This window comes from Streptomyces sp. Y1 (assembly GCF_041053115.1).
GTDB classification, from domain to species: domain Bacteria; phylum Actinomycetota; class Actinomycetes; order Streptomycetales; family Streptomycetaceae; genus Kitasatospora; species Kitasatospora rubellomurina.
The window spans coordinates 6,017,594-6,072,186 of sequence record NZ_CP163445.1; the positions used below are offsets into that span (position 1 = coordinate 6,017,594).

At 73.8% G+C, this 54,593-nt stretch carries 56 protein-coding genes and 1 tRNA gene (1 of these 57 cut by a window edge); 37 read left to right on the plus strand and 20 right to left on the minus strand.

All coding sequences use genetic code 11. The annotated features are described in order from the left end of the window. Positions 1–166 carry the final stretch of a GNAT family N-acetyltransferase gene (locus AB2U05_RS26250; protein ID WP_078860675.1) on the plus strand. It extends 353 nt beyond the left edge of the window, so the window shows 166 of its 519 coding nt (coding positions 354–519); the start codon falls outside the window, past its left edge; the stop codon is at positions 164–166. Positions 167–408: 242 nt separating this feature from the next. Further along, positions 409–1,449: a sphingomyelin phosphodiesterase gene (locus AB2U05_RS26255; protein WP_045701966.1), complete on the plus strand. Its 1,041-nt coding sequence runs from the start codon at positions 409–411 to the stop codon at positions 1,447–1,449. Between the two features lie 23 nt (positions 1,450–1,472). On the opposite strand, the gene AB2U05_RS26260 is transcribed toward AB2U05_RS26255, so the two are convergent. Further along, on the minus strand, positions 1,473–2,513 hold the full coding sequence (locus AB2U05_RS26260; protein WP_369184434.1) for a LacI family DNA-binding transcriptional regulator: 1,041 nt from the start codon (positions 2,511–2,513) through the stop codon (positions 1,473–1,475). Between the two features lie 148 nt (positions 2,514–2,661). Here AB2U05_RS26260 and AB2U05_RS26265 point away from each other — a divergent pair, with 148 nt between their 5' ends. Both AB2U05_RS26265 and AB2U05_RS26270 read left to right on the plus strand, forming a co-directional pair. Further along, a complete protein-coding gene (locus AB2U05_RS26265; protein ID WP_369184435.1) occupies positions 2,662–3,636 on the plus strand; it encodes a DUF4436 family protein in 975 nt (324 codons plus the stop codon). Positions 3,637–3,747: 111 nt separating this feature from the next. Beyond that, the gene (locus tag AB2U05_RS26270) at positions 3,748–4,605 is read left to right on the plus strand and encodes a DMT family transporter (protein WP_045701970.1); all 858 of its coding nucleotides are present in this window, start codon (positions 3,748–3,750) and stop codon (positions 4,603–4,605) included. Between the two features lie 23 nt (positions 4,606–4,628). Here AB2U05_RS26270 and AB2U05_RS26275 read toward each other — a convergent pair whose 3' ends face one another. The 5 genes from AB2U05_RS26275 to AB2U05_RS26295 form a co-directional block, all read right to left on the minus strand. Continuing rightward, positions 4,629–5,387: an N-acetyltransferase gene (locus tag AB2U05_RS26275; RefSeq protein WP_045701972.1), complete on the minus strand. Its 759-nt coding sequence runs from the start codon at positions 5,385–5,387 to the stop codon at positions 4,629–4,631. Positions 5,388–5,479: 92 nt separating this feature from the next. Then, the gene (locus tag AB2U05_RS26280) at positions 5,480–6,574 is read right to left on the minus strand and encodes a glycosyl hydrolase (protein ID WP_045701974.1); all 1,095 of its coding nucleotides are present in this window, start codon (positions 6,572–6,574) and stop codon (positions 5,480–5,482) included. 112 nt (positions 6,575–6,686) lie between these two features. After that, positions 6,687–8,129: an NAD(P)/FAD-dependent oxidoreductase gene (locus AB2U05_RS26285; RefSeq protein WP_369184436.1), complete on the minus strand. Its 1,443-nt coding sequence runs from the start codon at positions 8,127–8,129 to the stop codon at positions 6,687–6,689. An 88-nt stretch (positions 8,130–8,217) separates the two neighbouring features. Then, positions 8,218–8,961: an alpha/beta fold hydrolase gene (locus AB2U05_RS26290; RefSeq protein WP_045701979.1), complete on the minus strand. Its 744-nt coding sequence runs from the start codon at positions 8,959–8,961 to the stop codon at positions 8,218–8,220. Positions 8,962–9,099: 138 nt separating this feature from the next. Then, positions 9,100–9,492, minus strand: a complete 393-nt coding sequence (locus AB2U05_RS26295) for a co-chaperone YbbN (RefSeq protein ID WP_045708827.1) — start codon at positions 9,490–9,492, stop codon at positions 9,100–9,102. 146 nt (positions 9,493–9,638) lie between these two features. Here AB2U05_RS26295 and AB2U05_RS26300 point away from each other — a divergent pair, with 146 nt between their 5' ends. The 3 genes from AB2U05_RS26300 to AB2U05_RS26310 are packed head-to-tail and all read left to right on the plus strand — an operon-like array spanning position 9,639 to position 11,626. Beyond that, positions 9,639–10,241, plus strand: a complete 603-nt coding sequence (locus AB2U05_RS26300) for a hypothetical protein (RefSeq protein WP_369184437.1) — start codon at positions 9,639–9,641, stop codon at positions 10,239–10,241. Between the two features lie 51 nt (positions 10,242–10,292). Further along, a complete protein-coding gene (locus tag AB2U05_RS26305) occupies positions 10,293–10,862 on the plus strand; it encodes a sigma-70 family RNA polymerase sigma factor (RefSeq protein WP_045708826.1) in 570 nt (189 codons plus the stop codon). Beyond that, positions 10,859–11,626 (plus strand): zf-HC2 domain-containing protein, encoded by a 768-nt coding sequence (locus AB2U05_RS26310; protein WP_369184438.1) that lies wholly within the window; start codon positions 10,859–10,861, stop codon positions 11,624–11,626. The genes AB2U05_RS26305 and AB2U05_RS26310 overlap by 4 nt, the downstream gene beginning before the upstream one ends. A gap of 30 nt (positions 11,627–11,656) precedes the next feature. On the opposite strand, the gene AB2U05_RS26315 is transcribed toward AB2U05_RS26310, so the two are convergent. Beyond that, on the minus strand, positions 11,657–12,361 hold the full coding sequence (locus AB2U05_RS26315; protein WP_369184439.1) for a hypothetical protein: 705 nt from the start codon (positions 12,359–12,361) through the stop codon (positions 11,657–11,659). Continuing rightward, a complete protein-coding gene (locus AB2U05_RS26320; RefSeq protein ID WP_369184440.1) occupies positions 12,358–13,041 on the minus strand; it encodes a hypothetical protein in 684 nt (227 codons plus the stop codon). The genes AB2U05_RS26315 and AB2U05_RS26320 overlap by 4 nt, the downstream gene beginning before the upstream one ends. Positions 13,042–13,163: 122 nt before the next feature. On the opposite strand from AB2U05_RS26320, the gene AB2U05_RS26325 reads away from it, so the two are divergent. Both AB2U05_RS26325 and AB2U05_RS26330 read left to right on the plus strand, forming a co-directional pair. Then, positions 13,164–13,433: a DUF1876 domain-containing protein gene (locus AB2U05_RS26325; RefSeq protein ID WP_045701989.1), complete on the plus strand. Its 270-nt coding sequence runs from the start codon at positions 13,164–13,166 to the stop codon at positions 13,431–13,433. After that, positions 13,430–13,630, plus strand: coding sequence for a hypothetical protein (locus AB2U05_RS26330; RefSeq protein ID WP_045701991.1), 201 nt, complete (start codon positions 13,430–13,432; stop codon positions 13,628–13,630). Before AB2U05_RS26325 ends, AB2U05_RS26330 begins: the two co-directional genes overlap by 4 nt. A gap of 34 nt (positions 13,631–13,664) precedes the next feature. Here AB2U05_RS26330 and AB2U05_RS26335 read toward each other — a convergent pair whose 3' ends face one another. From AB2U05_RS26335 to AB2U05_RS26345, 3 genes are all read right to left on the minus strand, one after another. Then, positions 13,665–14,105 (minus strand): PPOX class F420-dependent oxidoreductase, encoded by a 441-nt coding sequence (locus tag AB2U05_RS26335; protein ID WP_369184441.1) that lies wholly within the window; start codon positions 14,103–14,105, stop codon positions 13,665–13,667. Between the two features lie 277 nt (positions 14,106–14,382). Next, a complete protein-coding gene (locus tag AB2U05_RS26340) occupies positions 14,383–15,906 on the minus strand; it encodes an MFS transporter (RefSeq protein WP_045702004.1) in 1,524 nt (507 codons plus the stop codon). A 156-nt stretch (positions 15,907–16,062) separates the two neighbouring features. Next, positions 16,063–16,743, minus strand: a complete 681-nt coding sequence (locus AB2U05_RS26345) for a TetR/AcrR family transcriptional regulator (protein ID WP_045702006.1) — start codon at positions 16,741–16,743, stop codon at positions 16,063–16,065. 260 nt (positions 16,744–17,003) lie between these two features. Here AB2U05_RS26345 and AB2U05_RS26350 point away from each other — a divergent pair, with 260 nt between their 5' ends. Further along, positions 17,004–17,792: a VOC family protein gene (locus AB2U05_RS26350; RefSeq protein ID WP_369184442.1), complete on the plus strand. Its 789-nt coding sequence runs from the start codon at positions 17,004–17,006 to the stop codon at positions 17,790–17,792. Between the two features lie 16 nt (positions 17,793–17,808). On the opposite strand, the gene AB2U05_RS26355 is transcribed toward AB2U05_RS26350, so the two are convergent. Further along, complete coding sequence (locus AB2U05_RS26355) at positions 17,809–18,267, minus strand: hemerythrin domain-containing protein (RefSeq protein ID WP_369184443.1); 459 nt, start codon at positions 18,265–18,267, stop codon at positions 17,809–17,811. A gap of 126 nt (positions 18,268–18,393) precedes the next feature. Next, the gene (locus AB2U05_RS26360; protein WP_045702010.1) at positions 18,394–18,990 is read right to left on the minus strand and encodes a TIGR03086 family metal-binding protein; all 597 of its coding nucleotides are present in this window, start codon (positions 18,988–18,990) and stop codon (positions 18,394–18,396) included. A gap of 224 nt (positions 18,991–19,214) precedes the next feature. Between AB2U05_RS26360 and AB2U05_RS26365 the strand changes: the two genes are divergently transcribed. Next, on the plus strand, positions 19,215–19,814 hold the full coding sequence (locus tag AB2U05_RS26365; RefSeq protein WP_369184444.1) for a DoxX family protein: 600 nt from the start codon (positions 19,215–19,217) through the stop codon (positions 19,812–19,814). 262 nt (positions 19,815–20,076) lie between these two features. Beyond that, a complete protein-coding gene (locus tag AB2U05_RS26370; RefSeq protein ID WP_369184445.1) occupies positions 20,077–22,356 on the plus strand; it encodes a M9 family metallopeptidase in 2,280 nt (759 codons plus the stop codon). Positions 22,357–22,454: 98 nt separating this feature from the next. On the opposite strand, the gene AB2U05_RS26375 is transcribed toward AB2U05_RS26370, so the two are convergent. After that, positions 22,455–23,216, minus strand: a complete 762-nt coding sequence (locus AB2U05_RS26375) for a PP2C family serine/threonine-protein phosphatase (protein ID WP_045702014.1) — start codon at positions 23,214–23,216, stop codon at positions 22,455–22,457. 191 nt (positions 23,217–23,407) lie between these two features. On the opposite strand from AB2U05_RS26375, the gene AB2U05_RS26380 reads away from it, so the two are divergent. The 5 genes from AB2U05_RS26380 to AB2U05_RS26400 all read left to right on the plus strand — a co-directional run bounded on the left by AB2U05_RS26380 (position 23,408) and on the right by AB2U05_RS26400 (position 28,616). After that, a complete protein-coding gene (locus tag AB2U05_RS26380; RefSeq protein WP_369186001.1) occupies positions 23,408–24,511 on the plus strand; it encodes an LLM class flavin-dependent oxidoreductase in 1,104 nt (367 codons plus the stop codon). Positions 24,512–24,764: 253 nt separating this feature from the next. Further along, positions 24,765–25,829, plus strand: a complete 1,065-nt coding sequence (locus AB2U05_RS26385) for a Dyp-type peroxidase (protein ID WP_369184446.1) — start codon at positions 24,765–24,767, stop codon at positions 25,827–25,829. Beyond that, positions 25,826–26,629 carry a family 1 encapsulin nanocompartment shell protein gene (locus tag AB2U05_RS26390; protein WP_045702018.1) on the plus strand — a complete coding sequence of 268 codons (804 nt, stop codon included), beginning with the start codon at positions 25,826–25,828 and terminating at the stop codon, positions 26,627–26,629. The genes AB2U05_RS26385 and AB2U05_RS26390 overlap by 4 nt, the downstream gene beginning before the upstream one ends. Positions 26,630–26,828: 199 nt before the next feature. Continuing rightward, positions 26,829–27,614 (plus strand): electron transfer flavoprotein subunit beta, encoded by a 786-nt coding sequence (locus AB2U05_RS26395; protein ID WP_369182496.1) that lies wholly within the window; start codon positions 26,829–26,831, stop codon positions 27,612–27,614. Between the two features lie 39 nt (positions 27,615–27,653). Then, on the plus strand, positions 27,654–28,616 hold the full coding sequence (locus AB2U05_RS26400) for an electron transfer flavoprotein subunit alpha/FixB family protein (RefSeq protein ID WP_369184447.1): 963 nt from the start codon (positions 27,654–27,656) through the stop codon (positions 28,614–28,616). Between the two features lie 133 nt (positions 28,617–28,749). Here the strand turns inward: AB2U05_RS26400 and AB2U05_RS26405 are convergent, their stop codons facing one another. Further along, a complete protein-coding gene (locus AB2U05_RS26405; RefSeq protein WP_052706965.1) occupies positions 28,750–29,181 on the minus strand; it encodes a Zn-ribbon domain-containing OB-fold protein in 432 nt (143 codons plus the stop codon). 205 nt (positions 29,182–29,386) lie between these two features. Between AB2U05_RS26405 and AB2U05_RS26410 the strand changes: the two genes are divergently transcribed. The 9 genes from AB2U05_RS26410 to AB2U05_RS26450 all read left to right on the plus strand — a co-directional run bounded on the left by AB2U05_RS26410 (position 29,387) and on the right by AB2U05_RS26450 (position 37,912). Then, positions 29,387–30,538, plus strand: coding sequence for an acyl-CoA dehydrogenase family protein (locus tag AB2U05_RS26410; RefSeq protein ID WP_369184448.1), 1,152 nt, complete (start codon positions 29,387–29,389; stop codon positions 30,536–30,538). 115 nt (positions 30,539–30,653) lie between these two features. Beyond that, positions 30,654–31,400: a TetR family transcriptional regulator gene (locus tag AB2U05_RS26415; RefSeq protein ID WP_369184449.1), complete on the plus strand. Its 747-nt coding sequence runs from the start codon at positions 30,654–30,656 to the stop codon at positions 31,398–31,400. A 217-nt stretch (positions 31,401–31,617) separates the two neighbouring features. Then, entirely contained in the window at positions 31,618–32,328 is a 711-nt protein-coding gene (locus AB2U05_RS26420; protein WP_045711383.1) for a YukJ family protein, read from the plus strand. Positions 32,329–32,710: 382 nt separating this feature from the next. Then, complete coding sequence (locus tag AB2U05_RS26425) at positions 32,711–34,105, plus strand: sensor histidine kinase KdpD (RefSeq protein ID WP_045697485.1); 1,395 nt, start codon at positions 32,711–32,713, stop codon at positions 34,103–34,105. Continuing rightward, positions 34,102–34,503, plus strand: a complete 402-nt coding sequence (locus AB2U05_RS26430) for a roadblock/LC7 domain-containing protein (protein ID WP_045697487.1) — start codon at positions 34,102–34,104, stop codon at positions 34,501–34,503. The genes AB2U05_RS26425 and AB2U05_RS26430 overlap by 4 nt, the downstream gene beginning before the upstream one ends. Then, positions 34,500–34,880, plus strand: coding sequence for a DUF742 domain-containing protein (locus AB2U05_RS26435; RefSeq protein ID WP_045697489.1), 381 nt, complete (start codon positions 34,500–34,502; stop codon positions 34,878–34,880). Before AB2U05_RS26430 ends, AB2U05_RS26435 begins: the two co-directional genes overlap by 4 nt. Continuing rightward, entirely contained in the window at positions 34,855–35,448 is a 594-nt protein-coding gene (locus AB2U05_RS26440; RefSeq protein ID WP_045697491.1) for an ATP/GTP-binding protein, read from the plus strand. Before AB2U05_RS26435 ends, AB2U05_RS26440 begins: the two co-directional genes overlap by 26 nt. An 8-nt stretch (positions 35,449–35,456) precedes the next feature. Continuing rightward, positions 35,457–36,809, plus strand: coding sequence for a cytochrome P450 (locus AB2U05_RS26445; protein WP_045697493.1), 1,353 nt, complete (start codon positions 35,457–35,459; stop codon positions 36,807–36,809). Further along, positions 36,806–37,912, plus strand: a complete 1,107-nt coding sequence (locus AB2U05_RS26450; RefSeq protein ID WP_369184450.1) for a tryptophan dimethylallyltransferase family protein — start codon at positions 36,806–36,808, stop codon at positions 37,910–37,912. The genes AB2U05_RS26445 and AB2U05_RS26450 overlap by 4 nt, the downstream gene beginning before the upstream one ends. A gap of 41 nt (positions 37,913–37,953) precedes the next feature. Here AB2U05_RS26450 and AB2U05_RS26455 read toward each other — a convergent pair whose 3' ends face one another. Both AB2U05_RS26455 and AB2U05_RS26460 read right to left on the minus strand, forming a co-directional pair. Further along, the gene (locus tag AB2U05_RS26455) at positions 37,954–39,303 is read right to left on the minus strand and encodes an NAD(P)/FAD-dependent oxidoreductase (protein WP_244178814.1); all 1,350 of its coding nucleotides are present in this window, start codon (positions 39,301–39,303) and stop codon (positions 37,954–37,956) included. A gap of 296 nt (positions 39,304–39,599) precedes the next feature. Then, positions 39,600–39,684: transfer RNA gene (locus tag AB2U05_RS26460), tRNA-Leu, on the minus strand. A 289-nt stretch (positions 39,685–39,973) separates the two neighbouring features. Between AB2U05_RS26460 and AB2U05_RS26465 the strand changes: the two genes are divergently transcribed. From AB2U05_RS26465 to AB2U05_RS26475, 3 genes are all read left to right on the plus strand, one after another. Continuing rightward, positions 39,974–41,305, plus strand: coding sequence for a M20/M25/M40 family metallo-hydrolase (locus AB2U05_RS26465; RefSeq protein ID WP_045697607.1), 1,332 nt, complete (start codon positions 39,974–39,976; stop codon positions 41,303–41,305). A 268-nt stretch (positions 41,306–41,573) separates the two neighbouring features. Then, on the plus strand, positions 41,574–41,816 hold the full coding sequence (locus AB2U05_RS26470; RefSeq protein WP_244178815.1) for a chaplin: 243 nt from the start codon (positions 41,574–41,576) through the stop codon (positions 41,814–41,816). 321 nt (positions 41,817–42,137) lie between these two features. Next, the gene (locus tag AB2U05_RS26475; RefSeq protein WP_369184451.1) at positions 42,138–43,001 is read left to right on the plus strand and encodes a chaplin; all 864 of its coding nucleotides are present in this window, start codon (positions 42,138–42,140) and stop codon (positions 42,999–43,001) included. A gap of 90 nt (positions 43,002–43,091) precedes the next feature. Here AB2U05_RS26475 and AB2U05_RS26480 read toward each other — a convergent pair whose 3' ends face one another. Next, positions 43,092–43,301 carry a DUF5703 family protein gene (locus AB2U05_RS26480; protein ID WP_045697500.1) on the minus strand — a complete coding sequence of 70 codons (210 nt, stop codon included), beginning with the start codon at positions 43,299–43,301 and terminating at the stop codon, positions 43,092–43,094. Positions 43,302–43,665: 364 nt separating this feature from the next. Between AB2U05_RS26480 and AB2U05_RS26485 the strand changes: the two genes are divergently transcribed. Next, positions 43,666–44,265 carry a hypothetical protein gene (locus tag AB2U05_RS26485; protein ID WP_045697501.1) on the plus strand — a complete coding sequence of 200 codons (600 nt, stop codon included), beginning with the start codon at positions 43,666–43,668 and terminating at the stop codon, positions 44,263–44,265. A gap of 84 nt (positions 44,266–44,349) precedes the next feature. Here the strand turns inward: AB2U05_RS26485 and AB2U05_RS26490 are convergent, their stop codons facing one another. Both AB2U05_RS26490 and AB2U05_RS26495 read right to left on the minus strand, forming a co-directional pair. After that, positions 44,350–46,476: a helix-hairpin-helix domain-containing protein gene (locus tag AB2U05_RS26490; RefSeq protein WP_369184452.1), complete on the minus strand. Its 2,127-nt coding sequence runs from the start codon at positions 46,474–46,476 to the stop codon at positions 44,350–44,352. Positions 46,477–46,521: 45 nt separating this feature from the next. Further along, positions 46,522–47,502 (minus strand): aldo/keto reductase, encoded by a 981-nt coding sequence (locus AB2U05_RS26495; protein WP_045697503.1) that lies wholly within the window; start codon positions 47,500–47,502, stop codon positions 46,522–46,524. A gap of 221 nt (positions 47,503–47,723) precedes the next feature. On the opposite strand from AB2U05_RS26495, the gene AB2U05_RS26500 reads away from it, so the two are divergent. From AB2U05_RS26500 to mshC, 7 genes are all read left to right on the plus strand, one after another. Next, entirely contained in the window at positions 47,724–48,770 is a 1,047-nt protein-coding gene (locus AB2U05_RS26500; protein WP_045697505.1) for an LLM class F420-dependent oxidoreductase, read from the plus strand. A gap of 96 nt (positions 48,771–48,866) precedes the next feature. Beyond that, positions 48,867–49,559 carry a histidine phosphatase family protein gene (locus tag AB2U05_RS26505; protein ID WP_045697507.1) on the plus strand — a complete coding sequence of 231 codons (693 nt, stop codon included), beginning with the start codon at positions 48,867–48,869 and terminating at the stop codon, positions 49,557–49,559. Positions 49,560–49,736: 177 nt separating this feature from the next. Continuing rightward, positions 49,737–50,306, plus strand: coding sequence for a DUF3090 domain-containing protein (locus AB2U05_RS26510; protein WP_045697610.1), 570 nt, complete (start codon positions 49,737–49,739; stop codon positions 50,304–50,306). Between the two features lie 44 nt (positions 50,307–50,350). After that, on the plus strand, positions 50,351–51,148 hold the full coding sequence (locus tag AB2U05_RS26515; RefSeq protein WP_045697613.1) for an SCO1664 family protein: 798 nt from the start codon (positions 50,351–50,353) through the stop codon (positions 51,146–51,148). 58 nt (positions 51,149–51,206) lie between these two features. Then, on the plus strand, positions 51,207–52,160 hold the full coding sequence (locus AB2U05_RS26520) for an AraC family transcriptional regulator (protein WP_369184453.1): 954 nt from the start codon (positions 51,207–51,209) through the stop codon (positions 52,158–52,160). Between the two features lie 142 nt (positions 52,161–52,302). Further along, the gene (locus AB2U05_RS26525) at positions 52,303–53,142 is read left to right on the plus strand and encodes a carbohydrate-binding protein (protein ID WP_369184454.1); all 840 of its coding nucleotides are present in this window, start codon (positions 52,303–52,305) and stop codon (positions 53,140–53,142) included. Between the two features lie 208 nt (positions 53,143–53,350). Next, positions 53,351–54,580, plus strand: coding sequence for a cysteine--1-D-myo-inosityl 2-amino-2-deoxy-alpha-D-glucopyranoside ligase (gene mshC, locus AB2U05_RS26530; RefSeq protein ID WP_045697512.1), 1,230 nt, complete (start codon positions 53,351–53,353; stop codon positions 54,578–54,580). Positions 54,581–54,593 lie beyond the last annotated feature (13 nt).

Here is a 54,593-nt window from a genome sequence, read left to right on the forward strand (position 1 = left end):
GCTGATCATCGACCCCGCCGCCGACAACCTCGCCGCGATCCGCTGCTACACCAAGGTGGGCTTCCGCCCGGTCGGCACGATGCGCCAGTACGAGCGCGGTCCGGACGGCACCTGGCACGACAACCTGCTGATGGACCTGCTCGCGGACGAACTGGTGGACGGCTGACGGCCCTTCGCGCGGCCCCGGTCCCCGGCCGCGCCCGGTGCCAGGGTGTACAGACATCTTGTCCGCCACCCGGCCTGAGCTGTACAGACACCTCACCGCCACAGGAGCGATCGGAATTGATCGCCTGGCGTTCTTCCCGACGTACCGAGCGGTAGCTAGCGTTCCCCCGCCGATCCCGGCGACCGGTCACCCCGGGCGCCGGGTCACACCGGATCGACGGATCCCTCCCCAGGAGAACGCCCATGCTCTCGCGCCGCACGGCCACCGCCCTCACCTCGGCGGCCGCCGCCGCACTGCTGCTCGGCGGCACCGCCCCGACCGCCTCCGCCGACACCACCGCGGCGGGCCCCGCCACGCTGTCGGTCTTCGCCTTCAACGTCGACCTCGGCACCGCCGTCGTCGACAGCACCCAGAACGAGCAGGCCGCCCGCCGCACCCCGGTGATCGAGCAGATCGTCCGTCAGCACAACGCCGACGTGGTGATCCTGGACGAGCAGTTCAACAACAGCTCGACCGCCGACATCAACGCCAAGCTCGCCGACCTCTACCCGTACCGCACCCCGGTGGTCGGCGGCACCTGCTCCGGCGGCGGCTGGACGGGCGTCAGCGGCAACTGCTCCAACTCGTGGTTCGTCATCAACGGCGGCACGATGATCCTCTCCAAGTACCCGATCGCCGCCCAGTACGCCCACGTGTTCAGCAACTCCACCTACGGCACCTGGGACTACCACGCCAACAAGGGCGCGGCGCTGGTCAAGGTGAACAAGAACGGCAGCACCGCCTGGGTGGTCGGCACCCACCTGCAGGCCGACGAGTCCGACACCTCCACCGACACCACCCAGTCCACCCGGCTCGGCCAGCTCGCCGAGATCCGCGCCTGGGTGGACGGCATCGTCGGCAGCGCCGCGCCGGTGCTGATCGGCGGCGACCTCAACGTCGAGTACTTCCACGGCCAGAGCCGCGGCGACTACGCCAACGCCCAGAACGCGGTGAACGGCGTGCTCGGCACCCCGGCCACCGACCCGGGCCAGAGCCTGAACACCATGGACTGCCCGGCCTCCTCCTGGTGCCAGTACATGGCGGGCGTCGAGACCTTCCCCAAGGACTACCGGGACGACCTCGACTACATCGGCTACCTGAACGCCCCCGGCCGCCCGGTGCCCGCGTCGATGTCCACCGTCAAGGTCGACTTCGACCCGCAGGCCGGCTGGACGCCCGGCCAGGTGGACACCAACGCGCCCAGCGACCACTACCCGGTCGAGGCCACCTTCCAGCTCAACTGACGCACTCCCGACCGGCCGTGACGTCAGCCCGCGGATGCCCCGGATGCCGCGGGCCCCGGGCAGCCGCAGGAGCGCCGCAGCACCAGCCGGGCCGGGAAGGTCCGGGTGCCGCCCGCGCGCCGCTCGGGCCCGCCGAGCACCAGGTCCAGCGCGGCCCGCGCCATCTCGTCCTGCGCGGTGGTGACGGTGGTCAGCGCGGGCCCGGCGATCACCGCCTCGGCGATGTCGTCGAAGCCCGCCACGGCCAGCTCCTCCGGCACCCGGATGCCCAGGTCGTCGGCGGCCCGCAGCAGCCCGATCGCCTGGTCGTCCGTCGCGCAGAACACGGCGGACGGCCGGTCTGGCCGGGCCAGCAGGGCGAGCGCCTCGGTGTGCGCCCGGACCCGGTCGAACGCCGCCGGGACGAGCCGGCCCTCGGCCGACAGCCCGGCCTCGGCCAGCGCGGCGGCCCAGCCGTCCGTCCGGCAGGTGACCGGGTCGTGCGGGCTGAGCGCGAAGGTGCCGCCGAAGCAGTGCACCTCGGTGTGCCCGTGCCCGAGCAGGTGGCGCACCACCTCGCGGGCGCCGCCCTCGTCGTCCGCGACCACCGAGACGCTGCCGGGGCTCTCCGCCCGGTGGTGCAGCAGCACGACCGGGGTGCCGTCGACGGCGTCGAAGCCGCTCAGCCCGGGGGTGGCCGGGTCCTGGGTGACCAGGATCAGGCCGTCCACCTGCATGCCGAGGAAGGCCCGGATGTAATGCGCCTCACGCTCGTCCGCGTAGTCGGAGTTGCCGATCAGCAGCAGCCGGCCGTGCTCGGTGGCGGCCTGCTCGACGGCGTGGGCGAGGCCGGCGAAGAACGGCTGGCGGGCGTCCGGCACGACCATGCCGAGCAGGTTGGTGCGCCGCCGCGCCATCGCCTGGGCGACCCGGTTGGGCCGGTAGCCGAGCTCCGCCACGGCCGCGAGCACCCGCTCGCGGGTCGCGGCCGCCACCGGCCGCGGCCCGTCGTTGATCACATAACTCACGACCGCCGTGGACGTCCCCGCCAGCCGCGCCACATCGTCCCGTGTCACCCTCGCCATGACGGCGAGCCTACACAGCGCCTCCGACCAGCGCGTTTTCCGCGTCCGGGGGAGGCCCCGATCGGCCCGCCGCGGTTGCGGACCGGCCGCCGCTGCCCGCAGGGTGGCTGGACAGGACGCCGTCACCGCCGACCCCGGGAGCTGGCCGATGAGCGCGCCGCCGCACCGCCGGGCGACTTACGGACGGCCGAAGGTCCGGATCCACGGCCGGGCGCGCGCCGTGGCCGCCCCGCCGCCGCACCCGAGGGTCCGGCCCTGGCGGGCCTACGCCGTGGTGGCGGTGATCGCGCTGCTGGTCGCCGCCGGGCTGCTGCTCTACGTCGACGAGCGCTCCAGCCGGGGCCACGCGCAGGTGGCGGGCGCCGCCCCCGGCCCGGACTTCCTGGAGGTCGACGTGGTGCTCCAGCGGGTGGACGCGTCCGCGCAGACGCTCAGCGCGAAGGTCCTGGCCCAGCCGCACGGCGCCCTGGAGGCACCCGGCGGCGCCCTGGTGCCCGCCCAGGACCTGGTGCTGGAGACCAGTTCGCTGGAGCAGACCGTGCTCAGGTACCCGGCCGGGCAGCAGATCGCCTCCACCACGGTGGCGTTCAACCTGTACGGCGGCCGGGTCACCGACTACCCGTTCGACCGCTACCGCACGGTGGTCGGCTTCCAGGCCACCGTGGGCGGGCGGCCCGTCCCGGTGGTGATCGGGATCGAGGAGGCCGATCCGTTCTTCGCCTTCAGGCGGGACACCGAGGACCGCGAGGGCACCGCGGTGGCGATCACCGAGCGGATCAGCCGCTCCCGCAGCACCTTCATCCTGGCCTGGTTCATGATCGGGGCGATGTGGGCGCTGGCGTTCTCCGTGCTGATCGCCGCCTGGCTGATCGTCCGGCAGCGGCGCGGCCTGCTCTGGCCCGCGCTGAGCTGGATGGCGGCCACCCTGTTCGCCCTGGTCGGCATGCGCAACGCGGCGCCCGGGAACCCGCCGATCGGCTCGCTGCTGGACTACGCGGCGTTCTTCTGGGCGGAGCTGCTGGTCGCGGTCGGCCTGACCATGGTCGTGGTGCGCGGCGCCCGGGTGGAGGGCGGCCACCGCGATCCGCCCGCGCGCGACCGGCCCCGGTACGACCGGCCGTAGGGTCGCTCCCGGGGTGCCCACGGCGGGGCCGGGGGCGCCGTCGTGGCCGCCACGCGCTCGATGTCATTCCCGCCGGGCCCCCGGCGGGTCGTCGGAGGGGGGAACCTCGTCATGTCGGAAGTCGGTTCGGCGGTGCCGGTGGCCGTGCTCACGGCGGCCGTGCTGCACGCGGTCTGGAACGGTCTGGCGCACCGGATCCCGGACAAACTGGTCGGCTTCACGCTGATCAACCTGACCTACACCGCCTGCGCCCTCGTCCTGGTGGCGGTCAACCCGCTGCCGGCCGCCGGCTCCTGGCCGTACCTGCTGGCCTCGACGGCCGTCCAGACGATCTCGACGGTGCTGCTGCTGCGCGCCTACCAGCTGGGCGACTTCGGGCAGATGTACCCGATCGCGCGCGGCTCGGCGCCGCTGCTGGTGGCCCTGCTGTCGGTGACGGTGCTCGACCGGCCGCTGGGCGGCGGCGAACTGCTCGGCGTGCTGGTGATCTGCTGCGGGCTGATCGGGCTGGCCCTGGCCAAGGGCGTGCCCGGGCGGGCGCAGCTGCCCGCCCTCGGGGCCGCCGCCGGGACGGGCGTGATGATCGCCGTGTACACGGTGCTGGACGGCAGCGGCGTCCGGCACGCCGGGTCGGTCGGCGGCTACGTGGCCTGGCTGTTCCTGCTCCAGGGGCCGGTGCTGGTGCTGGTCGTCCGGCTCCGGCGCGGCCCCGGGCTGCTGACCGGCGCCCGCCCGGTGCTGGCGGTGGGCGTGGCGGGCGGGGTGCTGTCGCTGACGGCGTACGGCCTGGTGGTGTGGGCGCAGTCCCGGGGCAGCCTGGCCGCGATCGCGGCGCTGCGCGAGACCAGCATCGTGATCGCCGCGCTGATCGCCACCGTGGTGTTCCGCGAACGGCTGGGGCGGCTGCGGATGACCGCGGCCGCCACCGTGCTGGCCGGGATCGTGGTGCTGGAGCTGGCCCGGCCCTGAACCCGCCTCCGCGCAGGGGGAGTTCAGTCCGGGACGAGCACCGTCAGCGAGGTCTCCACCAGGTGGAAGCCCAGCGACTCGTAGACCCGGCGGGCCGGGTTGCCCTCGCTCACCACCAGGGACACGTCGGCGCCGCCGCGCGCCGCGAGGTCGGCGATGCCGCGGCGCAGCAGGTCGGCACCGAGGCCGGGGTAGCCGCGGGCCGGGTCGCGGAACACCTCGGCGACCCAGGGCAGGCCGCCGCGGTCGGTGAGGGTCAGCCCCGCCACCACCCGGTCCTCGCCGTCGACGGCGAGCAGGCTGGACGGCAGCACCGGGCCGATCGCCTCCCCGGCGAGCAGCGGGCCGAGCCGCTCGGCGACCGCCCGCGCGTCGTCGCCCGGGAAGTGGTCCACGTGGCCGGGGGCGAAGGCGGCCCGCCAGGCCGCCAGCAGCTCCTCGGGCCCGCGGTCGGCGGGCACCGCCCGGATGCCGTCGCGCAGCGGTGCGTCGGCCCAGTCGGCGGGCGGGGGGTCGGCGCGCAGGTCGCGCCGCAGGGTGTGGGCGTGCCGCAGCACGGTCGCGCCGCGGGCCAGCAGCGCCTGCCCCACCGCGGGCTCGGCGGACACCACCCAGCCGGGCAGTTCGGCGCGGATGAACCCGGCCGGGTCGGCCGCCGCCGCGGAGCCGTCCAGCACCTCCAGCAGGTCGGCCCACGGCCGGCCCTCCCGTTCGCCCGGGAGGTAGCTCAGCACGGGCACGCCGTCCCCGTCGTGCCTGGTCACCCGGTCCGGTTCGGTCATGGCCCACCCCTGTCGCGAGATCGTTCGCCGGCGGCCCATGCTGACCACGAACGGGCCCTCGTGGCAACCGGATTCCCGTCGGCGACCGGGCGTCAGCCGACCACGGCGGCGCGGACGCAGAGCACGTCCGGCAGGTGGGAGACCAGCAGCCGCCAGCTCTCGCCCTCGTCCCGGCTGCCGTACACGTCGCCGGTGCGGTTGCCGAAGTAGATCCCGGCCGGGTCGGCGTCGTCGGTGCGCAGCGCGTCGCGCAGCACGATGCCGTAGTGGTCCTCGTCGGGCAGGCCGGCGGCGAGCTGCTGCCAGCTGTCGCCGCCGTCGTTGGTGCGGAAGACCCGGCAGCGGCGCCCGGGCGGGATGCGGTCGTCGGAGCCGCCGAGCGGGAAGAGGTAGGCGGTGTCGCCCCGGCGCGGGTGGGCGGCGACGGCGAAGCCGAACTCGGCGGGCAGCCCGTCCACGATCGAGTGCCAGCTGCCGCCCCAGTCGTCGCTGCGGTAGACGCCGCCGTGGTTCTGCAGGTAGAGCCGGTCGGGGTGGGCCGGGTCCGGGGCGATCTTGTGGACGCACTGGCCGAACTCGGGGTACTGGCGGTCGGGCGGGAAGAACTCGGCGCGCAGGCCGGTGTTGGAGGGCTGCCAGCTGTCGCCGCCGTCCTTGCTGCGGTAGACGCCGCCGCTGGAGACGGCGACCAGCAGCCGCTGCGGGTCGCGCGGGTGGGTGAGGATGGTGTGCAGGCCCTGGCCGCCGTAGCCGGCGCCCCACTCGGGCCGCTGCGGGTGGTCCCACAGCGACTCGACCAGGCCGAAGGTCTCGCCGCCGTCCGTGGAGCGGAACAGCGCGGCGGGCTCGGTGCCGGCGTAGACCACGCCGGGCGCCTCCGGGCCGGCGGGCTGGAGCTGCCAGACCCGGGTGAGCGAGGCGCCGGTGGACTCGGGGAAGCGGACGGCCGGCCGGGGCGGCTCGAACCAGCTGGCGCCGAGGTCGTCGGAGCGCCAGACCGACGGGCCCCAGTGGCTGCTGTCGGCGCCGACCAGGAGTCTGGTCCGGTTGTCGCGGCGGTCGACGGCGACGGAGTAGATCGCGTTCATCGGGAAGTGCGGTCCGCTGAACTCCCAGTCCAGCCGGTCGCCGCTGCGGCCGAGAAAGAGGCCCTTCTCCGTTCCGACCGCCAACAGCACCTCGGTCATGCCTCACACCACCTCGTCACGAGCACGGCCCCCCGGGACGGCCCCCGACTGCCAGTGTCCCGCCGTCCACCGTTGGTCACATCTCGCCGCGCCGCCGGCCCGGGGGGCGACGTCAGCCCCGGCAGCCCTCCAGCAGCCGCAGCCAGACCTCGCTGATCGTCGGGTAGGCGGGCACCGCGTGCCAGAGCCGGTCGATCGGCACCTCGCCGACCACCGCGACGGTCGCCGAGTGCAGCAGTTCGGCGACGCCGGGGCCGACCAGGCAGGCGCCGACGATCACCCCGCGGTCCAGGTCGAAGACCACCCGGGCCCGGCCGCGGTAGTCGTCGGCGTACAGCGAGGCCCCGGCGACGGCGCCGATCTCGTGGTCCACCGCCTTGACCCGCAGCCCGGCCTCCTCGGCGGCCGCCAGGGTCAGGCCGACCGCGGCGACCTCCGGTTGCGTGAACACCACCTGGGGCGCGCCCGCGAGGTCGGCGGACGCGGCGTGCGCGCCCCAGCGCGAGGTGTCCAGCGTGCGCCCCTGGGCGCGGGCGGCGATCGCCGCGCCCGTGATCCGGGCCTGGTACTTGCCCTGGTGGGTGAGCAGCGCCCGGTGGTTGACGTCTCCGGCGGCGTACAGCCACCCGCCGTCCACCCCGAGCACCGTGCAGCTGTCGTCCACCTCCAGCCAGTCGCCCGGCTTCAGGCCGATCTGCTCCAGCCCGATGTCGGCGGTGCGCGGGGCCCGGCCGGTCGCGTACAGCACCTCGTCGGCGGTCAGGTCCCCGCCGTCGTCGAGGGTGAGGGTCACCGGCCCGGAGCCGTCCGCCCGCCGCAGCGCGCCGATCCGCGCCCCGAGTCGCACGTCCACCCCGGCCGCCCGCAGGCCGTCCGCGACCAGCTCGCCCGCGAACGGCTCCATCCGGGGCAGCAGGCCGGCGCCGCGCACCAGCAGCACCACCTCCGAGCCGAGCGCCCGCCAGGCGGCGGCCATCTCCACCCCGACCACCCCGCCGCCGACCACGGCGAGGCGCCCGGGCACGGTGGGGGAGCTGGTCGCGTCCCGGCTGGTCCACGGGTGCGCCTCGGCCAGACCGGGCACGCCGCCGGGCAGCACCGGGCGGCTGCCGGTGCACACGGCGACGGCGTGCCGGGCGGTGAGCACCCGCTCGCCGCCGTCCTCGGCCTCCACCGCCACCGTCCGCACGCCCGCCAGCCGGCCGTGGCCGCGCACCAGCTCGATGCCGGTCTCCCGCAGCCACGTCACCTGGCCGTCGTCCTTCCAGTGCGAGGCGAACGCGTCGCGCCGGGCCAGCACCGCGGCCGGGTCCAGCCGCCGGTCGCCCACCGCCTCCCGGACGCCGGCCACCGCGCGCGCCTCGTCCAGCGCCGCGACCGGGCGCAGCAGCGCCTTGCTGGGCATGCAGGCCCAGTACGAGCACTCGCCGCCGACCAATTCGGCCTCCACGACGACCGTGCGCAGGCCGGCCGCGGCCGTCCGGTCGGCCACGTTCTCGCCGGTCGGCCCGGCTCCCAGGACGATGACGTCGTACTCGTCGGCGCTGTCGGTCATGGCGGTCCTCCGTGCGGTCGCTCGCTGTCCACCGGTTCGTCCCCCTCCAGAGCCTGACCCGAACCGCCGTGGGCGGCCACTTCTGCGGTCAGCGCGCGGGCGGCTCCGCGAGCTCGGCCAGCAGCGCCGCCGTGTCGGCCGGGCGGGAGAACATCGGCCAGTGCCCGGTGGGCAGTTCGCGCAGCTCCCAGTTCGGCCCGGCCAGCGCGGCGAACCACGGGTGCCCGGCGGCGATCAGCTCCCGCACCTGCGCCAGCGGGAACGAGCAGCTGACGAGGGCCTGCGGCAGGGCGGCCCCGGCTCCGGTCAGCCGCAGCCGGTCCGTGTACGCGGCGACCGGTTCGGCGGTGGAGCGCTCGCGGATGCGCGCCAGCACGGCCTCGTCCAGGCCCTCGATGCTGGAGCCCTCGGCGGTCAGGACGTCCCACGGCGGCAGCGGCAGGCGGCCGTCGACCACCAGGGCCTCGGCGGCCGCCCGGTAGGAGGGCCGCCACATGTCGTACAGCGAGCCGCCGTCCGCGATCGGCCCGGAGTCCAGGTGGACCACCCGGCGGATCCGCTCCGGCATCCGGTCGGCGAGCCCGGTCACCGGGGCGCAGCCGCCGCTGTGCCCGACCAGCACGACCTCCCACAGGTCCTCCCGGACCAGCAGCTCGGCCAGGTCGGCGATGCGCTCCTCCAGGCCGAACTCGCCCTTCTCGCCGGCCCGTTCGGCCGTCCCGGGCAGGCTCACCGGGTACACGGCGTGCCCGGCGGCCCGCAGCGGCGCGGCCACCTCGTCCCAGGCCCAGGCGCCGAGCCAGAAACCGGGGACCAGTACGAACGTGCTCATGGGCGGATCGCTCCCGTCGTCGGTGGGGTCGCTGCTCCCGACGACTCTAGGGGGTGCCTCCGACATCGGGTGCGGACGCGGCAGGGCCCGGGGAGCACGTGCTCCCCGGGCCCTCGCACGGCAGCGGCAGCGGCAGCGTCAGGCCTGGCCCTCGGCCGCCGCCTGGTCCTCCGCGACCTTGCGCTTCACCTCGGCCATGTCCAGGTTGCGGGCCTGCCCGATCAGGTCCTCGAACACCGCCTCCGGCAGCGCGCCGGCCTGCGAGAACACCAGCACGCCCTCGCGGATGATCGCCAGCGTCGGGATCGACTGGATGCCGAACGCGGCGGCCAGCTCCTGCTGCGCCTCGGTGTCCACCTTGGTGAAGACGAGGTCCGGGTGCCGCTCGGCCGCCTTCTCGTACACCGGGGCGAACTGGCGGCACGGCCCGCACCACCCGGCCCAGAAGTCGATGAAGACGAAGTCCTTGCCCTCCGGGCCCGGGACGATCTCGTCGAAGTTCTCCTTGGTCAGCTCGACCGTGCTGCTCATCTCGCGATTCCTTCCCTTCCGGAGGCGGCGGTTCAGACCATGTGCCCGCCACAACGGTGGCCGTCGGCCGGGTATTCCGCTGAGCAGTCCGGCGGCGCCGTCCGTACTCCCGGGTGTCCGCTCCGATACCGAGTCCGGGAGCACCCATGCGCAGCACACCCCGCACCCGCCGGGCCGCGGTGCTGGCCGCCGGGGGTGCCGCGGTGGCGGCCCTGGTCGCCGGCTGCGGCTCCTCCGGCTCCGGTTCGTACGGCTCCGGCTCGTCCAGTACACCCGCGGCGCCCAGCACGCCGGCCGGCGCCACCCTGCAGACCGCGACCGACCCGAAACTCGGCACGATCGTCACCGACAGCGCGGGCTTCACGCTCTACCGCTTCGACCACGACAGCAACAACCCGTCGATGTCCTCCTGCACCGGCGGTTGCGCCACCCTCTGGCCGCCCGAGCGCGACGACGGCCACGTCACGGTGAAGGGCATCGACAGCAAGCTGGTCGGCAGCGTCACCCGCGCGGACGGCAGCAAGCAGGTCACCCTCAACGGCTGGCCGGCCTACCGCTACTCGCCGGACAGCAAGCCGGGCGACACCAAGGGCCAGGGCTTCGCCGGGATCTGGTTCGCGCTGACCCCGACCGGCGGAAAGGCGGGAACCACGACGAACACCACCCCCGCACCCGTGAACCCGACACCCGTGAACCCGACACCCGTGAACCCGGCGCCCAGCCCGCCGAGCAGCGGCTATGGCTACTGAGGGCCGCCGCCCCTCCTCGCCCGGGAGGCACAGGTGCGCAAGGATGGAACGGTGACCGAGGAGCACCCCGGGCGCGGCGACGCCGCACCCGGCAGGGGGGCGCCCGGCACCGGCGCGCCGGACGAGGAGCTGATGCGCGCCCTCTACCGGGAGCACGCCGGGCCGCTCTTCGGCTTCGTCCTCCACCTGGTCGCCGGTGACCGGCAGCGCGCGGAGGACGTCGTCCAGGAGACGCTGGTCCGGGCCTGGCGCAACCTCCACCGGCTCGACCCGCAGGCGGCCTCGCTGCGGCCCTGGCTGGTCACCGTCGCCCGGCGGATCGTCATCGACGACCACCGCAGCGCCCTGGCCAGGCCGCGCGAGGTGGACGCCGCCGCACTGGATCAGCTGCCCGCCGAGGACGAACTCGACCGGGCCCTACGGATGATGACCATCACGGACGCGCTGGGCGACCTCTCGCCCGCGCACCGCGCGATCATCGTCGAGACCTACCTGAAGGGCCGCACCGCCAAGGAGGCGGCCGCCGAACTCGGCATCCCGGCCGGGACCGTCCGGTCGCGGGTGTTCTACGCACTGCGCTCGCTCAGGCTCGCCCTGGAGGAACGGGGAGTGACATCGTGACCGACCGCCCCGACCGCCCCGACCGCCCCGACCGCCCCGACCGCCCCGACCCGGGCGACGCCCGGCACCTCGACGCGGGCGCGTACGTGCTCGGCCTGCTGGAGCCCGCCGAGCGCGCCGCGTTCGAACAGCACCTGGCCGGCTGCGACGACTGCGCCGAGCAGGTGCGCGAACTCGCGCCCGTCGAACCGCTGCTGGCCGAGTACGCCGCCTCGGCGCGGGCCGCCGGCCGGGAGCCGGCCGACCCCGTCCCGCAGCCCGGCGGGCAGCTGCTGGACCGGCTGGTCGCCGAGGTGGCGGCCGGCCGGCGGCGCGGTCGGGTGCGGCGGCTGGTGCTGGCGCTGGCCGCGACCGCGCTGGTGGCGCTCGGCCCGGTGGTCACGGCCGCGGTGGTCACCGGCGGGTCCGCGCCCGGCGTGGTCGCCGTCGCCGAGCGGTTCAGCGCCACCGACCCGGCCACCGGCGCCAAGGCCACTGTGGGCCTGGGCGGTGCCGCCTGGGGCAGCCAGGTCAGCCTCCAACTCTCCGGCGTGCAGGGCCCGTTGACCTGCCGCCTGGTCGCCGTGCCGCAGGCCGGCCACGGCCCCGAGCAGACGGTGACCAGCTGGACCGTCCCGGCGGGCGGCTACGGCTCGACGGGCAGCCCGGACGCGCTGCGCACCTCCGGCGGCACCGGGCTCCAGCCGGGCGAGATCGACCACTTCGAGGTGCGGGTCCAGAGCAGCGGCACCCTGCTGGTCGCCGTCCCGGCCCACGCCCGCTGAGCCCGCGCCGCCCGCTGAGCCCCCGCCGGGTCAGAACGCCGGGTGCTGGTGGTACACCGCCAGCAGCGCCACCCGGTCCGTGCCCAGGTTCCGCGGCCAGTGCGGGTTCGGCTCGCCGCTGTCGGTCAGGTGGTCCCGCCGCCACGTCCGCTGCCAGCCGACCCGCTTCACCGACTGGACGTGGTGCCACCACCGGCACGGGCACGGCACCAGCACCCACCCGCAGGAGCGGCACAGCTCGACCGTCCCGGGCCCGGCCTCGACGGGCACCGCCGACCCCTCCTCCCCGCAGGCCGGGCAGCCGGGCGGCTCGGCGCCGTCCAGCAGCGCGTTCTGCCGCCGGACGTACGCGGGCAGGCTCAACCGCGGGTGCAGGAACGGGTCGTGGTACCAGGCCGAGTCCGGCGCGTCCCAGCGGGGCCGGTCCCACCACGGGGTCCGGACCGGCCGGCGGAGGCCCGCCCGCTTCTCCGCCCGGCGCTGCGCGACGTGCTCCGCGAACCGCGCCAGCCACAGCTCGCGCGCCTCGTGCAGCTCCTCCACCGCCCGCACCAGCGCGTCGGGGTCGGCCTCCAGCCGGCGGGGGATCCGGGCGCTGAGCGTGAGGTGGTGGTAGGTCGCCCGCAGGCCGTACGGGGCGAACTCGGTCAGGCAGGTCCGCAGCGCGCTGTGCCGCCGGTGCGGCGGGAGGGCGGTGTCGTGCACCTTCGCCCGGTGGGTCCGGAAGCTGGTCACGGCGCGGGCTCCTCGGTGACGGGCTCGTGGGAGTCGGGCTCCTCGGTGGCGGGCTCCAGCTCCAGCGCCCGGGCGATCGCGCGCGTGACGGCGGCGGCGTGCCCGGGCAGCTGCCGCTCGGCCCACGGCCGCACCAGGCCGAGGAAGTCGCACAGGTCCTGCTCGGCCCCGGCGAGCAGCCGGCGCAGCTCGTCCACCGGCAGCTCGATCACGGGCGAGTCCGGGTCGTCCGGGGCCTGCGTCAGCCGGACCAGCCGGCCGAGGCGGGCGGCCCGGGGCGCCTCGCCGGTGGTCCACGGGTCGTGGCCGAACCAGACCACCCCGCCGCCGTCCGCCACCTGGTGCCACTCCCGCCACTCCTCCAGGCCGTAGCAGCAGCCCGGCTCGAAGACGGTGCCGGTGGCGGAGTCGGTGACGTACAGGCCGCCGGTGACGTACGGGTCCACGGTCAGCAGGCCGTGCAGGAAGGCGCCCAGGGGGTCCGCCGGGCGGGGGCCGCGCTCCTCGCCCGGCTCGGGGTCGACGTCGTTGAGCTCGGCCAGCCGGTGCACGGCGGTGCCGACCTGCTCCGGCGTCAGCCGTCCGTCCAGCACCAACAGCCCGGTCGGCTCGTGGCTCGTGGGCCACAGCGAGAAGCCTTCGGGGTCGTGGACTTCCAGGACGGGCCGCATCGAGATCATCCCGCGATGATGGCGGATTCCCACCCGCCCCGACCAGCGGGTTTCCCGGCCGTCCGGGCTGGCCTGGTGTTCACCCAGGGTGCGGCGCACCCTGGAGGAGTAACCGATGGAGGTGATCCGCCATGCAGACTCTGGTCGGTTGGCACATCGAGATGGAGTTCCGCGAGGAGGGCCCGCGGACGACCGCGGCCGCCATGCTCAGGCTCGGCGACGGGACGGAAGTGCGCGCCCACGGCTACAGCAGCCGCCACCCCTCGGACCCGGACCAACTGCGGGTCGGCGAGGAGATCGCGGGTGCCCGCGCGCTCAACGACCTGGCCTCGCAGCTGCTCACCAAGGCGCACGCCGAGATCCAGGAGGTCAACCCGCTGCCGACCCACCCGCTGTCGTGAGCGCCGCGCACCCGGACGACCGCGCCGGCCGGGAGCCGGGCCGCCCCCGCATCCCGCTGATCTGCCCGCGCTGCGGGCACGAGCAGCGGGTCGTGCCCGGCGGCCCCGACCGGGCGGTCCGGGTCGTGCACGTGGCGACCGGGCGGGAGGCCTGCGAGCCCGCCGACCTGGCCCGGGCGCCGGACGACGGGACCTGAACGCCGCCGGATCCGCATCGGGCCGCGCCGCCGGTCAGTTGACGCAGTACGTGCTCGGCGGCCGCCAGTCCGGTCCGAGCAGGCGCTGTTCCGGCTCGTTCAGCGTGATCCGGATGCCGACCGTCCCCGCCAGCCCGACCCGGAACCGGCTGCGGGCCAGCGCGAGCAGCGCCGGCAGGCCGTACTTGTTGATCAGCGAGGTGCGGTAGCGCGCGGTCGCGTCCTCGTCGCAGAGCCGGGCGCGGGCCGGGAGCCGGCGGCCGGTCGGGCGCCCGTGGGCGTCGCAGGGGCCGACCAGCACCCGGGGGTGGCGGCGGATGCGTTCGGCCTCGCCGGAGTGGGCCGGCGCCCAGAGGCCGAGTGCGGTCCCGTCGGCCACCACCCACAGCTGCGAGTCCAGCCGGCTGCCGTCGTCGCCGAAGGTGGTGAGCAGGAGGTACCTGCTGTCGGCGAGCTCGTCGGTTCGGTGGTGCACGATGTCCTCCCTCGGGCGCGGCCAGGGCGGTGCTGGGGCGGTGCTGGGGCGGTGCTGGGGCGGTGCGGTGTCCACGGGGACGCCGGGCGGGCAGTCCCGGTCCCGTGGACATTCTCGTCGACCGGGGCCGCCGGTTCGAGGGGGCGGGGGCTGCCCGGGCGAGGCGGTGGTGCGCCGCCGGGCGGGAAACGGCGAGCGGCCCGCCCGGGGCCCCGAAGGACACCGGACGGGCCGCGTACGCACCCGAGTCACCCCACGGCGGGGGGCGGTACGAGGGTCAGTGCGCCATCACCGGCACCTCGTCGTGCCGCGCCGCGCCCGCCTCCGAGCCCGCGCCGCCGCCGGCCGCGCCCGGCCGTCCGGCGTTCACCAGGGTGAAGGCGATCGTGGCGGCCGTCACCAGGATGCCGAAGGACACCCAGATCGCGGTCGAGAAGCCGTGCACCATGCCCTGGAGCTGCAGGGCCTTGGCGGCCTCCGGCGAGGTGGCGTGCGAGGTCAGCCAGCTGGTGGTGGCGCTGGCCGCGATGGTGTTCAGCAGCGCGGTGCCGATGGCGCCGCCGACCTGCTGCGAGGTGTTCACCATCGCCGAGGCGACGCCCGCGTCGCGCGGCTGGACGCCGTGCGTGGCCAGGCTCATCGCCGGCATGAACGCGGTGCCCATGCCGAGGCCCATCAGGATCAGGCCGGGCAGGACCAGCGCCGGGTACGAGGTGTCCATGCCGATGTGGGTCAGCAGGAACATGCCGACCGAGGCGGTCAGGAAGCCGGGCGCCATCAGGTAGCGCGCCGGGACGCGGGTCATCAGCCGGGCGCCGATCTGGGTCGAGCCGGTGATCATGCCCGCCACCATCGGCAGGAAGGCCACCCCGGTCAGCACCGGGCTGTAGCCGCGCACGACCTGCAGGTAGTAGGTCAGGAACAGGAACAGGCCGAACATGCCGATCACGGCCAGGCCCAGCGACAGGTACACCCCGCCGCGGTTGCGGTCCAGCACCACGCGCAGCGGCAGCAGCGGGGCCTTGACCCGGCGCTCCACCAGCACGAACGCGGTCAGCAGCGCGGCGGCCGCGGCGAACAGCGCCAGCGTGCTGCCGGCCAGCCAGCCGCTCGACTCGGCGCGGGTGAAGCCGTACACCAGGGAGACCAGGCCGGTGGTCACCAGCAGCACGCCGGGGACGTCCAGCTTGTTGCGGTTGCGGCCCTCGGCGGGCTCGCGGATGACCAGCACGGCGCCGGCGGCGGCCACGATGGCGAACGGGATGTTGACGAAGAAGGTCCAGCGCCAGTTCATGTACTCGGTCAGCAGGCCGCCGAGGATCAGGCCGATGGCGCCGCCACCGCCGGCGATCGCGCCGTAGATGCCGAAGGCCTTGGCGCGCTCCTTCGCCTCGGTGAAGGTCACCGCGAGCAGCGACAGCGCGGCCGGCGCGAGCAGCGCGCCGAAGACGCCCTGAAGGGCCCGGGAGCCGAGCAGCATCGCGGTGTTGGCCGCGGCGCCGCCGAGCGCGGAGGCGAGGGCGAAGCCGGTCAGGCCGACCACGAAGGTCCGCTTGCGGCCCCACAGGTCGGCGATCCGGCCGCCGAACAGCAGCAGGCCGCCGAAGGCCAGCGCGTAGGCGGTGATCACCCACTGGCGGTTGCCGTCGGATATGCCCAGGTCGCGCTGGGCGGAGGGGAGGGCGATGTTCACGATGGTCGCGTCGAGCACGACCATCAGCTGGGCGAGGCCGATGAAGATCAGGGCCTTCCAGCGCCTGGGATCGGCCGGCGTCGCCGGGCGGGCGTCGGTCTGGGACATGGGGGTACTCACTTCACGGTGCGTGGGGCGTGGGTGCGCACGATCGGCCGCCGTCGCGGCGGGGTCGACTGCCGTACGGGATTCGGGGCGTGCGGGGATCAGGCCGTGGCGGCCGGTCGGGGCGTCACGGGGTCGGTGCGGTGGTTCGGGCGGTGGTCAGTGCTGGGGCTTGAAGTCCTCGAAGGTCGCGGCCCGGCCGGGCAGCGTCGAAGGGGCGGGGGCACGCAGGCCGTCCAGGAACAGCTGCAGGTGCCGGTGGACGAACCCGTCGAGCAGCTGGCAGGAGGTGCCGGGCAGCGGGCGGGTCAACTGGCTGATCGCGATGAACAGGTCGCCGTGGTCGACGTCCGGCCGCAGCTCGCCCGCGGCCCGGGCGCGCTCCATCAGCCCGCTCACGGCGGACCGCAGGCGCTCCCGGATCTCGATCAACTCCGGGTCGTCCGGGTCGACGTGGCCGGTGAACAGCGGGCAGAGCCCGCCGACCTTCTCCGCGACGGCCGCGTGCGCGAACCGCTGCAGAGCGTCGAACGGACCGCCGCCGCCGGGGGCCGCGGCCTCGACCGTCGCCGTCTCGGCGAGGGCCAGGATGCGGTTCTTGACGAGCAGCGCCACCTCGCGGATCAGCGCCGCGCGGTCCGGGAAGTTCCGGTACAGCGTGGCATTGCCGACCCCCGCCCGCTTCGCGATCTCGTCCAGCGGCGCGTCCGCACCGTGCTCGACGAACGCGTCCCGGGCCGCCAGCACGATCCGCTCCCGGTTCCGGCTCGCATCCGCACGCAACTTCGGCGCACGCACACTCCCCTCGGGGCGGACCGACTCAGCGGCTGCGGTGGTCACGACGACTCCTCCAAGATACCGGGGAACTTCTCCCCGCTTAAGCCAACGTACTCGAAAACGGGGATTCCCTCCCCGCTATTTCCCCTCCTCATGTGACCTGCGTCACACTTGGCATCGGGTGCTGGAACAGGTGCGCTGAGCCCGGCCATGCCTTCCCGGGGGCCGTGCGGGTGTCGGCCTAGGCTGTGGGCGTCCCGGGCGGCCGGAGGGTCGTGGGAGTCGGGAGGGGCCCGGCGGCCGGGTGGGCGAGGAGGTTCGCGATGGGCAGCGGTGAGACGCCCGCCGAGGTGCGCTGTGTGGCGGCCGTGCCGTGCTGGGTGAGCCTGACGGCCCGGGGCCTGGAGGGTGCGAAGGGGTTCTACGGGCCGCTGCTGGGGTGGGAGTTCGAGCCCGGGCCGGACCGCTTCGGCCCGTACGTCCACGCGGTGGTCGGCGGGGAGGCGGTGGCCGGGCTGGGCGAGGCCGGCGGCGGGGCGATCCCGCTCGCGTGGACGGCCTACTTCGGGACGGAGAGCGCCGACGCCGCCGCCGACGCGGTGCGCGAGCGCGGTGGGACCCTGGCGGTCGGCCCGCTGGCCTTCGACGCCGGGCGGGTGGCCTTCGCCGCCGATCCGGCCGGCGCGCCGTTCGGGATCTGGGAGGGCCCGCCGGGCCGGGCCCGGCGGCTGGACCTGCCGGGCGCGCCGATGTGGATCGAGCTGCGCACTCCGGACCCGTTCGCGGCGGCGCTGTTCTACGGCCAGGTGTTCCGCTGGGACGGCCGCGACCCGGAGCGCTTCGAGGTCCGGTGGGAGCACGACCGGGTGGTGCTGCGGGCGGAGGGGCACAGCGTCGCGGCGCTGGCGAAGGCGCAGCCGAGCGGCCCGGCCGGGCTGCCGCCGCACTGGGAGGTGTCCTTCGCCGTCCCCGATGCCGACCGGGCGCTGGCCCGGGCCGTGGAGCTGGGCGGCGCGCCGGTCGGCACGGCCTTCGACTCCCCGTACGGGCGGGTGGCGCGGCTGCGGGACGTCGAGGGCGCCCGGTTTGCGGTGATCAGCCCGAAGAGCTGACCCGGTCCGCGGGCGGTCAGTCCGCCGGGCCGAGGGCCGCCCGCTCGGCCCGCAGCCGGTTGCCGAGCGCCGTCCGGGCCGCCGCGGGCAGGGCCTTGCGGGCGGCCGGGAAGAGCACCTTCTCCTCGCTGTCGAGGTGCCGCCGCAGGGTCTCGGCGAGGCCGGCGACCAGCGCGCCGAAGGCCGGGTCGGCCGGTCGCAGGCCCTGGAGGTCGGCGAGGTACTGTCCGATGGCCAGGTGGTCGTGGATGCCGCGGAACACCAGCGCCCCGCCGTCCGGGACGTCGTGCTGGACCACCGGGAACAGGTGCTCCTCCTCGGCGGCGCAGTGGGTGAACAGCAGGTCGGTGAGCCGGGCGAGCAGCTCGCCGCGCTCGGCGGAGCCCTCGGGGGCGGCCTCGATCCGGTCGAGCAGGGTGCCGAGCTCGCGGTGGTCGGCGGTGAACTCGCCGAGGATGTCCGGCCTGCGGCTCATGGCGTGACCGCCTTTCGCACGGAGTCACGGGCGGCCGCGGGATACCGGCCCCCGTACTGTCCAGTATCCGGCGCCGCGAGGCCGGCCGGAGCTCCCGGGACGGCCGTCACGCCCGGTCGCGGGCCCTCACTCCTGGTCGCGCCGCCCGGCGAGGGCGAGCAGCCGGGTCTGCGGGCCGGCCTTCTCGGGGACGGGCACGGGCGGGTCGAAGAGGCCGCTGGCGGAGAGGTCGCCGTAGTCGGCGAGCTGTTCGAGGGCGAAGTCGACCAGGTCCTCCGGCAGCCGGGTGCCGTGTCCGATGCCGGTGGCGAGGTCCCAGCTGTGGATGACGAGGTCGGTGGTCAGCTGGTCCAGGTAGTAGCGGCCGGAGGCGTCCCCGAAGGAGAGGTGGACGATCAGCTGGGTGGCGCCGGGGACGGCGAAGGCGCGGTCGGCGGCCCGGGCGGCGGCGGTCCAGGCGGCGACCGGGTCGTCGCCGAGCAGGTCGCCGTCGAAGCGGCCGCCGACCTCGGAGACGGTGGCGCCCATCAGCAGTTCGGGCACCCAGAGCTGTTCGCCGGTGAGGTGGTTGACCAGGTCGCGGACGCTCCAGTCGGTGCACGGGGTGGGGGAGTCCCACTGTCCGGGGGTGATCAGCCGGACGCGTTCGTCGAAGGCGGCCAGCGCCCGGGTGTACGGGCTGCGGTCCTCGGTCGCGTCCTGGTCGTGCGGGTTTCGGGCCATGCCTCCACCCTGCCCCGGCCCGGACGAGGGGCGCACCTCGCCCACGGTCCGTCAGTTGTTCAAATTCGAACTCCGGGGTACGGTCGAAGAGCGGCCGGTTCAAATTTGAACAACGGCGCGGCGGGGCGACGCCCCCTGCCCGGCCGCCCGCCCGCACCGCGATCGCCCTGGTGATCGCCCCGACCGGCGACCCCGACCGACGACCCCGACCGATGGAGACGCGCATGCCGAGCAGCAGCCCGAGCACGACCGCCCCCACCGCGGCCGCCACCGCCCCGGCCGCCACCGCCACGACCGACCGCCCGACCTGGAGCGCCGCCGCGCCCGCGGCGACCTCCCCGCACGCCTACGACGCCGGACTCCTGCTGCTGCGCCTGGCCCTCGGCCTGACCATGGCCGCGCACGGCAGCCAGAAGCTGTTCGGCTGGTTCGGCGGCGGCGGCCTGGACGGCACCGGCCAGTTCTTCACGATGAGCGGCTACCCGGCCGGCCACGCCATGGCCGTGGTCGCCGGTCTGACCGAGACCCTGGGCGGACTCGCCCTCGCGGTCGGCCTGTTGACCCCGCTGGCCGGTGCCGCGATCGTCGGCACGATGGTCAACGCGATCGCCGTCACCTGGGGTGGCGGCTTCTTCGCCCCGAAGGGCAACGAGTACGAGCTGCTGCTGACGGCGGCCGCCGCCGCGCTCGCCCTGACCGGTCCGGGCCGCTACGCCGTGGACCGCTTCCTGCCCGTGCTGCGCGCGCACCGGCTGGCGTACGGCGCGGCCGCCGTGGTGGTCGGCCTGGCGACGGCCGGAGTGGTCCTGCTGCTCCGGAAGTAGCCCGCGAGCTGCCAACTCCACCTCGGAGGGGCCGTGCTGACGTCACGTCGGCGCGGCCCCTCCGCCGCTGCGTCGCGAACCGCCCGGGCATCGCGCACCCGCCGAGGGCTATCCAACGTCATGTGATGTGTGCCATGGTACATGTCACACTCCCCACCGTGTTCCCGGCGGAACCGCCCCCACGCGGCCCGTCGCCAACGGTCCTCGCCACCCCCACCGGCCGTACCCCCAGTGCGGCCGACGACGGCCCGGAGGCCCCCACGTGAGTCCTGTACGTCTGCTGCGACTCCCGCAGCTGGCACGCTTGTTGACGTTCGCCCTGACCCTGCTCCTGGCACTCGGCCTGTTCGCCCCGCGCGGCCAGGCCGCCCCCGCCGCCCCCGCGAAGGGCGGCGGCACGCCCCCGGCCAGCGCCGCCCCCACCGCGCCGGCCCCGCAGCCCGCCACCGGCGCGGCCCGACCGGACGGCGACGAGCGGCGGTTCACCACCGCCGACCGGCGCGCCCCGCTCCCGGTGGACACCGCGCCGGCCGAGGCCAAGCCGGCCGCCAAGTCCCTGGCCGCCGAACAGCCGTGCAACGCCGGCGACTTCACCAGCCGCACGGGCAGCGCGCTGGTGCAGCAGATCACCTCCGCCGCCGTGGACTGCGTCAACCAGCTGTTCCAGCTCACCGGCACCGACGCGGCCGGCGCCTTCCGTGAGTCGCAGATGGTCACGGTGGCGAACGCGCTGCGCGACGCCGCCGTCAACTACCCGGGCGACAACAGCACTTCGGTCGAGCAGCTGGTGCTCTACCTGCGCGCCGGCTACTTCGTGCAGTGGTACCACAAGGACGACGTCGGCCCGTACGGCAGTGCCCTGCAGGGCGCGATCCGCCCGGCGCTGGACGGCTTCTTCGCCGGCGCGCACTCGCGCGACGTCACCTCCGGCAACGCGCAGATCCTGGGCGAGGCCGTCACCCTGACCGACAGCGCGCAGGAGAACACCCGCTACCTGTGGGTGGTCAAGCGCCTGCTGAACGACTACAACAGCGCCACCTGGAACCCGGCCGGCATGGCCTGGGCCGTGAACCCGGCGTTCACCGTGCTGTTCCGCGGCCACCAGCTGCCCGACTTCGTGGCGGCCGTCCAGGCCGACCCGAGCGTGCTGGACGCGCTGTCCGCCTTCGCGACCCGCAACAACGGCCAACTCGGCGGCGACTACGACGTCCTGGTCTACAACGCCACCAAGGAGCTGGGCCGCTTCCTGCAGTACCCGGCGCTCCAGGCGAAGGTCCGCCCGCTCGTCCAGGCGCTCGCCCAGCAGTCCGCGCCGAACGGCCGCACCGTCCACGAGTGGGCCGCGGTCGCCGAGGCGGTCGGCTACTACGACACCGCCAACTGCTCGTACTACGGCGTCTGCAACGCCTCCGACCAGCTCAAGTCCGGCGTGCTGAAGGTGAGTTACACCTGCAGCCCGAGCATCAAGCTGATCGCCCAGGCGCTCGACAGCACCCAGCTCACCAGCACCTGCTCCAGCCTGACCGGCCAGGACGCCTTCTTCCACTCGGTGGTGCGTGACAACGGCCCGGTCAAGGACGACAACAACACCACGATCGAGGTCGTGGTCTTCCACTCCTCGCTCGACTACCAGGTGCTGGCCGCCGCCATCTACGGCATCGACACCAACAACGGCGGCATGTACCTGGAGGGCAAGCCGAACGTCGCCGGCAACCAGCCGCGCTTCCTCTGCTACGAGGCCGAGTGGGCCCGCCCGGCGTTCCAGATCTGGAACCTCAACCACGAGTACACCCACTACCTCGACGGCCGCTTCGACATGTACGGCGACTTCGACGCCGGCATGACCACCCCGACCGTCTGGTGGGTCGAGGGCTTCGCCGAGTACGTCTCCTACTCCTACCGCAAGGTCGTCAACGACGGCGCGATCGCGGCCGCCGCCCGGCACACCTACAAGCTCAGCGACCTCTTCGACACCGTCTACGGCGACCAGGAGCGGGTGTACCGCTGGGGCTACCTGGCCGTGCGCTACATGCTGGAGCAGCACCGCGCCGACGTGGACGCCCTGCTCGCCAAGTACCGGGTGGGGGACTGGGCCGGTGGCCGCACGCTGCTCAAGACCACCATCGGCACCCGCTACGACGCCGACTTCGACAGCTGGCTGACCGGCTGCGCCAACGGCGGCTGCGCGACCACCCCGACCGTCCCGCAGGTGCCCGAGTGCACCGCCGCCGACACCCGCCAGCTGGCCGCGAACTGCGGCCGCAGCAACGTCGCCGCCACCACCGGCAACTACGCGCACTTCTACGTCTGGGTGCCGGCCGGCACCCAGCGGCTGACCGTCACCAGCGGCGGCGGCACGGGCAACGCCGACCTCTACTACAGCCCGTCCGGCTGGGCGTACACCAACGCCTACACGACGCGCTCGGCCGGCCCGGACAACTCCGAGACGCTGACCGTCACCAACCCGCCGGCCGGCTACGTCTACTTCAGCCTCTACGCCCAGCAGGGCTTCAGCGGGGTGAGCGTCGCCAGCCAGTTCTGATCCGACCCGATCCGACGCGAGCACACCACCGACCGCCCCGGCACCCCCGCCGGGGCGGTTCGGCGTCCGCGGTCCGTCCGCAAGGCGTCCACCCGGCGTCAGGCGCCGATCCGCACCAGTGCCAGGGTGATGTTGTCCGGCCCGCCGGCCTCGATCGCCGCCTTCCACAGTTCGAACGCGGCCTTGCCGTCCGCCCGCCCGGAGCCCTCGTCCGGCCGGGCCAGCAGCTCGGCCAGCTCCTCCTCGGGCACCGGGTCGGTCAGGCCGTCGCTGCACACCAGGTAGCGGTCGCCGGGCACCAGCGGCTCGGTCCGCACGTGCGGCTCGACGAAGGTGAGCCCGAGCGAGCCGCCGAGGGTCTGGGTGACCACCGAGGTGGTGCGCCGGCCGGGCGGCAGCGGCGGGCTGTCGTCCACGCTGACCCGGCGCAGCCCGTCCCCGTCGATCCGGTACACCCGGCTGTCGCCGACGTTGAAGGCCACCGCCCGTTCGGGCAGTAGCACCAGCCCGGCGACGGTGGTGCCCATCGCGGCCAGTTCCGGCTGCCCGGCGGTGGCCGCGTAGACGGCCCGGTTGCACTCCTGCAGCTCGGCCCGGACGGCCTCCTCGCCGTCCAGCCCGCCCCCGGCCGCCGCGAGCCGGCGGGCGACCAGGGCGCTGGCCACCTCGCCGCCGGGGTGCCCGCCGAGGCCGTCCGCGACGGCGACCACGCAGGGCGGGCCGAGCGGGAACAGCAGGGTCTGCGGGTTGGCGGTCACGGTGGCGCAGAGCGTCCACGGGCCGACCGCGAGGCTGTCCTCGTTGTGCTCCCGCACCAGGCCCTCGTGGCTCAGCGCGCTCACCGCGATGTACGCCGCCATCGGTCCGCCGCCCTTCCGGAAGCCCCCTCCCATTGTCGGCGCCGCTTGTCGGCGCCGCGCCCGCGCTCGTCGGCCGAGGGCGTTGGGGCCCGGTCCGGACACCGGGGAACAATCCCGCGCAGCCGGATGCTAGGGTGGTTGAAAGTTGGACTACATTGGACGACATGGACCCCTGGAGTGTGGTGGGCAGCATGCAGTTCGGAATCTTCAGCGTCGGTGACGTCACGCCCGACCCGACCACCGGCCGCACGCCCAGCGAGCACGAGCGGATCAAGGCGATGGTCGCCATCGCGCGCAAGGCCGAGGAGGTGGGCCTGGACGTCTTCGCGACCGGCGAGCACCACAACCCGCCGTTCGTGCCCTCCTCGCCGACGACCATGCTCGGCTACATCGCCGCGCGGACCGAGCGCATCATCCTCTCCACCGCGACCACGTTGATCACCACCAACGACCCGGTGAAGATCGCCGAGGACTTCGCGATGCTCCAGCACCTCGCCGACGGCCGGGTGGACGTCATGATGGGCCGCGGCAACACCGGCCCGGTCTACCCGTGGTTCGGCCAGGACATCCGCCAGGGCATCCCGCTCGCGGTCGAGAACTACGCGCTGCTGCACCAGCTGTGGCGCGAGGACGTGGTCGACTGGCAGGGCCGCTTCCGCACCCCGCTGCAGGGCTTCACCTCGACGCCGCGCCCCCTCGACGACGTGCCGCCGTTCGTCTGGCACGGCTCCATCCGCAGCCCGGAGATCGCCGAACAGGCCGCCTACTACGGCGACGGCTTCTTCGCGAACAACATCTTCTGGCCCAAGGAGCACTTCCAGCGGCTGATCGAGCTGTACCGCGAGCGCTACGCCCACTACGGCCACGGCACGCCCGAGCAGGCGATCGTCGGCCTCGGCGGGCAGGTGTTCATGCGGAGGAACTCCCAGGACGCGGTGCGCGAGTTCCGTCCGTACTTCGACAACGCGCCGGTGTACGGGCACGGGCCCTCGCTGGAGGAGTTCACCGCGCAGACCCCGCTGACCGTGGGCAGCCCGCAGGAGGTCGTCGAGAAGACGCTGACCTTCCGCGAGACCTTCGGCGACTACCAGCGCCAGCTGTTCCTGATGGACCACGCCGGCCTGCCGCTGAAGACCGTGCTGGAGCAGCTGGACCTGCTCGGCGAGGAGGTCGTGCCGGTGCTGCGCGCGGAGTTCGCCAAGGGCCGCCCGGCCGGGGTGCCGGACGGGCCGACCCATGCCGCGCTGGTCGCGGCGCGCGAGGCGAAGGCCGTGGAACCGGCCGAGGCCGAGTAGGCCGAACGGCCGCGGCCACGGAAGGGGCGGGTGCGCGGCGCACCCGCCCCTTCCGGCCGTCTGGGCGAGCGTCGGCCGCGCCGAAACGTCCACTGTGCGGTGTAATCGTACGGATGATCAGATTCATGCCGATCCGTGCCGCCGCGCACCCGGCCGCCGCACCCGAGGCGCCTGCGGACCCGGCCCCCGGGCGCCCGGCCCCCGCGCATCCGGCCCCCGCGCATCCGGCCCCCGGACAGGGAGGAACCGCCCCGTGCCGCCCGAACCCCAGGCCGTCCTCACCCCGCTGACCAGCGCGGCCGCCTTCCTCGTCCTCACCGTCGATCCCGGCGGTGAGGACGCGGTCCGCGATCTGCTGCCCGACCTCGCCGGGCTGCGCCGGGCCGTCGGCTTCCGCGCCCCCGAGGACGGCCTGACCTGCGTCACCGGCATCGGCTCCGACGTCTGGGACCGCCTCTTCGCCGGGCCCCGACCGGCCGCCCTGCACCCCTTCACCGAACTGGCCGGCCCCCGCCACCGGGCCCCGGCCACCCCCGGCGACCTGCTGCTGCACCTCCGGGCGCCCCGGACGGACCTCTGCTTCGAGCTGGCCGTCCGGATCACCGACCGGCTCGCCGGCGCGGCCACCGTCGTCGACTCCGTCCACGGCTTCCGCTACTTCGACGACCGCGACCTGCTCGGCTTCGTCGACGGCACCGAGAATCCGGAGGGCCGGGCCGCCGAGGCCGCCGTCCTGGTGGGGGAGGAGGATCCGGGCTTCGCCGGCGGCAGCTACGTCGTGGTCCAGAAGTACCTGCACGACCTGGTGAAGTGGAGGGCCACCGGCGTCGCCGAACAGGAGCGGGCGGTCGGCCGCACCAAGCTCGACGACATCGAGTTCGACGACGACGCCAAGCCCGCCGACTCGCACGTCGCGCTCACCACGGTGACCGGCCCGGACGGCGACGAGCGGCAGATCGTCCGCTACAACATGGCCTTCGGCTCCTTCGAGCGGGGCGGCGAGCACGGCACCTACTTCATCGGCTACGCCCGCGACCCGGGCGTCACGGAGGAGATGCTGCGCAACATGTTCATCGGCCGCCCGCCCGGCACCACCGACCGGCTGCTCGACTTCTCCACGGCCGTCACCGGCTCGCTGTTCTTCGTCCCCGGCGCCGACTTCCTGGACGCCCCGCCGCCCGCGCCGCGGACCGCCCCGCCGCCAGCCCCGCCGACCGCCGCGCCGTCCCGAGGGGCCCGGTCGGACGGCTCGCTCGGCATCGGCAGCCTCAGGCGGACCGCCGGACCGCAGACCTCCCGAACAGGACCTCGCGCATGAACAACCTGCACCGCGAACTCGCCCCCGTCTCGGCCGCCGCCTGGGCGGAGATCGAGGAGGAGGCCCGCCAGACCTTCACGCTGCACGTCGCCGGCCGGCGGGTGGTCGACCTGCAGGGCCCCGAGGGCGCCACCCTCGCCGCGGTCGGCACCGGCCACCTGAGCGGGATCGAAGCTCCCCTGGACGGCGTCGAGGCGCACGCCCGCGCCGCCCAGCCGGTGGTCGAGCTGCGGGTCCCCTTCACGGTCGGGCGCGCGGCCGTCGACGACGTCGAGCGCGGCTCCCGGGACTCCGACTGGCAGCCGGTCAAGGACGCCGCCCGCACCCTGGCCCGCGCCGAGGACCGGGCCGTCTTCGAGGGCTACCGGGCGGCGGGCATCGAGGGCATCCGGGCCGGCTCCGGCAACCCGCCGGTCCAGCTTCCGGCGGACGTCCGCGAGTACCCGGAGGCGGTCAGCCGCGCCCTCACCGAGCTGCGGCTGGCCGGCGTCGGCGGCCCGTACTCCCTGCTGCTCGGCGCCGAGGCCTTCACCGCCGTCAACGAGACCAGCGACCACGGCTACCCCGTCCACAACCACCTGGCCCGGCTGCTGGACGGCGACATCATCTGGGCCCCCGCCATCGAGGGCGCGTTCCTGCTCTCCACCCGGGGCGGCGACTTCGAGCTGTTCCTCGGCCAGGACGTCTCGGTCGGCTACCTCTCCCACGACACGGACTCCGTCCGGCTGTACCTGCAGGAGTCGCTCACCTTCCGCGTGTACACGGGAGAGGCGGCCGTCGCCCTCCAGCCCTTGGCGTGAAGGCTTCGTCCGTGTACGACACGCCCGTGACCAGGGCAAGGGTACTGAGTTCCTTTACGGGGGGTACTGAGTGCCGTATCCTCTCGATGGGGCCTCTGACACCAGTCGACGAGAGCTCAGGGCTGGCACTCAGTACCCTGGTCTCGACGTGAGGCCGAGGATCAGTGCACCCGCGCACCCGGGACAGGAGAGACCGCTCATGAGCTTGAGGATCGTCGTCTGCGTGAAGTACGTGCCGGACGCGACGGGTGACCGTCGTTTCTCGGACGACCACACCACGGACCGGGAGGGTGTGGACGGCCTCCTGTCGGAGCTGGACGAGTACGGCGTGGAGCAGGCGCTGCGGATCGCGGAGGCGAACGAGGGCGCCGAGGTGACGGTGCTGACGGTCGGTCCGGACGACGCGAAGGACGCGCTGCGCAAGGCGCTGTCGATGGGTGCGGACAAGGCCGTGCACGTGAACGACGACGACATCCACGGCACGGACGTGATCGGGACGTCGGCGATCCTGGCGAAGGCGCTGGAGAAGACCGGTTTCGACCTGGTGATCGGTGGCATGGCGTCGACCGACGGTTCGATGGGCGTGCTGCCGGCGCTGCTGGCGGAGCGGCTGGGTGTGCCGCAGGTGACGCTGCTGTCCGAGGTGTCGGTCGAGGGCGGCGTGGTCAAGGGCCGTCGTGACGGTGACGCGGCGACCGAGCTGGTCGAGGCGGCGCTGCCGGCCGTGGTCTCGGTGACGGACCAGTCGGGCGAGGCCCGCTACCCGTCGTTCAAGGGGATCATGGCGGCGAAGAAGAAGCCGGTGCAGTCGCTGGACCTGGACGACCTGGGCATCGAGGCGGACGAGGTCGGCCTGGCGGGTTCGTGGACGGCGGTCGAGTCGGTGGCGGCGCGCCCGGCGCGTACCGCGGGCACGGTCGTCAAGGACGAGGGCGAGGGCGGCAAGCAGCTCGCCGCCTTCCTCGCCGACCAGAAGTTCATCTAGTCCCACCCCGATCCAGCGAAAACACGGAGACATTGAGCAATGGCTGAGATTCTCGTCCTGGTGGACCACGCCGACGGTGCGGTCCGCAAGCCGGCCCTGGAGCTGCTGACCCTGGCCCGCCGCATCGGTGAGCCGTCCGCCGTCGTGCTCGGCGCCGGTGCCGCGGCCGCCGACATCGCGGCCAAGGCCGGCGAGTACGGCGCCGCCAAGGTGTACGTCGTCGACGGCGCCGAGTTCGCCGACCAGCTGGTCGTCCCGAAGGTGGACGCCCTGGCCCAGATCGCCAAGGCCAACGACGTCGCCGCCGTCCTGGTGACGTCCTCGGGCGAGGGCAAGGAGGTCGCCGCCCGCGTCGCGCTGCGCCTGGGCTCCGGCATCATCACCGACGCCGTGGACGTCCGCGCGGGTGAGGGCGGCCCGGTCGCCACCCAGTCCGTCTTCGCGGCCTCGTACACCGTCGACTCGCGCGTCAGCACCGGCGTGCCGGTCATCACCGTGAAGCCGAACTCCGTCGCCCCGGAGGCCGCCCCGGCCGCCGGCGCCGTCGAGAACGTGTCGGTGGAGTTCACCGGCAACGCCGCCAAGGTCGTCTCGCGCACCCCGCGCGTCTCGACCGGCCGCCCCGAGCTGACCGAGGCCGCGATCGTGGTCTCCGGCGGCCGTGGCGTCGGTGCCGCCGAGGGCTTCGGCGTCGTCGAGGAGCTCGCGGACGTGCTGGGCGGCGCGGTCGGCGCCTCGCGCGCCGCCGTGGACGCCGGCTGGTACCCGCACACCAGCCAGGTCGGCCAGACCGGCAAGCAGGTCTCCCCGCAGCTCTACATCGCCAACGGCATCTCCGGCGCCATCCAGCACCGGGCCGGCATGCAGACCTCGAAGACCATCGTGGCCGTCAACAAGGACCCCGAGGCCCCGATCTTCGAGCTCGCCGACTACGGCGTCGTCGGCGACCTCTTCGAGGTCCTGCCGCAGCTGACCGCCGAGGCGAAGGCCCGCAAGGCCTGATCCCGCGCGGGGAGCTCCCCGCACGGCACGCGAAAGGGCGTGGCACCCGGTACCCCCGGGGCCACGCCCTTCGTCGTCCGCCCGCTGCCCCTGGGCGCGGCACCCGGTACCCCGGGGCCGCGCCCTCCGGCCGTCAGTCGGCGAACGCGGCCAGGTGCTGGGTGAAGCCGCCCTGGGCGGGCGGCAGCGGGCGCGGCTCGGTGTCCGGCACCGGCTGCGACTCCTCCACGGGCAGCAGCCGCAGCTCCGACTGGTCGCCCTCGACCGGCTCCAGCCGCACCCGGGTGCCGACCGGCACGGTGCTGCGCAGCCCGCCGACGATGCACCAGACGTCGAAGCCCTCCGCCATCCGGATCAGCGACTTCTGCCGGACCAGCGGCGTGCGCGCCTGCTCGACCTCGCAGCGGCGGACCACGCCGGTGCCCTCGCTGGGCTCCAGCCGCAGGTCGGTGGAGCCGCAGGTGGGGCAGAGCAGCCGCTGGAAGGTCGGGTTGCCGCACCAGGCGCAGCGCTGGAAGTACAGCGTGGTGCAGCTGCTGTCGGTGTCGATGACTGAGTGGACCACGCTGTTCGTCTCCCTGCGTTCGGACTGCGCTGGGCCTGCGCTCGGCCTGCGCTCGGGCTGTGATCGGACCGGATCGTTCGGCAGAAGTTCGGCAGAAAAAGGATAGGGAACTCAGTGCCGCCCTGTGAAGGCACTGAGTTCCCTTTTTGCTGCGCGCATGCATAATGAAGGGTACTGAGTACCGTCGTGAACAGGAGTGCCGATCATGGGCCAGGACTTCGATCTCTTCCGGATCTCCGAGGAGCACCAGATGCTTCGCGAGGCGGTGCGTTCGCTGGCCGAGGCGAAGATCGCTCCGTATGCGGCGGAGGTGGACGAGCAGGGTCGGTTCCCGCAGGAGGCGTTGGACGCGCTGACGGCGAACGATCTGCACGCGGTGCACGTGCCGGAGGAGTTCGGTGGTGCGGGGGCGGACGCGTTGGCGACGGTGATCGTGATCGAGGAGGTCGCGCGGGTGTGCGTGTCCTCGTCGTTGATTCCGGCGGTGAACAAGCTGGGGTCGTTGCCGGTGCAGTTGTCGGGTTCGCCGGAGTTGAAGGCGAAGTACCTGGGTGCGCTGGCGCGGGGTGAGGGGATGTTCTCGTACTGCCTGTCGGAGCCGGAGGCGGGTTCGGACGCGGCGGGGATGTCGACGCGGGCGGTGCGGGACGGTGACTTCTGGGTGCTGAACGGTGTGAAGCGCTGGATCACCAATGCGGGGGTGTCGGAGTTCTACACGGTGATGGCGGTGACGGACCCGGAGAAGCGTTCGAAGGGGATCTCGGCGTTCGTGGTGGAGAAGGGCGACGCGGGGGTGTCGTTCGGGGCTCCGGAGAAGAAGTTGGGGATCAAGGGGTCGCCGACGCGTGAGGTGTACTTCGACAATGTGCGGATTCCGGCGGATCGGATGATCGGTGCGGAGGGGACGGGGTTCGCGACGGCGATGCGGACGTTGGACCACACGCGGGTGACGATCGCGGCGCAGGCGGTGGGTGTGGCGCAGGGTGCGCTGGACTACGCGAAGAACTACGTGCGGGAGCGCAAGCAGTTCGGGAAGCCGATCGGTGACTTCCAGGGGATCCAGTTCATGTTGGCGGACATGGCGATGAAGCTGGAGGCGGCGCGGCAGATGACGTACGTGGCGGCGGCGAAGTCGCAGCGGCAGGACGGTGATCTGACGTTCTTCGGTGCGGCGGCGAAGTGCTTCGCGTCGGACGTGGCGATGGAGGTGACCACGGACGCGGTGCAGTTGCTGGGCGGGTACGGGTACACCCGGGACTACCCGTTGGAGCGGATGATGCGGGACGCGAAGATCACGCAGATCTACGAGGGCACCAACCAGGTCCAGCGCATCGTGATGGCCCGCAACCTGCCGTAACGACCCCACGAACCGACACCCCGGCGGCCGGACCGGCGAACGGCCGGCCGCCGGGGCCGATGCCGCCGGCCGTCGGCGCGGGCCGATGCCGCGCGGCGGTGTTAAGTTGCCGGGAATGAGCGAGAAGGAAGAGCAGGACCAGCCCATGAACGACGGGCCCTCGAAGCCGGTGATGCGCGAGGCGCTGGTGGCCGCGGCCTTCGAGCTCTTCCTGGAGCGCGGCTTCGAGCAGACGACCGTCGACGACATCGTCTCGCTCGCCGGCGTCGGCCGGCGCTCCTTCTTCCGCTACTTCCCGGCGAAGGAGGACGTGGTCTTCCCCGACCACGAGCGCAGCCTCGCCGAGATGACGGAGTTCCTCGCCTCCGGCACCGGCGAGGAGGACCCGGTCAAGCACGCCTGCGACGCCGCCCGCCTGGTCCTGCGGATGTACGCCGAGCAGCCCTCCTTCTCCGTCCAGCGCTACCGCCTCACCCGCAAGGTGCCCGGCCTGCGGGCCTACGAGCTGTCGGTGGTCTGGCGCTACGAGCACACCCTCGCCGCCTACCTGCGCGGCCGCTTCGCCGACCGCCCGGACGGGCCGCTGCGCGCCGACGTGATCGCCGCCGCCGTGGTCTCCGCGCACAACCACGCCCTGCGCACCTGGCTGCGCTCGGGCGGCGAGAGCGACTGGGTGGCCGAGGTGGACGCGGCGATGGCCTTCGTCACCGAGACCTGGAGCGACCGCCCGGCCGAGCCCGCCGGGCCGGAGGGCGGGGCGCCGGACGACGACGTGGTGGTGCTGGTCGCCAGCCGCCGGGCCCCGCTGTGGCGGATGGTCCAGGGCATCGAGAGCGCCCTCGACGACCCCCGGCGGATCTAGGTCCGCTCCAGGTCTTCTGAACCGCCCCTCGGCACGGCCGTGTTGCGCCGTGTCAATCTCCTGTGTCGGTCAACCTCCTCGGGGGGACGGCAGGTGAACATCTCCCGATTCGGCCGTCCCGGCCGGCCTCGGTGCGCGATAAACGGAGGGACCCCCGCCCGGTCGGGCCGTCCCGGCTGACCGGTCGCCGACGCACCGAGGAACAGAGGCCCCACCCATGCCGATCAGCGACTACGGCGTGCTCGCCGCGAGCGCCGTCGACCGGCGCCGCGAGGGCGGCACCGACACCCCGCACTACCAGATCCACCTGCGCGACGAGCAGGGCACCGACTACCGCGCGGCGGTCAACGTGCTGTCCCAGCAGGCCCCGCCGGACCTGCGCTACTTCGCCTCCGAGGACTTCCGCCACCCCGTCACCGCCCTGCTGCCCAAGGCCGGCAGCGGCTGGACGGCGCTGCCCTCGCGGCCCGGCACGGCGAGCCTGGACTTCGTCCGCGGGCACCTCTTCGACCCGGCCGCCATGCGGGTGCTGCCGCCGGACGGCCCGGGCCCGGACGACCTCGGGGACCAGCTCGACGCCCACGTCCGGCGGGCGATCGGGGACAGCTCCGCCGCGGTGTACGTGTTCGGGCAGCGCTTCGGCCCCGAACCCGGCGTCCCGGACAAGGTGTTCGGCTTCCTGCCCGGCAACGGCGTGCACGACGTCCACATGAACCAGGGCAACAGCGGCCGGTTCAAGGCGGACGACGGCGTCTACCAGGACGGCGCCCTGCTCATCCACTTCCCCGCCGAGAACCGCTGGGCGGCGGTCTTCCTCGCCTTCCAGTCCCAGTCCTGGCACACCGACGACCGCACCGGCCACGCCGGTTCCGCGTCCGTCCCGCACCAGCCCGGCGCCCCGCGGCCCACCACCCACCCCACCCACTGAACCCGGCCCGCTGAACCGGCAGTCGACACCGGGCCCCTCGGCTGAACCGGAGGGGCCCGCCCGACGTTGCGTCAAGGGGGCCTGGGCAGCGGGTTTGCCCTACCTGTCATGTTCTGGTCGGATGGTGGCGAAAGGGCTGGTGTGGGGCGGTTGTTGACGGACGAACAGAGTGCACGTCAACGATCCGCCGAGGCCGGGACGGGCCGAGAGAAGGGCTTCATCCGATGATATGATCACGGCGCTTGCCGGGGGGTGGGGCGGGTGCGAGACAACAAGATCGCAGGGACGGTCCGGGCGGTGAACCCGGTACGGACGGTCAGCCGGTCACCCCAGAATTGACGGTAATTCAGCAGCTGGCCGCCAGTCTCCTGAAGTGAGTCCTATGACGCATTCCCTACAGAACCCAGTGCTCTGGGCTCTCCTCGTCGTCCTCCTCGGTGCGATCGCCGTCATTGTCCTCCAGCGCAGGGCGGCAGCGTCGACCCGCCAGGAGTTCGACGGGCTGAGAGCCCATTACGCCGCGTTGGAGAGCGATTTCTCGCAATCCGTCGAGGCGGCCCACGTGCGCGCCGACGAGGAGACCAAGACGGTCCTCAAGTCCGCGATGCGCACCCTCCAGGGCCTCGCCGCGGAGCAGCAGTTGGTCGTCTCCCGACTGCAGAGCAAGTACGGCGACTCGGTCATCCTGGAGGACCTCCTGGAGATCGACCACACGAACTCGCAGTTCGGCCGGCGGGCCCAGTCCATCGCGGTGCTCTGCGACGGCTGGCTCGGGCGCCAGCGCGAGGTGGCGTCGATCTACGACGTGGTGCGCAGCGCGCAGGGCCGGGTGCGGCACTTCCGGCGGGTGGAGATCCTCTCCCAGGTCGACTTCGGCATCACCAGCCGCGCCGTCGAACCGGTCGCGCTGGCACTCGCCGAACTGCTCGACAATGCTACCAGTTACTCCAGCCCCGACACGGTCGTGGAAATCAACATCCGCACCGTTCCGAAGGGCATTTGCATCGTCGTCGACGACGCCGGAATCGGCATGAACGACGAGGAGCGCGCCCGGGCGGAAAAGCTTCTGACGAGTGATCGGGTTTCCGGTGTCTCCGCACTCGGAAATCCGCCGCAATTCGGTTTCGCGGTGGTCGGCGTGCTCTGCGAGCGATTCGGCTTCGAGGTGTCCGTGGACTCCTCCTCGCCGTACGGCGGCGTCCGCGCGGTGCTCCTCCTGCCGCACGAACTCCTCACCGGCATGCCGGAGCTGAAGCCCGCGGCGCCGGCCCCGGCGGCCGCCGCCACCGGGCCCGCCGACCCGGCCCGGAACGGCTTCGAGACCAGCTCGGCCGTGCCCGCGACCGGCCCGGACGGCCTGCCCAAGCGCCGCCGCAAGCGCCCGATGGCCGTGGTGCCCAGCGCCCCGGCGACCGGCGCGCCCCAGGGCCCCGGCGGGCGGCAGGACTTCGCCCCGCAGGGCTACCCCACGCAGGGCTATGCCGAGCAGGCCCACCCCGAGCAGGGCTACCCCGCGCAGGCCTACGCCGCGCCGGCCTACCCCGGGCAGGGCTACGCAGCGCAGGGCCACGCGGCGCAGGGCTACGACACCCAGGGGCTCGGCGCTCCGGGCTCCGGTGCGCAGACCCGCTCCGGCGCCCGTTCCGGCGCGGAGACGGCGGCGATCATGGGTGCCTTCCAGCGAGGCACGCAGTCGGGTCGGGCGACGAATCCGAACGCCGCGGAAACGACGAGCAGCACACCTGCTGCAGGCAGTGAAGGACATGAGGTTCCGTGAACAACGATCTGTCATGGATGCTTGACAGTGCCTTGGAGATCCCCGGTGCCCTGCACGCCGTCCTGATATCCGCGGACGGCCTGCTGATGGCCCGGACGAAGGACTTCGACAAGGACGACGCGGACAGGGTCGCCGCCGGCATGAGCGGCGTGCAGTCGCTCAGCCGCTCGCTCGCCTTCTTCTGCAACGGCTCCAACCAGCAGTGGCGGCAGACCCTGGTCGAGTTCGACGGCGGCTGGGTCTTCCTGATCTCCGCGGGCGAGGGCGCCTACCTCGGCGTCTCCGCGTCCCCGGACGTCGACATGGCGGACATCACCTTCCGGATGCAGCAGCTCGTCGGCCAGCTGGGCAAGGCGCTGATGACGCCCCCGCGCGAGAATATCGGCGCGCGCCGATGACCACCCCGGACGAGCAGCCGTCCGAGGCGCCGCCGCTGGTGCGGCCGTACGTCATCACGAAGGGCCGCGGCCTGCCCGATGACGAGCAGTTGTCGCTGATCACCCTGGTGACGGCGGCGGACGACGAGCAGCGGCGGCCCACCCGCCGACTGACCCCGGAGGAACAGGGGCTGCTGGAGTTATGTGCCGCGGGCTACCTCACGGTGGCCGAACTCGCGGGACACACCCGGCTGCCCCTGGGGGTGGTGCGGATCCTGCTCTCGGGCCTGACGGAGGGCGGCTTCGTCATCGTCCGGCCGCCGGTCGAGCGTGCCTCCCTGGTGGATGCGCGAATCCTTGAGGAGGTGCTGAATGGACTCCAGGCCAAGTTTGGATGAGCGGGCCTACGTCCGCGGCGGGGAGACCCAGACTGCCGTCAAGATTCTGGTGGTCGGGCACTTCGCGGTGGGCAAGACGACCTTCATCGGGTCGATCTCCGAGATCACGCCGCTCTCCACCGAGGAGCGGATGACCCGGGCCGGCGAGGCGGTCGACGACCTCAAGGGCGTCAAGGGCAAGACCACCACGACCGTCGCGATGGACTTCGGGCGGCTGACCCTCAGCGACCGGGTCGTCCTCTACCTGTTCGGAACGCCCGGGCAGCTGCGTTTCGTGCAGATGTGGGAGGACATGGCCCGCGGCGCCCTCGGCGCGCTGGTGCTGGTCGACCCCGACCGGCTGGCGGACTCCTTCGCCGTGATCGACCTGATCGAGCAGTACGGGCTCGACTACGCGATCGCCGTCAACCGGTTCGACGGCACCCCGGTCTACGAGGAAGCGGCGCTGCGCGACGCCCTGGACCTCCTGGACGACACCCCCGTCGTCACCTGCGACGCCCGGGACGAGAAGTCCTCGGCCGACGCATTGATCACACTGGTCCGCCATCTGCTGGACCGTGCCAACTAGGAGCAGACATGGACGCTGAGTCCACCGCACTCGTGCCCCCGCCCGGGTGCCCCGCCCACGGCACCGGCGCCCGAATACCGCTGTACGGACCGGAGTTCGCGGCCGACCCGCACGCCTACTACGACTACATGCGGCAGTTCGGCGCGACCACGGCCGTCGAGCTCGCGCCGGGCGTCGAGGCGACCCTCGTCACGGACTACACCGCGGCGCTGCAGATGCTGCAGGACCCGGCCTCCTTCCGGAAGGACTCCCGCCGCTGGCGGGACCTCAAGGAGGGCCGCGTCCCCGCCGACAGCCCGGTCCTGCCGCTGCTGGCCTACCGGCCCAGCTGCATGTTCAGTGACGGCGTCGAGCACCTGCGGCTGCGTCAGGCCGTCACCGACAGCCTCGCCAGGGTGGACTCCCGCCGCCTCACCCAGCGCACCCAGCAGATCTCCGACTACCTGATCACCCAGTTCAGTTCGCGCGGCTCCGCCGACCTGGTCGGCGAGTACGCCAAGCAGCTCCCGCTGTTCGTGTTCACCGAACTCTTCGGCTGCCCCGCGGACATCGGCGACCGGGTGCTGTTCGGCATGTCCGGCATGTTCGACGGTGTCAACGCGGGCAAGGCGGCCGAGGTCCTGGTGCAGGCCACCGCCGACCTGGTGACCCTCAAGCGGACCAAGCCCGGCGACGACGTCACGTCCTGGCTGATGCAGCACGAGGCCGGCCTCAGCGACGAGGAGATGGCCCACCAGCTGGCGCTGCTGCTGGGCGCGGGCGCGGAGCCGCTGCGCAACCTGCTCGGCAACACCCTCCACCGGCTGCTCACCCACGACCAGTACGCCCACCGGGGCGGCCTGATCTCGGACGCCCTCGACGACACCCTGTGGGACAACCCGCCGCTGACCAACTTCCTCTGGCACTACCCCGCCGGCGACATGGAGTTCGCCGGGACGAAGCTCGGGACCGGCGAGCTGGTGATGGTCAGCATCGCGGCCGCCAACAACGACCGGGTGCTCACCGCCGCACGACAGTCGGGCAGCAACCGGGCGCACCTGTCGTTCGGCGCCGGCCCGCACGCCTGCCCGTCCAAGGAGATCGCCCGGCACATCATCGTGACGGCGGTCGAGAACCTGCTCAACCAGCTGCCGGACATCGAGCTCGCCGTCCCGTCGGACAGCCTCACCTGGCGCCCCGGCCCGTTCAGCCGGTCGCTGACGGCGCTGCCCACCCGGTTCACCTCGGTCCAGGCGGTGCAGCGGCCGACGACGCAGCAGTCCCGGCAGGAGAGCCCGGCCCGCGAGGAGTTCGTGGCCCCGCCCCGCAAGTCGGAGCGCGGAGGCCTGTGGAGCTCCTTCCTGTCCTGGCTGGCGAAATGACGAGCGGTAGACAGGCCTCCTGCGAGGCGGGGACGCTGGGCGCCCTCACGGCGGGCCAGCTGCAGCGGCTGTGCCGCGTCGCGGGCCTGGAGGCCCGCGACGCGGAGGGGTACGGGCAGGTCCTGCGCGAGTCGCTCGGTCTGGTGGCCGACCGGCCGCTGGACCTGCCGCCGCCGTACCGGACGTTCCTGTCCGACGACCACACGCCGGTGGAGTACTCGCTGTCCTTCCGGGCCGACGCGCCACCCACCCTGCGGGTGCTGCTGGAGCCGGGCTGCGGCGCGGCCGGGTGGGCGGAGAACGGCAAGATCGGGCTCGCCTTCGTCCGCGAGCTGGCCCGGCGCTGGGACTTCGACGCCGGCGGCCTGGACGAGGTGGAGGACCTGTTCTTCCCGTCCGAGCCGGCCGGGCCGCTGGCCCTGTGGTGCGCCCTGGAGCTGTGCTCCGGCGGCGTCCCCAAGGTCAAGGTGTACCTGAACCCCTCCGCGCGCGGCGCGGACCGGGCCGCCGAGACGCTCCGCGAGGCGCTGGAGCGGCTCGGCCACCGGCAGGCGTTCGCCTCGCTGCCGCCGGGTGACGGCTACCCCTTCCTCGCCATGGACCTCGGCGCCTGGGAGGCGCCCCGGCTCAAGGTGTACGTCCTGCACGCCGACCTCTCGGCCGCCGAGGCGACCGGCCTGTCCCGGATGCACGCCGGGCCGACGCCGGACATGGTCCGCGAGTTCTTCGCCACCGTCGCCGGCTTCGGGCGGGAGGAGGGCGACGGCACCCGGCTCGCCGGGCTGCCCGCGCAGTCCCACCACGCCTTCACCGACGTCGACGACGACCGGCCGAGCGGGTTCACCCTGTACATACCGGTCCGCGACTACGCGCCGCACGACGGCGAGGCCCTGGCCCGGGGCGTGGCCCTGTGCCGGCAGCACGGCATCGACCCGGCGCCGCTCGCGCAGGCGCTGACCGCCGTCACCGACCGGCGGCTGGAGGACGGCGCGGGCCTGATCTCCTACCTGGCCGTCAACCACCAGCGGGGCAGCCGGCCGAGGGTGACGGCCTACATCTCCTCGGAGGCGTACGCCGTCCGTCCGCCCGCCGGCGGTCGCTGACACACCGAGGGGCGCCGCCGGCGGCGCCCCTCCGGCGTCGGTCACACGGTGTGGGGCTCCCGCTGGAGTTCCCGCTGGTAGGGCACGACGTCGATCTGGACCGAGGCGCCGAGCCCGTGCCCGTAGCGCTCGGCGATGGACTCCAGGTAGGTGTCGATCTCCTGGCGCATGCCCTCGTAGGGCGGCAGCTCCGCCTCACCGGCGATCAGCCGCGCGACCCAGTCCGCCTGGGCCTCCAGGGAACGGGTCAGCGCGCCGACCGGGCGGATCAGGCCGACGAAGTACAGGCCGGGCCGCTCGGGCGCGACGATCCGCCGGTACAGCTCCACCCGGCCGCTCGGGCCGATCGGGCAGCCGTCCGCCAGGAACGGGTGGGCCATCCGGTAGCCGGTGCACCAGACGATGGCGTCCGCCTCGACCGTCGAGCCGTCGGCGAACCGGACCGACTCGCCGTCCAGGGCCGCGATCGCCGGCTTGGGGGTCACGGCGCCGTGGCGTATCCGGCTGAAGATCTCGTCGGAGACCGTCACGGCGGAGGAGAACAGCGGGTGGTCGGGCTCGGGGAGCCCGTAGTCCGACAGCCGTCCACGGGCGACGAGCAGGGCCTGCTCGATGTACTCGCGCCGCTCGGTCATCGACATCGCGGCGAACCAGGGGGCCTCCGCGATGATGTCGCAGGACATGCCGTACAGCTGCTTCGGGATGACGTGGAGCCCCCGGCGCACCGAGATGACGGTCTGCGCCGCGAAGCGGGACAGGTCCGCGGCGATGTCCACCGCGGACGGCCCCAGGCCCACCACGACCACCCGCCGGTCCTCGAACTCGCGGGCGTCGTGGTAGTCGATGGCGTGCAGCATGCGCCCGGTGAACGACCCGGCCCCGGCCGGCAGGGTGTCCGGCAGCAGCGGTTCGGCGTACGCCCCCGAGGCGACGATCACCCGCGCGAAGCGGCGGCAGAGCGTCTTCCCGTCGGAGCCCCGGCTGTCGACCAGCCAGGAGCCGTCCGAATCCTGTCGCACCGAAAGCACCTCGGTGCCGAATTCGATGTGCGGCAGCAGGCCCGCCCATTCGGCGAACGACCGCAGATAAGCGGCGACCTGGGTGTGCCGCGGATAGGCCGGATAGGAATCCGGCATCGGGAACGCGGCGAAGCCGGTCACTTCCTTCGCGGTGTTGATGTGCAGCGACCGATAACCGGGACCGCGCTCCCCGGCGCCGGGCTGCCGCCAGAGACCGCCGACCTCGGGCGCCCGCTCCAGGCCGACGAACCGGATTCCCCGACTCGCGAGGGCGTGTGCCGTCGCCAGCCCGGACGGCCCCGCACCGATGACGCACACCGGTGCCGTCCCGGGAGCGTCAGTGACGTACGGGCTGCTCAGGAAATCTCCCACGGGAACACCATCCGTCCTCTCCCCCCGGAATGATCGAAGCCCGCCGCGTACCGGCACTGAGCTGCGGAATCGGATGTCCCGGCCCGCCCGCTCCAGTGCCCGCCCGGTACCCGGCGAGCGATGCGGCCCCAGTAAACCGCAAGCGGTGCCGATCGAACAGTGATCGATTGCGATACGGAGAGTGTCCGGGCCGGAAACAGGCCGAGTCTGCTCGCCGGTTGGCTGGAATTCCTCACGGGTGCGGGTGGGGGAAAACGAAAAGCGGGCCAGGAGAATCTCCTGACCCGCTTCTTCGGTGTCCGAGGGGGGACTTGAACCCCCACGCCCGATAAAGGGCACTAGCACCTCAAGCTAGCGCGTCTGCCATTCCGCCACCCGGACGGGGTGTCGTCCTCGCGGCTTTCGATCTCTCGTCCGTCGCGCTGACAGATGTAACTGTAGCAAAGATCGGCTTGAGCTCCCAAAACGGCCCCCGGGCCCCCACCCGGGAGGGGTGGCGCGGGGGCGCTTCCGTGGCGGTCGTGTGACCTGGGGGTTTCGGGGCCGGGGAAGGGGGTGGATGCGGAGCGGGGGCTGGGGGAGGATGGGCGGACGTGCTCGTACGGCCCGGGCGGAGGTCCTGGGGGTGGCGCGCTGGCGCGCCGGTGCGGGCCCAAGACGAGGAGTGACCGTGAGCGAGCGGAGCGAGTCGGCGGCGCCGAAGGTGACGGCTGAGTCGGAGGTCGCCGAGATCTGTCGCGACCTGATCCGGATCGACACCAGCAACTACGGTGACGGTTCCGGCCCGGGCGAGCGCAAGGCGGCCGAGTACGTGGCCGAGCAGCTGGCCGAGTTCGGGCTCGAACCGCAGATCTTCGAATCGGCCAAGGGGCGGGCCTCGACGGTGGTCCGGATCGAGGGCGAGGACCGCTCCCGCCCCGGCCTGCTGATCCACGGCCACACCGACGTGGTGCCGGCCAACGCCGCGGACTGGACGTACGACCCCTTCGGCGGCGAGATCGCGGACGGCTGCGTCTGGGGGCGCGGCGCGGTCGACATGAAGGACATGGACGCGATGACCCTGGCGGTGGTCCGCGACCGGCTGCGCACCGGGCGCAAGCCCCCGCGCGACCTGGTGCTGGCCTTCCTCGCCGACGAGGAGGCCGGCGGCACCTACGGCGCGCGCTTCCTGGTGGACAAGCACCCGGAGCTGTTCGAGGGCGTGACCGAGGGCATCGGCGAGGTCGGCGGCTTCTCCTTCACCGTCAACGACCAGGCCCGGTTCTACCTGGTGGAGACGGCCGAGAAGGGCATGCACTGGATGCGCCTGACGGTCGAGGGCCGGGCCGGGCACGGCTCGATGGCGAACGACGACAACGCGATCACCGAGCTGTGCGAGGCGGTCGCCCGGCTCGGCCGCCACACCTTCCCGCTGCGGATCACCGACAGCGTCCGGGCCTTCCTGGACGAGCTGTCGGACGTGCTCGGGTACCGCCTGGACCCGGAGGACATGGACGAGGTGGTCCGCGTCCTCGGCGGCATCGCCAAGATGATCGGCACCACGTTCCGCAACACCGCCCAGCCGACCATGCTCGGCGCCGGCTACAAGGTGAACGTGATCCCCGGTCAGGCCACCGCGCACGTGGACGGGCGCTTCCTGCCCGGCTACGAGGAGGAGTTCCTGGCCGAGCTGGACAGCGTGCTCGGCCCGCGCGTCAAGCGGGAGAGCCTGCACTCGGACCGCGCGATCGAGACCTCCTTCGACGGTGCGCTGGTCGAGGCGATGCAGACCGCGCTGCGGGCGGAGGACCCGATCGCCCGCGCGGTGCCGTACTGCCTCTCCGGCGGGACGGACGCCAAGTCCTTCCAGGACCTGGGCATCCGCTGCTTCGGCTTCGCGCCGCTGCAGCTGCCGCCGGAACTGGACTTCGCCGGGATGTTCCACGGCGTGGACGAGCGGGTGCCGGTGGACGGGCTGAAGTTCGGCGTCCGGGTGCTGGACCGCTTCCTCGACGCCTGCTGATCGCGCGACGCCCACTGATCACGCGACTCGGTCGGCCCGCTCCCGGAGTGCCGGGGGCGGGCCGTTCGCATTGTCGGAGTGCCTGATGGTGGGACGGGATGAGGGAGATCAACAGAAACGATTCTGCCCGAAGTTCCGGGCCGCTCATTCGTGCGAGGCCTCACCGTTGCGGGTGAATGGCAAATCTGTTCCGTACCCCGTTTGCCGCAGCGTCGTTCATTCCTGTGCAGCCCGCCGAACGGGTTGCGTTGTCCATACAGGAGGAATGATGAAGGTCAAGAAGATCGCCGCTGTCGCCGCCGCCACCGGTGGCCTGGTGCTCGCCGCCGCCGGTGCGGCCTCCGCCACCGGCGGTGCCGGTGCCGAGGGTGTGGCCGCCGGCTCCCCGGGCGTCGTGTCCGGCAACCAGATCCAGGTTCCGGTCCACGTCCCGCTGAACCTGTGCGGCAACACCGTCAGCGTGATCGGCGTGCTGAACCCGGCGTTCGGCAACCACTGCGCCAACTTCTGAGCCGGCTTCCGGGTCGCTGAGGCCTGTTGAGCGGACACACTCCAGCCCCCGGGCGGCGGACGCGCCGTGCCGGGGGCGTTCGCCCGTCCGGGGCCTGGCGGTTCCGTGCGAGTGCGGTGTTCGCTCGATCGGGTGAAGACGCTTCATTCGGCCCAACCTCCCCGTTGGCCCCTCGTTAACTCCTGTGCAGTCGAAGACCTTGCGTGATTTCCGGATATACGGAAATTCCGACTTTCCGACAGGTCATGTCAACCGACAGGCCGGTTCGCGAAGGGGACGAGCCAAGGTCGCCACGTCGTCTCGAAAACGTCAGGGGAAAACATGAGGAATGTAGCCAAGAAGGGGCTCCTCACGGCCGTGGCCACCGGCAGCGTGCTGGCCTCGACCGCCGGCTACGCCTACGCGGGCGCCGAGGCGCAAGGCACTGCGACGGGCTCGCCCGGCGTCGCCTCGGGGAACTCGGTCCAGGTGCCGGTCGAAGTACCGGTCAACGCCTGCGGCAACACCGTCGACGTGATCGGCGCGCTCAACCCGGCCTTCGCCAACCGCTGCGCCAACGCGAGCGGCGGCCGCCACGCCGCGCCGGCGCCCGCCCAGGGCGGCCAGCAGGGCGGCGGCTCCGGCCAGGGCTCCAGCACCGGCGGCAGCCGGACCACCACCGCCGGCTCCTCCGCCTCCGGCACCGCGGCGGGCTCGCCCGGTGTGCTCTCCGGCAACAGCGTCCAGGCCCCGGTGCACGTCCCGGTCAACGCCTGCGGCAACTCCGTGAACGTGGTCGGCGCCGGCAACCCGGCGTTCGGCAACAGCTGCGGCAACGTCGCCGCGCCCGCGCCGTCCCCGGCGCCGACCGACGACTGCCCCGAGGGCCACACCCCGCCCGCCACCACCCCGCCGTCGACCGGCCCGACCACCCCGGGCAGCGGGCGCGGCGGCGGACCGTCCGGCGGCGCCACGCCCAGCACCCCGGCCGCGCCGGTGAGCGCGGTCGGCGCCGACACCTCCGGCCCGACCGGCGGCACCCAGGCCGCCCCGGCCGCCGCCCGCACCGCCGGATCGAACACCGCCGTCGGCGGCCAGCTGGCCTCCACCGGCGCCGGCGACGTGGAACTGCTCGGCGCCGCCGGCCTCGCCCTGCTGCTGGGCGGCGGCGTGCTCTACCGCCGCACCCGCGCCGGCGCCCGCTGACAGGAGAGCGCCCGGTCCGCAACGCGACGCGCCCGCGGCCACCCGTTCACCGGGTGGCCGCGGGCGCGTGCGTGCTCGACGCCCCGACCGTCACCAGCTGCGGACCTGCCGGATGATCCTGCGCTTCAGCCGGACCGTCCGACTGCCGTCCGGGAACAGCCGCAGTCGGTCCAGCTCCCAGTGCCCGTACTCGGCGTGCTCGGTGAGCAGTTGGCGCGCCGCGTTGCGCGTGGTACCGCGCGGCATGCGCAGCGACTGGTACTCGTACTCCGGCTGCCGGACCGTCTTCGGTGGGGTCAAAACGCTCCTCCTGAGGATCAACTGCACGCAAGCCTACGGCCTGCCCCCGACAGCCGGTCCGGGTATTTCCGGCCGTCCTCCGGCGGGCCGGGGAGCGGCCGGGCGGCCCGGACCCGACCACCCGACTGACAGTTCATCAGTTCTGTTGCGCCTGTGGAGGGGATACCCCGATCCCGGCGCGCGAAGCGACATCCGGACGGCCCCGCACGGCCCGTCGTGCGCCCCCTCGCGCCGCCCCGGCGCCCTCCGGGTGCGGGGACAGAACGGACCGGATCGGACATCAGGGGGGAAGTTGCGGTGAAATCGCGGGTGTAGGCGACAACCGCTGTGCGTACTCGCGCCGTGGGGAGATAGCGTCTGCACCATGTCTGATGCCGCGCAGCCCACCATTGCCGAGGTACGCGCCGCCGCCGAGGCGGTCAAGGCCGCCATCGACCGTCATCTGGAAGCGGTGTCAAGCCCCAGCGCAGCGGATGATCCCGCTGTGTCCGCCGCCTACGAGCAGCTCGCGACGGCGGCCATCGCCTACGACCAACTCCTCTACGAGGTCTACGACGAGGTCACCCCCTTCGAGATCCCCGGGGACGAGGGGCCGGGTGGCTACCACGGCCCCGAACAGCCCGAGGCGATCAGCGTGTTGATCCGCCGCGACTACCACGTGGTCGACCCCGAGCGGCTGCGCGCCCAGGCGGAGCGGCTCGACGAGACGCTGACCCCGGGCGGGGCCGGCGGCGTCAACGCCGCGCTCGGCGTGCTGTTCGGCGAGTACGAGCCGGACGAGATCGCCGCCCGCAGCGAGGAGTTCGGCCTGGAGGAGGCGGACTCGACGCTGTGGGTCGCCGCGGCCGAGCCGACCGAGCCGGGGGAGTGGCTGCCCGAGCCCTTCGAGCACGCCGATCCGCAGCTGCTGATCTGCCGGTTCGACGTGAGCGAGGTCTACGACGACGAGGAGCCGGAGGACTGAGCTCGCACTGCTGAGCCAGGACAGCCCCCGGACGCGACGGGCGGGCCCCCGAGGAGGCGGGCCCGCCCGTCGCGCGCGTTCGGATCAGCCCTCCGGGACGGCGTTCTCGGCCAGGATCGCCCGGAGCCGGGTGGTGCGCGGCTGCGCCGGGCGCTCGGCGACGGCCTGGGCGAGCGCCGGGCCGGCCGCGTGCACCACCGACAAGTGCCGCTCGCCCCGGCCGAAGGCCGTGTACACCCACTGCCGGGTGAGCGCCGGGCCGGCGTCCTCCGGCAGCACGACCACCGCGCCGGGCCAGCGGCGGCCGAGCGCCTGGTGGACGGTCAGCGCCCAGCCGTGCCGCAGCCGGCCGGCCTCGGCCGGCGGGACGGTCCGGCGCGAGCCGTCCGCGTACTTCAGGTGCAGCCCGCTCGCGTCGCCGTCCAGCACCCGCGCCGCGCGGGTGACGCCGGGCGCGGGGGAGTCGACCACCCGGTCGCCCGGGTCGAAGCCGCCGAACCGGCCGGGGCCGGGGTTCAGCCGGGCCTTGGCGGCGGCGTTCAGCGCCCGCGTGCCGCCCGGGCCGCCGTGGCCCGGGGTGAGCAGCACCACCTGCTCGGCCGGGATGCCGAGTGCGCGCGGGATGGAGTCGGTGAGCAGCTGGATCGCCCGGTGGACGGCCTCGGCGCCGTCCTTGGCGGTCAGGAGGACCACCTCCTTGTCCGGCGCTTCGACCGGCTGCAGCTCGCCGACGCCGACCCCGGAGACCAGCTCGCCGATCGGGCCGAAGTCCGGGGTGCGGGAGGCGACCGCCGGGCAGGCCCTGGCGGCCAGCAGGTCGGCGAAGAACCGGCCGGGGCCGGGCGACCAGAGCTGGCCCGGGTCGCCGCTGAGGACGAGCCGGGTGCCGTCGGCGATCGACTCCAGCACGGTGGCGGCCAGTTCGACGTCCAGCAGGGGCGCGTCCAGGACGACGAGCAGGTCGAGCGCCAGCGTGCCGTCCGGGGCGCGGCCGGGGCCGGCGGAGCCGGACAGCAGCTCGGCGAGGGTGACCACCGGGGTGTCGGCGGCCCCGCCGAGCGCGGCGAAGGAGTCCCGGCCCTGGTCGGTCCAGGTGGCGGCCCAGGCCCGCAGGCCGAGGCCGGTGGCGGCGGCGACCAGCGCGGCCGGTTCGGCGCGGGCGGCCTCGCCGCCGGTGTGCAGCACCAGGGCGGCGTCGGCGACGGCCCGGATCAGGGCCTTGGCGGAGGAGGAGGGCGCGGCTTCGGCGGCGGCCTCCCAGGCGGCCGGGCCGGGAGCGGCGGGGGTGCCCTCCCGGTCGGACTCCTCCGGCTCCTCCGACTCCTCCGGCTCCTCGGATCCCGCCGGCGCCTCGGTCGTGTCCTCGGTCGTGTCCTCGGCCGTGTCCTCGCCCGGGACGAAGGTGGCCATCAGCTGGAGCAGCTTCTCGGCGAGGCTGTCCTCCGCCATCGCCGGCCCCTCCAGCGCGAGCAGGGTCCGGGTCGGCGCCTCCTCCTCGTCGTCGCCCTGCGAGCCGTGGGCCTCGGCGCCGGTCAGCTCCTCCTGGAAGGACAGCACCTGCCCGTCCAGCACGGCGGCCGCGATCGCTCCGGCCGGGTCGGGCACCCGGAGCCGGCCGAGCTCGGCCGCCACCTCGGTGAGCTCCAGGGCCGAGTTCCCGCGGAAGGTCGCCTGGGCCAGCAGCCACACCACCAGCGCGCCGGCGCGGCGCGGGTCGTCGGGCCGGGCCTCGGCGCCGAGCAGGCCGCGGGCGAAGCCGTCCGCGTGCTCCGGGCGGACCCCGGGCAGGCCGAGCACCGCCCACGGGTCCTCGCGCAGCCGTTCGGCGGCGTCGTTCCCGAGGGCGGTCACGGCCGGTGCCGCGAGCTCGGCGGGGGCGCCGCCGGCGGCCAGCACCTCGGCGACGGCCCGGAGCGCGTCGCCGTCCGCCGGAGCGGGTGCGGCGGGCCGGGCCGGGGCGGGTGCGGCCGGCCGGGGCACGGCCGGGGCGGGCGCCGGCGCCTTCGGTTCCGCCGCCTCGGCGGCCTCGGCGGTCTCGCCGGCTTCAGCGGCTTCGTCGGCCTCCGGCGCCCCCGTCGGCTCCGGGAGGACGACCGGCGGGGGCGTGCCCGCCTTCTTGAACGGCGCCATCCCCCGGATCTGCTCCGCCAGCTGCGCGAATTTCGCCGCCTTCTCGGCGTCCCCGGGAGCGCCGCCGCCCGTCTCAGTCATCGTCGTCCGCTCCAAAGGTCACTCCACGTGCTCGACGGACCGGGCCTAGAGCTCGCTCCAGCCCTGGTCCGGGTAGCGGTGCACCGGGGACGAGATGTCGTCCAGCGCGCCGCGGATCTCATCCGGAAGCGTAAGCGCCTCCACCGACAGCGCCGCCTGCAGCTGGGTCACCGTCCGGGCCCCGACCAGGGCGCTCGCCACGCCGGGGCGGTCGCGGACCCAGGCGAGGGCGACGGCCAGCGGGCTGCTGGCGAGCCCGTCCGCGGCGGTGGCGACGGCGTCCACGATCCGCCGCGACCGCTCCCCGAGGTACGGCTGGACGAACCCGGCCAGGTACGGCGAGGCGCCGCGCGAGTCCTGCGGGACGCCGTGCCGGTACTTGCCGGTCAGCACCCCGCGCCCGAGCGGCGAGCCGGCCAGGATCCCGACCCCGGCGTCCAGTGCGGCGGGCAGCGCCTCGCGCTCGATGCCGCGCTGCAGCAGCGAGTACTCCAGCTGCGCCCCGGCGAGCGGCACCCGGCCGTGGTGGGCGCGCTGCCAGGTGGCCGCCCTGGCGAGCTGCCACCCGCTGAAGTCGCAGACCCCGACGTAGCGGGCGCGCCCGGAGGTGACGGCGATGTCGAGGGCGCTCAGCGTCTCCTCGACCGGGGTCGCCGGGTCGAAGGCGTGCACCTGCCACAGGTCCACGTAGTCGGTGCCGAGCCGGCGCAGCGAGGCGTCCAGGGCGGCGAGCAGGTGGCCGCGCGAGCCGTCGAAGCGGCGGGCGGACTCGGGGGCGCTGCCGGCCTTGGTGGCGATGACGAGTTCGGAGCGCGGGATCAGGCTGTCGGTGAGGCGGGAGAGCAGGTACTCGGCGCCGCCGTCCGCGTACACGTCGGCGGTGTCGACCAGGTCGCCGCCGGCGTCGACGAACTCCTTGAGCTGCTCGGCGGCCTCGTGCTCGTCCGTGTCGCGGCCCCAGGTCATGGTGCCGAGGCCGAGCCGGGAGACCTGCAGGCCGGTTCGGCCGAGGTGACGCTTTTCCATCGGACGGGCCCTCCACTGGCCTGTAAACGCGCAGGTGGGGAGAGCGCTCCCCACGTCGGCAGAGCGTAGCGGCCGGTGTACGGGCAGGAGCGGAGACCCGCAGAAGGATCACGGCGGCCACGCGGCGGCGGTGTGACCCACCCCACTACTACCCGTCAGTATCCGACCGGCCGGGACACGATTACCCTCACCCCAAATCCCCCGACTGGAAGGTTCGGCAGATGCGACTGGGTATCAACCTCGGCTACTGGGGACTGGGCATGGACGCCGACAACATCGCCGTCGCCCAGGAGGCGGACCGGCTCGGCTACTCGGTCTGCTGGGCCGCCGAGGCGTACGGCTCGGACGCCGCGACGGTGCTCAGCTTCGTCGCCGCCAGGACCGAGCGGATCGACGTCGGCTCGGCCATCTTCCAGATCCCGGCCCGCACCCCCGCCATGACCGCGATGACCGCCGCGACGCTCGACACCCTCTCCGGCGGCCGCTTCCGCCTCGGCCTCGGAGTCTCCGGCCCGCAGGTCTCCGAGGGCTGGTACGGCGTGAAGTTCGACAAGCCGCTGGCCCGCACCCGCGAGTACGTGGAGATCGTCCGCAAGGCGATGTCCCGGGAGCGTCTGGTCCACGAGGGCGCGCACTGGACGCTGCCGCTGCCCGGCGGCCCCGGCAAGCCGATCAAGCTGACCGTGCACCCGGTGCGCGAGCGGATCCCGCTGTACATCGCCGCGATCGGCCCGAAGAACCTGGAGCTGACCGGTGAGATCGCGGACGGCTGGCTCGGCATCTTCTTCTCGCCCGAGCACGCCGCGCTCTCCCTCGACCCGCTGGCGGCCGGCCGGGCCAGGGCCGGCGCGACGCTGGACGGCTTCGACCTCTGCCCGACCGTCAACCTCGCGGTCGGCGAGGACATCGAGGCCGGCGTCGACGGTCTGCGCTCGTACGCCGCGCTCTACATCGGCGGCATGGGCAGCAAGGAGAAGAACTTCTACAACCAGCTGACCCGGCGCATGGGTTACGAGCGGGCCGCCGACGAGATCCAGGAGAAGTACCTGGCCAAGGACTACGCCGGCGCCGCGGCCGCCGTCCCGCACGACCTGATCGACGCCACCTCGCTGATCGGCGACACCGCCCGGATCGCCGACCGGATGCAGGCCTACGCCGAGGCGGGCGTCAGCACGCTCACCCTGGCCCCGTCCGGGCCCACCCTGGACGAGCGGGTCCGGGCGCTGCGCACCGGCGTCGAGGCCCTGGAGCGCGCCGGCCTCGCGTAGCGCAGCCACCCCGGTCCGCAGTCGCCCCGGCCCGCGGCCGTCCGGCCGTGGACCGGGGCTCCCCGCCCGGCCCGCGGAGGCCGTAGGCTGAGCCCCATGCCCACCTTGCTGCTCGTTCGTCACGGCCGCTCGACCGCGAACACCGCCGGGATCCTGGCCGGTTGGACGCCCGGTGTGGACCTCGACGACACCGGGCGCGGGCAGGCGGCCGCGCTGGCCGGCCGGCTCGCCGGCATCCCGCTGGTCCAGGTGGTGAGCAGCCCGCTGGAGCGCTGCCGGCAGACGCTGGAGCCGCTGCTGGCCGCTCGGCCGGAGCTGGGCCCGGCGACCGAGGACGAGCGGCTGGGGGAGTGCCACTACGGCGAGTGGACCGGCCGGCCGCTGGCCGAGCTGGCGAAGGAGCCGCTCTGGCGCACCGTGCAGGACCACGCCGCCGCCGCGGCCTTCCCCGGCGGCGAGTCGCTGCGCGAGCTGAGCCACCGTACGGTGAGCGCCGTCCGCGAGTGGAACGCCAAGGTCGCCGCCGAGCACGGCGAGGACGCGGTCTGGATCGCCTGTTCGCACGGTGACGTGATCAAGGCGGTGGTGGCCGACGCGCTCGGCCTGCACCTGGACCACTTCCAGCGGATCAGCGTCGAGCCGTGCTCGGTCACCGCGATCCGCTACACCCCGCAGCGGCCCTTCGTGTTGCGGATGGGCGACACCGGCGACCTCGCCTCCCTGGCGCCGAAGCCGCACGCCGCCCCGGCCGCGCCGGCCGGTGACGCCGTGGTGGGCGGCACCGCCTGAGGCGGCGGGTGCCAGGGCCGTTCCGGGGGCCGTTCGGGTCCCCGGCGACGGCCCGGAGGTCGTAGGGTGAGTCAGGGGCGCCCGTACGGCCCACCCCGCCCCCCGACGTCCGAACGACATCCGAACGACCCGGTGATCCGCGAGATCCCCGCGACCGACACGATCCGGAGCGAGAGCGTGCCCCGTCAGGTGTTCTTCTACGACCAGCCCGAGCGGTTCGTGGCCGGCACCGTCGGCCAGCCCGGCGCCCGGGCGTTCTACCTCCAGGCCAGCGCCCGCGGCCGGATCACCAGCGTGCTGCTGGAGAAGACCCAGGTCGCCGCGCTCGCCGAGCGGATCGAGGAGGTCCTGGACGAGGCGCTGCGGCGCAGCGGCGGCGACGCCGCCATCCCGGCCGCCGCCCCGAAGGACCTGCTCGACACCGCCCCGCTGGACCTGCCGCTGGAGCAGGAGTTCCGGGTCGGCACGATGGCGCTGGCCTGGGACAGCGCGGACGGCTGCCTGGTGGTCGAGGCGCAGGCGCTGATCGAGGAGGACGAGGAGGAGGAAGGCGCCGAGGCGATCTTCCGGGACGACGACACCGGCCCGGACATGCTGCGGGTGCGGCTGACCGGCGCGATGGCCCGGGTGTTCGCCAAGCGCGCGCTGGACCTGGTCGCGGCCGGCCGCAAGCCCTGCCCGTTCTGCAACCTGCCGCTCGACCCGGAGGGCCACCTGTGCCCGCGCGCGAACGGCTACCGGCGCTGAGCACCGACACCCCGCCGCAGGCGGACCCGGCGGCCGCGGCCGCCCTGGCCGCCGACGTGCCGGCCGCGCTCGACCTGCTGCGCCGGGGTGAACTGACCGTGCACGGCCGCCTCACCGAGGCCTCCAACGCCGCGCTGTACTGCACCGTCGAGCACGGGCCGCTCAGCGCGCAGGCCGTCTACAAGCCGGTGGCCGGCGAGCGCCCGCTGTGGGACTTCCCGGACGGCACGCTGGCCGGCCGCGAGGTCGCCGCGTACGAGGTGTCGGCCGCGACCGGCTGGGCGCTGATCCCGCCGACCGTGCTGCGCGAGGGCCCGCACGGGCCGGGCATGGTGCAGCTGTGGGTCGAGCCGGATCCGGGGGCCGAGCCGCTGCTCGCGCTGCAGGACCCGCGCGGCCCCGAGGAGGGCTGGCTGCCGATCGTCCGGGCCGAGGTGGAGGGCGGCCGCACCGCGCTGCTGGTGCACCACGACGACGGGCGGCTGCGCCGGCTCGCCGTGCTGGACGCGGTGCTCAACAACGCGGACCGCAAGGGCGGTCACCTGATCCCGGCCGCGGACGGCCGGGTGTACGGCATCGACCACGGCGTCACCTTCAACACCGAGGACAAGTTGCGCACCCTGCTGTGGGGTTGGGCGGGGGACCCGCTGCCCGCCGAGGCGCTGGAGGTGCTGGCCCGGCTGGCCGGGCAGTTGGAGGGCGAGCTGGCCGAGCGGCTGGCCCCGCACCTGACGGCGGCCGAACTGGACGCCACCCGGGCCCGGGTGGCCGCCCTGCGCGACTCGGGCCGGCACCCGCTGCCCTCCCGCGACTGGCCGGCGATCCCCTGGCCGCCGGTCTGATCCGCGCCCGGCGTCCGTGGTCTGGACCTGTCGCCGGAACAGGTCGCACACTGCTCCGATGGACGCGCGACGGACCACCCCCACCACCCCCGCCCCTCCCACCGCCACGCCCCGGGCCGCGCCGGACCTGCCGCTGCACCGCTTACAGGTCCCGCTGCCCCACCTGCTCCCCTTCGCCATCGGCAGCTTCGACACGATCGGCCCGCTCTCCCGCGCCGGCTTCCCCCACCGGCACTCCTTCTACGAGATCGTGCACGTCACCGGCGGGCGCGGCGCCCACGTCCTGGACCTGGTCCACCGGCCGCTGGCGCCACCGCAGTTGTGCGTGATCACGCCCGGCCAGGTGCACCACTGGGCGGACGGCGACGAACTCGCCGGCCGGGTGGTGCTGTTCAACGAGGACTTCCTGCTCGGCGACCCGCAGGACCTGGCCGCGCTGCGCGCCCTGGCCTCCCGCCCGGCCATCGACCTCGGCGAACACGCCGGGACGGTCGGCGCGTTGCTCGCCGACATGGAGCACGAGTACCGGACGCTGGCGCCCGGTTACCAGGGCGTGCTGCGGGCCAGCCTGCACATCCTGATCGTCCGGGCGCTGCGCGCCTGCGCGCCGGGCGAGCCGCCCGCGGTGGCCAGCCGGCCGGCCGAACTGGCCGCCGCCTTCACCCGGTTGATCGCCCGGCCGGGCGGGGTGCGGCACTCGGTGGCCTCCACGGCGCACGAACTCGGCGTCTCCCCGGGCCACTTGCAGAGCCTGGTGAAGCAGGCCACCGGGCACACCCCGGGCGGGCTGATCCGCCGGCAGCAGACGCTGGAGGCCAAACGGCTGCTGGCCTGCACTGATTTGACGATCAGTCAGGTCGCCCGGGAGGCGGGATTCGCCGATCCGGCGTACTTCTGCCGGTTCTTCCGCCGGGAGACCGGGATGACGCCGGGGGAGTTCCGTTCGCGGGTCGACGGAAATCACCACGATCCCCGGATCATGTCCATCGCGGTCGCCCCGGACGGGCCGTAGGTTCGTACTCGGCCACCGGCCGATCCCCGACGCGCGCGGTCGGGTCGGCCGGTTCGGCCCTTGTCATGCCCCCACCATGGCAAGGGCCGCCCCCACTCCCGGCACCCCACCCGTTCCGACACCCCCGAAGAGGAGAGGGCGCATGTCCGACGGCATGATCAGTCGCAAGACCGTCCTGAAGGCCGCCGCCGCGCTCGGGGCCGCGCCGCTGCTGATCGGCGGCGGGGTCGCACTCGCCCGCGACCAGGCCGGCGCCGGCCGCACTCCCGGCTTGACCCCGGAGTGCCACGACGGCGACGACCCCACCATCGAGCAGACCGAGGGGCCGTACTTCAAGCCCGACTCACCGCTGCGCAGCTCCATGGCCGGCGACGGCCCGGGCACCCGGCTGACCGTCAGCGGCTACGTCTTCGGCCGCGCCTGCCGGCCGATCCCCGGCGTGCTGCTGGACTTCTGGCAGGCCGACGACGGCGGCACCTACGACAACTCCGGCTACACCTTCCGCGGGCACCAGTTCAGCGACGCGAACGGCGCGTTCAGGCTGGACACCATCGTCCCCGGCCTCTACCCAGGCCGCACCCGGCACATCCACGTCAAACTGCAGGCCCCCGGCCGCCCGATCCTCACCACCCAGCTCTACTTCCCGGGCGAGCCGCGCAACAGCACCGACACCATCTACGACGCCCGGCTGCTGATGAACGTCCGGCAGAACGGCCCCGGCCGGGAGGGGACCTTCGACTTCGTCCTGGACGTGCCGCAGACCCCGAGCCCGACGCCCACGCCCACCGCGACGCCCACGCCCACCGCGACCCCGACCGGCGGTCCGACCACCCCGCCGAGCGGCAGCTGGGCCGCCGGCCGGTCGTACAACGCGGGCGACCGGGTCACCTACTCCGGCGTCTCCTACGTCTGCCTCCAGGCGCACACCGCCCTGGTGGGCTGGGAGCCGCCGAACGTGCCGGCCCTCTGGCGGCGGGTGTAGCGGCTCCGCCCGTCCACCCGGGGGAGCCGGGCGCCCGGTCGGCGGCAGGGCCGGCCGGGCGCTCACCCGTGCTCCCGGGGCCTGAACCGGCAGCGCGAGAACCGCTCACTACCAGTCGACAACCGGTCAGGCAACGACAGGAAGTGATTCCAGTCGATCTTTGTTACTGGTTAGGCTTTCAAATGTTCTCAAGGTTAAAGTCGATCCCATGCATGCCTGGCCCGCCTCCGAGGTTCCCGCCCTGCCTGGTCAGGGGCTCCCCCTCCGTATCTTCGACACCGCAGCGGGCACGGTCCGCGAGGTGGTGCCGCAGGACGGCACCGCCCGGATCTACGTCTGCGGCATCACGCCCTACGACGCGACCCACATGGGCCACGCCGCCACCTACAACGCGTTCGACCTGGTGCAGCGCGTCTGGAAGGACGCCGGCCACGACGTCCTGTACATCCAGAACGTCACCGACGTCGACGACCCCCTGCTGCAGCGCGCGGTCGAGACCGGCCAGGACTGGGTGGCCCTGGCCGAGCGCGAGACGGCCCTGTTCCGCGAGGACATGACCGCCCTGCGGCTGCTCCCCCCGGCGCACTACGTGGGCGCCGTCGAGTCGATCCCGTGGATCGTCCCGCTGGTCCAGAAGCTGCTGGCCTCCGGCGCCGCCTACAAGGTCGACGAGGACATCTACTTCTCCGTCGACGCCGACCCGCACTTCGGCGAGGTCTCCGGCCTCACCCGCGAGGCCATGCGCCCGGTCTTCGCCGAGCGCGGCGGCGACCCGGACCGCCCCGGCAAGCGCAACCCGCTCGACGCGCTGCTCTGGCTGGCCGCCCGCCCGGGCGAGCCCGCCTGGGACACCGAGCTCGGCCACGGCCGCCCCGGCTGGCACATCGAGTGCGTGGCCATCGCGCTGCAGTACCTGGGCATGTCCTTCGACCTCCAGGGCGGCGGCAGCGACCTGTCCTTCCCGCACCACGAGATGGGCGCCTCGCACGCCCAGGTCGCCACCGGCGGCCACCCGTACGCCAAGGCGTACGTGCACGCCGGCATGGTCGCCCTGGACGGCAAGAAGATGTCCAAGTCCCGCGGCAACCTGGTCTTCGTCTCCACCCTGCGCCGCGAGGGCGTCGACCCGGCGGCGATCCGCCTGGCGCTGCTCTCGCACCACTACCGCCAGGACTGGGAGTGGACCAAGGGCGTCCTGGACGAGGCCGTCGAGCGCCTCGCCCGCTGGCGCGCCGCCGTCTCCCGGCCGGACGGTCCGGCCGCCGAGCAGCTGCTCGCCGAGGTCCGCTCGGCGCTGGCGAACGACCTGGACGCGCCCGCCGCGCTGGCCGCCGTCGACCGCTGGGCGGCGCAGCAGGAGACCGAGGGCGGCACCGACATCGGCGCCCCCGGCCTGGTCACCCGCACCGTGGACGCCCTGCTCGGCGTCGCGCTGTAACCGACTCGTACGC

Coding starts and splice junctions, on each gene's coding strand:
- AB2U05_RS26255 (WP_045701966.1), top strand. CDS start 409: ATGCTCTCGCGCCGCACGGCCACCGCCCTCACCTCGGCGGCCGCCGCC.
- AB2U05_RS26260 (WP_369184434.1), bottom strand. CDS start 2,513: ATGGCGAGGGTGACACGGGACGATGTGGCGCGGCTGGCGGGGACGTCC.
- AB2U05_RS26265 (WP_369184435.1), top strand. CDS start 2,662: ATGAGCGCGCCGCCGCACCGCCGGGCGACTTACGGACGGCCGAAGGTC.
- AB2U05_RS26270 (WP_045701970.1), top strand. CDS start 3,748: ATGTCGGAAGTCGGTTCGGCGGTGCCGGTGGCCGTGCTCACGGCGGCC.
- AB2U05_RS26275 (WP_045701972.1), bottom strand. CDS start 5,387: ATGACCGAACCGGACCGGGTGACCAGGCACGACGGGGACGGCGTGCCC.
- AB2U05_RS26280 (WP_045701974.1), bottom strand. CDS start 6,574: ATGACCGAGGTGCTGTTGGCGGTCGGAACGGAGAAGGGCCTCTTTCTC.
- AB2U05_RS26285 (WP_369184436.1), bottom strand. CDS start 8,129: ATGACCGACAGCGCCGACGAGTACGACGTCATCGTCCTGGGAGCCGGG.
- AB2U05_RS26290 (WP_045701979.1), bottom strand. CDS start 8,961: ATGAGCACGTTCGTACTGGTCCCCGGTTTCTGGCTCGGCGCCTGGGCC.
- AB2U05_RS26295 (WP_045708827.1), bottom strand. CDS start 9,492: ATGAGCAGCACGGTCGAGCTGACCAAGGAGAACTTCGACGAGATCGTC.
- AB2U05_RS26300 (WP_369184437.1), top strand. CDS start 9,639: ATGCGCAGCACACCCCGCACCCGCCGGGCCGCGGTGCTGGCCGCCGGG.
- AB2U05_RS26320 (WP_369184440.1), bottom strand. CDS start 13,041: ATGATCTCGATGCGGCCCGTCCTGGAAGTCCACGACCCCGAAGGCTTC.
- AB2U05_RS26325 (WP_045701989.1), top strand. CDS start 13,164: ATGCAGACTCTGGTCGGTTGGCACATCGAGATGGAGTTCCGCGAGGAG.
- AB2U05_RS26340 (WP_045702004.1), bottom strand. CDS start 15,906: ATGTCCCAGACCGACGCCCGCCCGGCGACGCCGGCCGATCCCAGGCGC.
- AB2U05_RS26350 (WP_369184442.1), top strand. CDS start 17,004: ATGGGCAGCGGTGAGACGCCCGCCGAGGTGCGCTGTGTGGCGGCCGTG.
- AB2U05_RS26355 (WP_369184443.1), bottom strand. CDS start 18,267: ATGAGCCGCAGGCCGGACATCCTCGGCGAGTTCACCGCCGACCACCGC.
- AB2U05_RS26360 (WP_045702010.1), bottom strand. CDS start 18,990: ATGGCCCGAAACCCGCACGACCAGGACGCGACCGAGGACCGCAGCCCG.
- AB2U05_RS26365 (WP_369184444.1), top strand. CDS start 19,215: ATGCCGAGCAGCAGCCCGAGCACGACCGCCCCCACCGCGGCCGCCACC.
- AB2U05_RS26375 (WP_045702014.1), bottom strand. CDS start 23,216: ATGGCGGCGTACATCGCGGTGAGCGCGCTGAGCCACGAGGGCCTGGTG.
- AB2U05_RS26380 (WP_369186001.1), top strand. CDS start 23,408: ATGCAGTTCGGAATCTTCAGCGTCGGTGACGTCACGCCCGACCCGACC.
- AB2U05_RS26390 (WP_045702018.1), top strand. CDS start 25,826: ATGAACAACCTGCACCGCGAACTCGCCCCCGTCTCGGCCGCCGCCTGG.
- AB2U05_RS26395 (WP_369182496.1), top strand. CDS start 26,829: ATGAGCTTGAGGATCGTCGTCTGCGTGAAGTACGTGCCGGACGCGACG.
- AB2U05_RS26400 (WP_369184447.1), top strand. CDS start 27,654: ATGGCTGAGATTCTCGTCCTGGTGGACCACGCCGACGGTGCGGTCCGC.
- AB2U05_RS26410 (WP_369184448.1), top strand. CDS start 29,387: ATGGGCCAGGACTTCGATCTCTTCCGGATCTCCGAGGAGCACCAGATG.
- AB2U05_RS26415 (WP_369184449.1), top strand. CDS start 30,654: ATGAGCGAGAAGGAAGAGCAGGACCAGCCCATGAACGACGGGCCCTCG.
- AB2U05_RS26420 (WP_045711383.1), top strand. CDS start 31,618: ATGCCGATCAGCGACTACGGCGTGCTCGCCGCGAGCGCCGTCGACCGG.
- AB2U05_RS26425 (WP_045697485.1), top strand. CDS start 32,711: ATGACGCATTCCCTACAGAACCCAGTGCTCTGGGCTCTCCTCGTCGTC.
- AB2U05_RS26435 (WP_045697489.1), top strand. CDS start 34,500: ATGACCACCCCGGACGAGCAGCCGTCCGAGGCGCCGCCGCTGGTGCGG.
- AB2U05_RS26440 (WP_045697491.1), top strand. CDS start 34,855: ATGGACTCCAGGCCAAGTTTGGATGAGCGGGCCTACGTCCGCGGCGGG.
- AB2U05_RS26445 (WP_045697493.1), top strand. CDS start 35,457: ATGGACGCTGAGTCCACCGCACTCGTGCCCCCGCCCGGGTGCCCCGCC.
- AB2U05_RS26450 (WP_369184450.1), top strand. CDS start 36,806: ATGACGAGCGGTAGACAGGCCTCCTGCGAGGCGGGGACGCTGGGCGCC.
- AB2U05_RS26470 (WP_244178815.1), top strand. CDS start 41,574: ATGAAGGTCAAGAAGATCGCCGCTGTCGCCGCCGCCACCGGTGGCCTG.
- AB2U05_RS26475 (WP_369184451.1), top strand. CDS start 42,138: ATGAGGAATGTAGCCAAGAAGGGGCTCCTCACGGCCGTGGCCACCGGC.
- AB2U05_RS26485 (WP_045697501.1), top strand. CDS start 43,666: ATGTCTGATGCCGCGCAGCCCACCATTGCCGAGGTACGCGCCGCCGCC.
- AB2U05_RS26490 (WP_369184452.1), bottom strand. CDS start 46,476: ATGACTGAGACGGGCGGCGGCGCTCCCGGGGACGCCGAGAAGGCGGCG.
- AB2U05_RS26495 (WP_045697503.1), bottom strand. CDS start 47,502: ATGGAAAAGCGTCACCTCGGCCGAACCGGCCTGCAGGTCTCCCGGCTC.
- AB2U05_RS26500 (WP_045697505.1), top strand. CDS start 47,724: ATGCGACTGGGTATCAACCTCGGCTACTGGGGACTGGGCATGGACGCC.
- AB2U05_RS26505 (WP_045697507.1), top strand. CDS start 48,867: ATGCCCACCTTGCTGCTCGTTCGTCACGGCCGCTCGACCGCGAACACC.
- AB2U05_RS26520 (WP_369184453.1), top strand. CDS start 51,207: ATGGACGCGCGACGGACCACCCCCACCACCCCCGCCCCTCCCACCGCC.
- AB2U05_RS26525 (WP_369184454.1), top strand. CDS start 52,303: ATGTCCGACGGCATGATCAGTCGCAAGACCGTCCTGAAGGCCGCCGCC.
- mshC (WP_045697512.1), top strand. CDS start 53,351: ATGCATGCCTGGCCCGCCTCCGAGGTTCCCGCCCTGCCTGGTCAGGGG.